The sequence below is a fragment of the Streptomyces sp. NPDC046727 genome (assembly GCF_040645635.1).
Lineage (GTDB): Bacteria > Actinomycetota > Actinomycetes > Streptomycetales > Streptomycetaceae > Streptomyces.
This window is the reverse complement of record NZ_JBEYYR010000039.1, coordinates 1-57,671: the sequence shown is the minus strand read 5'-3', so window position 1 is coordinate 57,671 and position 57,671 is coordinate 1. Positions and strand designations below refer to the sequence as shown.

45 protein-coding genes and 1 riboswitch (1 of these 46 running past the window's edge) are annotated in these 57,671 nt (G+C 74.2%); of the genes, 26 read left to right on the top strand and 19 right to left on the bottom strand.

Annotated elements, in window-relative coordinates; translation table 11 throughout:
• The 7 genes from ABZ937_RS34830 to ABZ937_RS34800 all read right to left on the bottom strand — a co-directional run.
• Positions 1 to 1,231: the 5' portion of an amino acid permease gene (locus ABZ937_RS34830; protein WP_361697880.1), read on the bottom strand. Its footprint begins 200 nt before the window's first position; 1,231 of the gene's 1,431 nt are visible here — the first part of the coding sequence; its start codon is at positions 1,229 to 1,231; its stop codon lies off the left edge, out of view.
• A gap of 173 nt (positions 1,232 to 1,404) precedes the next feature.
• Positions 1,405 to 2,091, bottom strand: a complete 687-nt coding sequence (locus ABZ937_RS34825; RefSeq protein ID WP_361697878.1) for a GntR family transcriptional regulator — start codon at positions 2,089 to 2,091, stop codon at positions 1,405 to 1,407.
• Between the two features lie 33 nt (positions 2,092 to 2,124).
• Complete coding sequence (locus ABZ937_RS34820) at positions 2,125 to 3,126, bottom strand: proline racemase family protein (RefSeq protein ID WP_361697876.1); 1,002 nt, start codon at positions 3,124 to 3,126, stop codon at positions 2,125 to 2,127.
• Between the two features lie 15 nt (positions 3,127 to 3,141).
• Positions 3,142 to 4,041, bottom strand: coding sequence for a dihydrodipicolinate synthase family protein (locus ABZ937_RS34815; RefSeq protein WP_361697874.1), 900 nt, complete (start codon positions 4,039 to 4,041; stop codon positions 3,142 to 3,144).
• A 73-nt stretch (positions 4,042 to 4,114) separates the two neighbouring features.
• Positions 4,115 to 5,512 (bottom strand): FAD-dependent oxidoreductase, encoded by a 1,398-nt coding sequence (locus tag ABZ937_RS34810; protein ID WP_361697872.1) that lies wholly within the window; start codon positions 5,510 to 5,512, stop codon positions 4,115 to 4,117.
• On the bottom strand, positions 5,505 to 5,807 hold the full coding sequence (locus ABZ937_RS34805; protein ID WP_361697870.1) for a (2Fe-2S)-binding protein: 303 nt from the start codon (positions 5,805 to 5,807) through the stop codon (positions 5,505 to 5,507). The genes ABZ937_RS34810 and ABZ937_RS34805 overlap by 8 nt, the downstream gene beginning before the upstream one ends.
• On the bottom strand, positions 5,804 to 6,964 hold the full coding sequence (locus tag ABZ937_RS34800; protein WP_361697868.1) for an FAD-binding oxidoreductase: 1,161 nt from the start codon (positions 6,962 to 6,964) through the stop codon (positions 5,804 to 5,806). The genes ABZ937_RS34805 and ABZ937_RS34800 overlap by 4 nt, the downstream gene beginning before the upstream one ends.
• Positions 6,965 to 7,092: 128 nt before the next feature.
• On the opposite strand from ABZ937_RS34800, the gene ABZ937_RS34795 reads away from it, so the two are divergent.
• The 9 genes from ABZ937_RS34795 to ABZ937_RS34755 all read left to right on the top strand — a co-directional run bounded on the left by ABZ937_RS34795 (position 7,093) and on the right by ABZ937_RS34755 (position 15,550).
• Positions 7,093 to 7,215, top strand: a complete 123-nt coding sequence (locus tag ABZ937_RS34795; RefSeq protein ID WP_361697867.1) for a putative leader peptide — start codon at positions 7,093 to 7,095, stop codon at positions 7,213 to 7,215.
• Positions 7,216 to 7,294: 79 nt separating this feature from the next.
• Positions 7,295 to 8,182, top strand: coding sequence for a glutathione S-transferase C-terminal domain-containing protein (locus ABZ937_RS34790; protein WP_361697865.1), 888 nt, complete (start codon positions 7,295 to 7,297; stop codon positions 8,180 to 8,182).
• A gap of 77 nt (positions 8,183 to 8,259) precedes the next feature.
• A riboswitch (SAM riboswitch) is annotated at positions 8,260 to 8,370 on the top strand.
• A 351-nt stretch (positions 8,371 to 8,721) separates the two neighbouring features.
• A complete protein-coding gene (locus tag ABZ937_RS34785; protein WP_361697863.1) occupies positions 8,722 to 9,672 on the top strand; it encodes an amino acid ABC transporter permease in 951 nt (316 codons plus the stop codon).
• A gap of 98 nt (positions 9,673 to 9,770) precedes the next feature.
• A complete protein-coding gene (locus ABZ937_RS34780) occupies positions 9,771 to 10,790 on the top strand; it encodes an ABC transporter substrate-binding protein (protein ID WP_361697861.1) in 1,020 nt (339 codons plus the stop codon).
• Entirely contained in the window at positions 10,790 to 11,596 is an 807-nt protein-coding gene (locus ABZ937_RS34775; protein ID WP_361697859.1) for a GNAT family N-acetyltransferase, read from the top strand. Before ABZ937_RS34780 ends, ABZ937_RS34775 begins: the two co-directional genes overlap by 1 nt.
• Positions 11,593 to 11,724 (top strand): putative leader peptide, encoded by a 132-nt coding sequence (locus tag ABZ937_RS34770; RefSeq protein ID WP_361697857.1) that lies wholly within the window; start codon positions 11,593 to 11,595, stop codon positions 11,722 to 11,724. The genes ABZ937_RS34775 and ABZ937_RS34770 overlap by 4 nt, the downstream gene beginning before the upstream one ends.
• Positions 11,725 to 11,851: 127 nt before the next feature.
• Positions 11,852 to 13,054: an LLM class flavin-dependent oxidoreductase gene (locus ABZ937_RS34765; RefSeq protein ID WP_361697855.1), complete on the top strand. Its 1,203-nt coding sequence runs from the start codon at positions 11,852 to 11,854 to the stop codon at positions 13,052 to 13,054.
• Between the two features lie 25 nt (positions 13,055 to 13,079).
• Positions 13,080 to 14,462, top strand: a complete 1,383-nt coding sequence (locus ABZ937_RS34760; RefSeq protein WP_361697853.1) for an NtaA/DmoA family FMN-dependent monooxygenase — start codon at positions 13,080 to 13,082, stop codon at positions 14,460 to 14,462.
• The gene (locus ABZ937_RS34755) at positions 14,459 to 15,550 is read left to right on the top strand and encodes an LLM class flavin-dependent oxidoreductase (protein ID WP_361697851.1); all 1,092 of its coding nucleotides are present in this window, start codon (positions 14,459 to 14,461) and stop codon (positions 15,548 to 15,550) included. The genes ABZ937_RS34760 and ABZ937_RS34755 overlap by 4 nt, the downstream gene beginning before the upstream one ends.
• 171 nt (positions 15,551 to 15,721) lie before the next feature.
• Here the strand turns inward: ABZ937_RS34755 and ABZ937_RS34750 are convergent, their stop codons facing one another.
• Positions 15,722 to 16,807: a M12 family metallopeptidase gene (locus ABZ937_RS34750; RefSeq protein ID WP_361697849.1), complete on the bottom strand. Its 1,086-nt coding sequence runs from the start codon at positions 16,805 to 16,807 to the stop codon at positions 15,722 to 15,724.
• Positions 16,808 to 16,901: 94 nt separating this feature from the next.
• On the opposite strand from ABZ937_RS34750, the gene ABZ937_RS34745 reads away from it, so the two are divergent.
• Positions 16,902 to 18,626: a LuxR C-terminal-related transcriptional regulator gene (locus tag ABZ937_RS34745; protein WP_361697847.1), complete on the top strand. Its 1,725-nt coding sequence runs from the start codon at positions 16,902 to 16,904 to the stop codon at positions 18,624 to 18,626.
• A 19-nt stretch (positions 18,627 to 18,645) separates the two neighbouring features.
• On the opposite strand, the gene ABZ937_RS34740 is transcribed toward ABZ937_RS34745, so the two are convergent.
• On the bottom strand, positions 18,646 to 21,258 hold the full coding sequence (locus ABZ937_RS34740; RefSeq protein WP_361697846.1) for a CHAT domain-containing tetratricopeptide repeat protein: 2,613 nt from the start codon (positions 21,256 to 21,258) through the stop codon (positions 18,646 to 18,648).
• Between the two features lie 76 nt (positions 21,259 to 21,334).
• Between ABZ937_RS34740 and ABZ937_RS34735 the strand changes: the two genes are divergently transcribed.
• Genes ABZ937_RS34735 through ABZ937_RS34725 form a run of 3 tightly spaced genes read left to right on the top strand, consistent with a single transcriptional unit; the run spans position 21,335 to position 23,882 of the window.
• Entirely contained in the window at positions 21,335 to 22,762 is a 1,428-nt protein-coding gene (locus ABZ937_RS34735; protein WP_361697844.1) for a S8/S53 family peptidase, read from the top strand.
• Positions 22,759 to 23,397 (top strand): sigma-70 family RNA polymerase sigma factor, encoded by a 639-nt coding sequence (locus ABZ937_RS34730; protein WP_361697842.1) that lies wholly within the window; start codon positions 22,759 to 22,761, stop codon positions 23,395 to 23,397. The genes ABZ937_RS34735 and ABZ937_RS34730 overlap by 4 nt, the downstream gene beginning before the upstream one ends.
• A 20-nt stretch (positions 23,398 to 23,417) precedes the next feature.
• Entirely contained in the window at positions 23,418 to 23,882 is a 465-nt protein-coding gene (locus tag ABZ937_RS34725) for a hypothetical protein (protein WP_361697955.1), read from the top strand.
• Positions 23,883 to 23,895: 13 nt separating this feature from the next.
• On the opposite strand, the gene ABZ937_RS34720 is transcribed toward ABZ937_RS34725, so the two are convergent.
• The 6 genes from ABZ937_RS34720 to ABZ937_RS34695 form a co-directional block, all read right to left on the bottom strand.
• Entirely contained in the window at positions 23,896 to 24,687 is a 792-nt protein-coding gene (locus tag ABZ937_RS34720) for an N-formylglutamate amidohydrolase (protein WP_361697840.1), read from the bottom strand.
• A 184-nt stretch (positions 24,688 to 24,871) separates the two neighbouring features.
• Positions 24,872 to 27,091 carry an NADP-dependent isocitrate dehydrogenase gene (locus tag ABZ937_RS34715; protein WP_361697838.1) on the bottom strand — a complete coding sequence of 740 codons (2,220 nt, stop codon included), beginning with the start codon at positions 27,089 to 27,091 and terminating at the stop codon, positions 24,872 to 24,874.
• Positions 27,092 to 27,128: 37 nt separating this feature from the next.
• Positions 27,129 to 27,560: a DUF4186 domain-containing protein gene (locus ABZ937_RS34710; RefSeq protein ID WP_361697836.1), complete on the bottom strand. Its 432-nt coding sequence runs from the start codon at positions 27,558 to 27,560 to the stop codon at positions 27,129 to 27,131.
• Positions 27,561 to 27,598: 38 nt separating this feature from the next.
• Entirely contained in the window at positions 27,599 to 28,690 is a 1,092-nt protein-coding gene (locus ABZ937_RS34705; RefSeq protein ID WP_361697834.1) for a mechanosensitive ion channel family protein, read from the bottom strand.
• A gap of 188 nt (positions 28,691 to 28,878) precedes the next feature.
• Positions 28,879 to 30,417: an amino acid permease gene (locus tag ABZ937_RS34700; protein ID WP_361697832.1), complete on the bottom strand. Its 1,539-nt coding sequence runs from the start codon at positions 30,415 to 30,417 to the stop codon at positions 28,879 to 28,881.
• A gap of 118 nt (positions 30,418 to 30,535) precedes the next feature.
• Complete coding sequence (locus tag ABZ937_RS34695) at positions 30,536 to 31,522, bottom strand: hypothetical protein (RefSeq protein ID WP_361697830.1); 987 nt, start codon at positions 31,520 to 31,522, stop codon at positions 30,536 to 30,538.
• 275 nt (positions 31,523 to 31,797) lie between these two features.
• Between ABZ937_RS34695 and ABZ937_RS34690 the strand changes: the two genes are divergently transcribed.
• From ABZ937_RS34690 to ABZ937_RS34680, 3 genes are read left to right on the top strand one after another with little or no spacing between them, the layout of a single operon-like run.
• Entirely contained in the window at positions 31,798 to 33,228 is a 1,431-nt protein-coding gene (locus ABZ937_RS34690) for an FGGY family carbohydrate kinase (protein ID WP_361697828.1), read from the top strand.
• Entirely contained in the window at positions 33,225 to 34,631 is a 1,407-nt protein-coding gene (locus ABZ937_RS34685) for an FAD-dependent oxidoreductase (RefSeq protein WP_361697826.1), read from the top strand. Before ABZ937_RS34690 ends, ABZ937_RS34685 begins: the two co-directional genes overlap by 4 nt.
• The gene (locus ABZ937_RS34680; RefSeq protein WP_361697824.1) at positions 34,628 to 35,860 is read left to right on the top strand and encodes an FAD-dependent oxidoreductase; all 1,233 of its coding nucleotides are present in this window, start codon (positions 34,628 to 34,630) and stop codon (positions 35,858 to 35,860) included. The genes ABZ937_RS34685 and ABZ937_RS34680 overlap by 4 nt, the downstream gene beginning before the upstream one ends.
• Positions 35,861 to 36,111: 251 nt before the next feature.
• On the opposite strand, the gene ABZ937_RS34675 is transcribed toward ABZ937_RS34680, so the two are convergent.
• Both ABZ937_RS34675 and ABZ937_RS34670 read right to left on the bottom strand, forming a co-directional pair.
• The gene (locus ABZ937_RS34675) at positions 36,112 to 36,876 is read right to left on the bottom strand and encodes a crotonase/enoyl-CoA hydratase family protein (protein WP_361697822.1); all 765 of its coding nucleotides are present in this window, start codon (positions 36,874 to 36,876) and stop codon (positions 36,112 to 36,114) included.
• A 46-nt stretch (positions 36,877 to 36,922) separates the two neighbouring features.
• Positions 36,923 to 37,897, bottom strand: coding sequence for a lysylphosphatidylglycerol synthase transmembrane domain-containing protein (locus tag ABZ937_RS34670; protein WP_361697821.1), 975 nt, complete (start codon positions 37,895 to 37,897; stop codon positions 36,923 to 36,925).
• A 165-nt stretch (positions 37,898 to 38,062) separates the two neighbouring features.
• Here ABZ937_RS34670 and ABZ937_RS34665 point away from each other — a divergent pair, with 165 nt between their 5' ends.
• The gene (locus tag ABZ937_RS34665; RefSeq protein ID WP_361697953.1) at positions 38,063 to 39,955 is read left to right on the top strand and encodes an ABC transporter ATP-binding protein; all 1,893 of its coding nucleotides are present in this window, start codon (positions 38,063 to 38,065) and stop codon (positions 39,953 to 39,955) included.
• 136 nt (positions 39,956 to 40,091) lie between these two features.
• On the opposite strand, the gene ABZ937_RS34660 is transcribed toward ABZ937_RS34665, so the two are convergent.
• Positions 40,092 to 40,400 carry a hypothetical protein gene (locus ABZ937_RS34660; RefSeq protein WP_361697819.1) on the bottom strand — a complete coding sequence of 103 codons (309 nt, stop codon included), beginning with the start codon at positions 40,398 to 40,400 and terminating at the stop codon, positions 40,092 to 40,094.
• Between the two features lie 161 nt (positions 40,401 to 40,561).
• Between ABZ937_RS34660 and ABZ937_RS34655 the strand changes: the two genes are divergently transcribed.
• From ABZ937_RS34655 to ABZ937_RS34640, 4 genes are read left to right on the top strand one after another with little or no spacing between them, the layout of a single operon-like run.
• Positions 40,562 to 41,101: a 2Fe-2S iron-sulfur cluster-binding protein gene (locus ABZ937_RS34655; RefSeq protein ID WP_361697817.1), complete on the top strand. Its 540-nt coding sequence runs from the start codon at positions 40,562 to 40,564 to the stop codon at positions 41,099 to 41,101.
• Positions 41,098 to 42,093 carry a xanthine dehydrogenase family protein subunit M gene (locus tag ABZ937_RS34650; protein WP_361697815.1) on the top strand — a complete coding sequence of 332 codons (996 nt, stop codon included), beginning with the start codon at positions 41,098 to 41,100 and terminating at the stop codon, positions 42,091 to 42,093. Before ABZ937_RS34655 ends, ABZ937_RS34650 begins: the two co-directional genes overlap by 4 nt.
• An 18-nt stretch (positions 42,094 to 42,111) precedes the next feature.
• The gene (locus ABZ937_RS34645; protein WP_361697813.1) at positions 42,112 to 44,202 is read left to right on the top strand and encodes a xanthine dehydrogenase family protein molybdopterin-binding subunit; all 2,091 of its coding nucleotides are present in this window, start codon (positions 42,112 to 42,114) and stop codon (positions 44,200 to 44,202) included.
• Entirely contained in the window at positions 44,199 to 46,571 is a 2,373-nt protein-coding gene (locus ABZ937_RS34640) for a glycosyl hydrolase family 65 protein (RefSeq protein WP_361697810.1), read from the top strand. Before ABZ937_RS34645 ends, ABZ937_RS34640 begins: the two co-directional genes overlap by 4 nt.
• A gap of 7 nt (positions 46,572 to 46,578) precedes the next feature.
• Here the strand turns inward: ABZ937_RS34640 and ABZ937_RS34635 are convergent, their stop codons facing one another.
• The gene (locus ABZ937_RS34635) at positions 46,579 to 47,640 is read right to left on the bottom strand and encodes an NUDIX domain-containing protein (protein WP_361697808.1); all 1,062 of its coding nucleotides are present in this window, start codon (positions 47,638 to 47,640) and stop codon (positions 46,579 to 46,581) included.
• Positions 47,641 to 47,783: 143 nt separating this feature from the next.
• Between ABZ937_RS34635 and ABZ937_RS34630 the strand changes: the two genes are divergently transcribed.
• The 5 genes from ABZ937_RS34630 to ABZ937_RS34610 form a co-directional block, all read left to right on the top strand.
• A complete protein-coding gene (locus ABZ937_RS34630) occupies positions 47,784 to 48,587 on the top strand; it encodes a LytTR family DNA-binding domain-containing protein (protein ID WP_361697806.1) in 804 nt (267 codons plus the stop codon).
• Between the two features lie 860 nt (positions 48,588 to 49,447).
• Entirely contained in the window at positions 49,448 to 50,662 is a 1,215-nt protein-coding gene (locus tag ABZ937_RS34625; protein WP_361697804.1) for a LuxR C-terminal-related transcriptional regulator, read from the top strand.
• Between the two features lie 226 nt (positions 50,663 to 50,888).
• Positions 50,889 to 51,524 (top strand): NAD(P)H-dependent oxidoreductase, encoded by a 636-nt coding sequence (locus ABZ937_RS34620; protein ID WP_361697802.1) that lies wholly within the window; start codon positions 50,889 to 50,891, stop codon positions 51,522 to 51,524.
• A 61-nt stretch (positions 51,525 to 51,585) separates the two neighbouring features.
• Positions 51,586 to 52,779, top strand: a complete 1,194-nt coding sequence (locus tag ABZ937_RS34615; protein ID WP_361697800.1) for a cytochrome P450 — start codon at positions 51,586 to 51,588, stop codon at positions 52,777 to 52,779.
• 437 nt (positions 52,780 to 53,216) lie between these two features.
• Positions 53,217 to 57,671, top strand: a 4,455-nt coding sequence (locus tag ABZ937_RS34610) for a beta-ketoacyl synthase N-terminal-like domain-containing protein (protein WP_361697798.1), incomplete at its 3' end; no start/stop codon positions are given.

Genomic DNA, 57,671 nt, shown 5'->3' with positions numbered 1-57,671 from the left:
CGGGCCGGCCGGCGACGAGGTGGAAGATCTGCGCGGCGGCGGCCAGCAGGTACGGCACGGTCGCGGTGAACGTGGTGACGAGGACCAGGATCTCGAAGACCTTGCCCGAGCCCGAGAGGTAGTTGTAGACGGTGAGCAGCGAGGCGAGGACGACGGTCACGCCGACGCCGACCGTGGGCACGCCCCGCCGCCGGCGCGTGAAGGCGCTCGGGAACAGGCCGTCGCGCGCCGCCGCGTACGGCGTCTGGGCGCTGAGCAGGGTCCAGCCGTTGAGGCAGCCGGTCATCGACACGAGGGCGGCGAGCGCCACCGCCGTACCGCCCCAGCTGCCCCCGAACATCGTGTTCACGGCGTCCGAGAACGGTGCGCCGGAGGTCATCAGACGGTCGTGCGCGACCGTGCCGAACACGGACAGCGTGCCCAGCAGGTACACCAGCGCGGCGCCCGCGGTGCCGATCACGGTGGCGCGCCCCACGTTGCGGCGGGCGTTCTCGACCTCGCCCGCGCTGACGGCGGCGGACTCCACCCCGAGGTAGGAGAAGAGCAGCAGGGCGGCGGAGGCGGACACCGCGCCGACCGCGCTGTGGCCGCTCGCGTTGAACGGTCCGAGCCGGTCGGGGTCGAAGAAGAACAGCCCGCCGACCGCGACGAGCAGCAGCGGCACGAACTTCAGCACCGTGGACACCAGCTGGACGGCGCCCACGTAGCGGGTGCCGGCGAAGTTGGCGAGGGCGGGCAGCCACTGGAGGGCCAGCGCGGCGAGGCAGGCGGTCCAGCGGTGGCCGTTGACCGGGATCAGCACGTCCAGGTAGCCGACGGCGGCGACGGCGAGCGCGGCGTTCGACACCCAGGTGGTGATCCAGTACGACCAGGCCGCCAGGAAGCCGGCGAAGTCGCCGAACGCCTCGCGGGCGTAGACGTAGGGGCCGCCGGTGCGCGGGTCGCGGGCGGCGAGCCGGCCGAAGACCAGGGCGAGCGCGATGGCGCCGACGGTCAGCACGCCGAAGGCGACCAGGCTGACCGTGCCGTAGGGGGCGATGGAGGCGGGGAGCAGGAAGATGCCGCCGCCGATGATGTTGCCCATGACCAGCGCGGTGGCGACGGGCAGGCCGAACCGGCGGGCATGCCTGCCGGTGTCGCCGTGCGGGTCCTCTGGGGGAGCCGTGGGCGTCTCCGCGGGGATCCCCGCGGGGGCCGGAGCCGACTGCGGGACGGTTCCGGTGCTGTGCATGGGTGGTGCGCCTCTCATGGAACTGACGTTCCCGGGATCACCGGGACGGGCCCATGGTCGGGGATGCGTCGATCTGACGCAAAATCGCCGGTTGTTGTCCCGTACGGGCCGTCCGATCGCGCAAAAAGCCCCGTTGCGCGGCCTTCGCACCGCGAGATGTCCGGCCCCCGTTCTCAGTCCGGCGACGCCCACAGGCTGCGCACGTGCCCCAGGTGCCGGGTCATGATCTCGTGCACGGCCTTCGTGTCCCGCTCCAGCAGGGCGTCGAGCAGCTCCAGGTGCTCCTCGGCGGAGGCGAGCAGCCGGCCCGCCTTCACCAGCGCGGTCAGCCCGTAGAGACGAGAGCGTTTCCGCAGGTCGGCAACCACCTCGACCAGGTGGCCGTTGCCCGCCAGGGCGAGCAGACCGAGGTGGAAGCGGGTGTCGGCCTCGACGTAGGCGATCAGGTCGCCCGCCACCGCGGCGGTGACGATCTCCCGGGCCGCCGGCCGCAGCGCCTCCAGCGAGACACGGTCGGCCGTGCGGGCCAGGTCGACCACGGTGGGTATCTCGACGAGCGCCCGGATGTGCGTGTACTCGTCCAGCTGCTTGTCGGAGACGACGGTGACCCGGAAGCCCTTGTTGGGCACGGTGTCGACCAGCCCCTCCTTGGCCAGGTCGAGCATCGCCTCCCGCACCGGCGTCGCCGAGACGCCGAACCGGGCGGCCAGCGAGGGCGCCGAGTACACCTCGCCCGGCCGCAGCTCGCCCGCGATCAGCGCGGCGCGCAGGGCGTCCGCCACCCGCTCGCGGTAGCTGCTGCGCCGGCCGCCCAGCCGGGGGAGCGCGGGCAGGTCCGCGTCCCGCGTGTTCTGTGCCATGTCACGCATCACCGGGGTGAGTCTAGAGGACTCCTAGAGGATGAACCCTTCCGGGAAGGGGTCGGTCGGGTCCAGCAGATACTGTGCGGTCCCCGTGATCCACGCACGGCCGGTGAAGCTGGGCAGCACGGCCGGTACCCCGGCGACCTCCGTCGTCCCGAGCAGCCGCCCGGTGAAGTGGGTGCCGATGAAGGACTCGTTCACGAACTCGGTGTGCAAGGGGAGTTCGCCGCGCGCGTGCAGCTGCGCCATGCGCGCGCACGTCCCGGTGCCGCACGGGGAACGGTCGAACCAGCCCGGGTGGATGACCATCGCGTGGCGGGAGTGCCGGGCGGTGGCGCCGGGCGCGTACAGGTGGACGTGATGGCACCCGCGGATCGACGGATCCTCCGGATGCACCGGCTCGTCCTGCGCGTTGACCGCCCGCATCAGGGTGAGGCCCGCCGCCATGATGTCGTCCTTGCGGGCCCGGTCGAAGGGCAGCCCGAGCGCGTCGAGCGGCAGGATCGCGTAGAAGTTGCCGCCGTAGGCCAGGTCGTAGGTGACGGTACGGCCGTCGGGGAGGGTGACCTCGCGGTCCAGGCCGACGGCGAACGAGGGGACGTTCCGCAGCGTCACGTTCCGGGCGGCCCCGTTCTCCACCGCGACCTCGGCGACCACGACGCCCGCCGGGGTGTCCAGCCGGATGGTGGTGACCGGCTCCACGACCTCCACCATGCCGGTCTCGACCAGTACGGTGGCCACGCCGATCGTGCCGTGGCCGCACATCGGCAGATAGCCGGAGACCTCGATGTAGAGGACGCCCCAGTCGCAGTCGGGGCGGGTCGGCGGCTGCAGGATCGCGCCGCTCATCGAGGAGTGGCCGCGCGGCTCGTTCATCAGCAGCCGCTTGATGTGATCGCGGTGTTCCCGGAAGTGCAGCCGCCGCTCGTTCATCGTCGCGCCGGGGACGGTGCCGATCCCGCCGGTGATCACGCGGGTCGGCATGCCCTCGGTGTGCGAGTCGACGGCGTGCAGGACGAGCTTGCTGCGCATGGTCCGGCCTCCTGGTCAGCTCAGTCCCGCGGCGACGGCCTTCTCGGTGGCCGCCCGGACCGCTGCCTCCTGCTCGGGCGGCAGCGGGACGCGCGGCGGGCGCACCGGGCCGCCGTACCGCCCGACGACGTCCATGGAGAGCTTGATCGCCTGGACGAACTCCACCTTCGAGTCCCAGCGCAGCAGCGGGTGCAGCTGCCGGTACAGGGGGAGCGCGGTGGTGAGGTCTCCGGCCACCGCGGCGCGGTACAGCTGGGCCGAGGCGCGCGGGAGCGCGTTGGGGTAGCCGGCCACCCAGCCCTTGGCGCCGGCCACCGCCAGCTCCAGCAGCACGTCGTCGGCGCCGATCAACAGGTCAAGTTCCGGGGCGAGTTCGGCGATGCGGTAGGCGCGGCGGACGTCCCCGGAGAACTCCTTGACGGCCTGCACCAGCCCCTCGCCGTGCAGCCGGGCGAGGAGTTCGGGCACCAGGTCGACCTTGGTGTCGATCGGGTTGTTGTACGCCACCACCGGCAGGCCCGCCTTCGCGACCTCCGTGTAGTGGGCGACGACGGACCGCTCGTCGGCGCGGTAGGCGTTGGGCGGCAGCAGCATCACCGAGGCGCAGCCGGCCTCGCCCGCCCGCTCGGCCCAGCGGCGGGCCTCGGCGGAGCCGTACGCGGCGACGCCGGGCATCACCCGCTCGCCGCCGATCGCGGCCACGGCGGTCTCCACCACCCGGGCGCGCTCCTCGGGGGTGAGCACCTGGTACTCGCCGAGCGAGCCGTTGGGTACGACGCCGTCACAGCCGTTCGCGACGAGCCAGGAGCAGTGCTCGGCGTAGCGGTCGTGATCGACGGAGAGGTCGTCGCGGAGCGGGAGGGCGGTGGCGACGAGGATGCCGCGCCAGGGGCGGTGGTTCTCCGGGTGACTCATGGTGATCCCTCATTCAATAGGGTGTGACATATTACTGGTGGACCGGCTGGTCCGGGAGGTCGCGGCAGGCGACTCAGTCCGGTTCGGGCAGGTCGGCGAGGACGCCGAGCGGTACCGGCCGGGCGAACGGCCTTCGCCCGGCGGTGAGCGGGCATCCGGCCAGGCCGGCCACCGCGGGCGCGCACATCCGGCCCTGGCACCAGCCCATCCCGGCCCGGGTGAGCAGCTTCACGGTGCGCAGGTCGCCGGCGCCGAGCGCACCGGCGGCCCCGCGCACCTCACCGGCGGTGACCTCCTCGCAGCGGCACACCACCGTGTCGTCCGGGACCCGGTCCGCCCAGCCCGCCGGCGGGGCGTACACCGCGTCGAGAGCCGCGGCGAACTCCCGCAGCCGCGTCCGGGCCCGGGCCGCGGTGGCCCAGCGGCGCGGGTCGGGGACCGTGTCGTGCAGCCGGGCGGCGGCCGAGCGCCCGGCGATGTGCCCCTCGGCGAGCGCGAGCGCCGCACCGCCGACGCCGGTGGCCTCCCCGGCGGCCCAGACGCCGGGCACGTCGGTGCGCTGCTCGTCGTCGACCCGTACGGCGGTGCCGGACAGGGTGCAGCCGAGGGTCTCGGCGAGGTCGGTGTGCGGCAGCATGCCGTGGCCCACGGCCAGGGTGTCGCAGCCGATGCGGCGGGCGCTGCCGGGCCGGACGTCTCCGTCCGGGTCCAGCGCGGCCACCGTCACCGCCTCCAGCCGGTCGGTGCCGTGCGCCGCCACGACGGTGTGCCGGGCCAGGGTGCGCACCCCGTGGCGCAGCAGCCGGGTCGCGTACCCGGTGCCCTCGGCGAGTTTGCCGGGCTGTGCGGCCAGGGCGGGCGCCCGGCGCAGCAGCGCGGCGGGACCGGCGGACTCGACCAGGGCGGCGACGCGGGCGCCGGCCGCGGCGAGCCCGGTGGCCACCGGCAGCAGCAGCGGGCCGGTGCCGGCCACCACGGCCGTCCGGCCCGGCAGCACCAGACCGCCCTTGAGCATGGCCTGCGCGCCGCCCGCCGTGACGACCCCGGGCAGCGTCCAGCCCGGGAACGGCAGCACTCGCTCGTACCCGCCGGTGGCGAGCAGCACGGCGTCGGCGCGGACGGTGACGCCCTCCTCCTGCGCGGGGCCGAGCAGCGCGTGCACGCCGAACGTCCCCGAGCCGGAATCCCGCTCCACGGTCCACACATGATGATCCGTCAGGTGGGTGATCCGGCCGGCCGTGCGATGCCGGTCGAGTGCCGCCCGCAGCCGTTCCCAGGTGCGCCACTGGTGGTGCAGGGCCTGCGGCCGGCGGGCGCCCAGGGCGGCGGCGGGCTGCCGGTAGAACTGGCCGCCCGCCTGGTCGGCCGCGTCGACGAGGGTCACCTGAACGCCTCGTGCGGCTGCCGCCAGGGCCGCGGCGAGGCCGGCCGGGCCCGCGCCGACGACGGCGAGACGGGGTCGCTCAGTCATCGTCCCGGCCCGTCCCCTCCTGTGTGCGGATCACGTCTCCCGGGCGTACCGGCACCAGGCAAGCCCGTTGGTTCGGGCGGTCGTTGACGGTCACCAGGCAGTCGAAGCACACCCCGATCCCGCAGAACACCCCGCGGGGCCGGCCGGTGCCCCGGGTGCCGCGCCAGGCCGGCACGCCCGCCGCCCACAGCGCCGCCGCGACCGTCTGGCCCGGCAGCGCCGCCAGCGGCCGGCCGTCGAAGGTGACGGTGAACGCCTCGCCCGGCCGGGCCCGGGTCAGCTCCAGTGGATTCACGGCGCGCCGCCTCCCTCGGTGTCGAACCGCTCCGGCCGGAACGGCGTGAGATCCAGCTCCGGCGCCTTGCCGGTGAGCGTCTGCGCGATCAACCGGCCGGTGCCGGGGGCGAGTCCGATGCCGGCACCCTCGTGTCCGCAGGCGTGGAGGAGTCCGGGCGCCCGTGGGTCGGGGCCGATCGCCGGCAGGTGGTCGGGCAGGTACGGCCGGAAGCCCGCGTACGTCCGCAGCGCCCGGACCCGCTCCAGGAACGGGAACAGCCCGATCGCCCCGACGGCGAGCGCCCGTACCGCGGGCAGCGACAGCGTACGGTCGAAGCCCACCCGTTCCCGGGTGGCGCCGATCAGCACCGGTCCCGCGGCCGTGCCCTCCACGACCGGCGAGGTCCGCAGGGCGGCCGAGTCGCTCGCCACGTCGGCCACGTAGTCCGCGGCGTACACCTTGTGCCGGACCATCCGTGGCAGCGGCTCGGTGACCAGCACGAAGCCGCGCCGGGGGAGGACCGGCAGCCGTACGCCGGCGAGCGCCGCGAGGTCGCCGCCCCAGGTGCCGGCCGCGTTCACCACCGCCGGCGCGTGGATGTCGCCCCGGTCGGTGCGGACGCCGTGCACCGTGCCGTCCGCCGTGCGCAGCACCCCGGTCACGGTCCGGCCGGTGTGCACGGCGGCACCGGAGGCGCGGAGCAGGTGGGCGGCGGCGAGCGCGGGCATGACCTGGGCGTCCTGCGGATAGTGCACCCCGCCCGCCATGCCGGGCGCCAAGTGGGGTTCCAGCTCGGGGAGTCGGTCCCCGTCGACCGGTACGGCCGTGACGCCGGCGGTGCGCTGGGCCGCGGCGAAGTCCCGCAGCGCGGCCAGGGTGCCGGGCGTCGAGGCGACCACGAGGCCGCCCTTGGGCTCGTACTCGATCGCGGTGCCCAGGTCCTCGGCCAGTTCGGCCCACAACCGGGCCGACAGCAGGGCGAGTTCGAGCTCCGGGCCCGGTTCCTTGTCGGAGACGAGCAGGTTGCCCTCGCCCGCGCCGGTGGTGCCGCCGGCCACCGGACCCCGGTCCACCACCCGCACGTCGAGGCCGGCGCGTGCCGCGTACAGCGCACACGCCGCGCCCACCATCCCGGCCCCGACGACCACGACATCGCAGGTCAGTCGCTTCGTCACACCAGTACTATGTCACATGTTGCTCTCGCTGAGGAGACCCCGATTCCCAGGCGTGGACGCCCCCTTGACGTCGTACGGAGCCCGGCCGACACTCCAGGGAGAGAATCCTAGTGATCTGGTAGGGAATCATGGCGCGCCTCGAAACGGGCACCGGCCGCACGGACCGGACGTCGCCCGGCGCACCCCTGCTCACCTCGCGGCGCCACATCGACCTGCAGCGCGTCTGCAGCGCGATCAGCCACCACCGCTGAGCCGGGCCCCCTCGCCCCCACCGACCGGCCACCCGCACGCCGGTACGCCCTTCCGCACACCCACGCCCCGGGGAGACGCATGTCCATCACTCCGCTCGCCGCCGTCCCGTCCCGCCGCGCCACCCCCGTCTTCCGGGGCCGGATCGGCCGGGACGCGCGCAGCGGCGGCCACTACGCCGTGCCGCACCGCTACCGGCTCCACCTGTCCACCGCCTGTCCCGAGGGACTGCGCCTCGCCATCGGCCACAGCCTGCTCGGCCTGGACACCAGCTGTCCCGTCACCCTGCTGCCCGCAGTCCCGGACTGCCCCGGCGGCGGCCACGCGGCGCTGCGCCCGCTGTACGAGGCGAGCGCCCACCACTACACCGGCCCGGCGCTCGCGCCCGTCCTCAGCGACGACTGGTCCGGACGCATCGTCAGCACCCACGCGCCCGACATCCTGCGCGACCTGGACCGGTTCCGGCACGACGGCCGGCCCTGCCTGTACCCCACCGGCCAGGAGTCCGTGATCGAGGCCGTCGAGCGGATGTGCGCCGAGGACATCGAGGAGGCCGCGCAGCGCGCCGGGCGGGCCGGCGCCGACCCCGCCGAGCGGGCCGCCGCCCTCGACGCGCTGCTGGACGCCCTGGACCGTCTCGATCGGCGGCTGAGCGGCGAGGAGTACCTCGTCGACGACCGGCTCACCGCCGCCGACATCGAGCTGTGGGTCTCCCTGGTGCAGCTCGACACCGTCCACCGCTGCCATCTCGACGCCTCCGCCGTGCACCGCATCGCCGGCCACCGCGCCCTGTGGGCCTACGCCCGCCGGCTGGCCGCCCACCCCGCCTTCGGCCGCCGGCTCGACCTCGACGGCATCGCCCGCCGGCACCACGGCCGCTGCCAGGGACTCGAGGCCGCCGGAGCCGCCGTCCAGATCCTGGACTGGGCCGCCCACGCGACGGAGACACCGGACGCTTCTCGCAGGTGAGAGCGGGCCATCGACGTCCACTGGGCGGACAGCCGTTGACATTCGAACGGTCAACTGCCTTACTTACGGCTCAGAACGGTCATGAGCGTCAGCGCCAAGCCCTGGCTCGCTGACCGGCAACCCTCGCAGCGCGGTGGGGTGCCCCAGGTGACGACCGGACCGGACGACATATTCGGTAAGCGCGAGGCCCTCCGGGGCCGGAAAACCTGACAGGTGACGCCATGTACGCAGCTCCCAGGACGGCCGCGAGCCGCCCCCAGGGCTGCGTACGGTCGTACGCCGGTCTCCTCGTCGCCGACCGCGCCGTCGATCTGCTCCGCGTGAACAGCGCACTGTGTACCGCACCGGGCTCCGCCCGCTGTCGGGGCTGACCTCTTCCCCCAGCCCCCGCGTTCCCGCCGCACACCGTCCGTCCGGTGTGCCGTTGTCCGCCCAGCCCCCGGTTCCGCGCGTGCCCGTGCGCCACCTCGTGCCCCCGTGCCGTCGTGGCCCGCCCGCCCGTCCGCGGCCCCGAGGTGTCGAATCCGCCGGAGCCCCTCATGAGTGAACCCCCTGGCGCCGCCGTCTCCCTCGCCGAGGCGCCGACCGCCACCGACACCCCGTCAGAACCCGTAGTGGTCCAGCGGGTCCGGCCGCTGCGCCGGCCCGGCCGGTGGATCGTCACCGCCGTCGTCCTCGTGCTCGTCGCGCAGATCCTGCACGGACTGGTCACGAACCCCTTCTACCAGTGGGACCGCTTCCGCTACTGGTTCCTGCGCCCGACCGTCCTCGACGGCCTCCTCGTCACCCTCGAAGTCGCCGCGTTCAGCGCCGTGCTGGGGCTCCTCGGCGGCATCCTGCTGGCGCTCGGCCGGCTCTCCGGGAGCCCGGTGCTGCGCGCGGTCAGCTGGACGTACACCTGGCTGTTCCGCTCCGTACCGCTGATCGTGGTGCTGATCTTCCTGTACAACTTCAGTGCCCTGTACAAGACCCTGAGTCTCGGGGTGCCGTTCGGCCCGGCCTTCGTCACCTTCGACGAGTCGAAGCTGGCCACCGACATGACGATCGCCGTCATCGGCCTCAGCCTCAACGAGGCGGCGTACGCGGCCGAGGTGGTCCGCGGCGGGATCCTCTCCGTCGACCAGGGGCAGCACGAGGCCGCCGCCGCGCTCGGCCTGCCCCGGGGCCGCCAGTTCCGCCGGATCGTGTTCCCGCAGGCCCTCAGGTCCATCACCCCGAACTACGTCAACCAGCTGATCGGCCTGGTCAAGAGCACGTCCCTGGTGTTCTACGTGTCCCTGCTCGACCTGTTCGGCGCGGTGCAGTCGATGGGCAACACCTACCCCGGCGACGTCGTACCGCTGCTCATGGTCGCCACCGTCTGGTACCTGATCCTGACCAGCGCCGTCTCCGTCGTCCAGTTCTACGTCGAGCGGTACTACGCCCGCGGCGCCACGCGCACCCTGCCGCCTACACCGTGGCAGAGGGCCCGGAACGCCAAGTTCCGCTGACTTTCCACCTGTTCACTCACCCGCACCACACCTCCCACACCTCCCACACCTCCCGCACCTCCCGCACCTTCCGCACCTTCCGAACGACAAGGACAGCCATGCCCAGCCAGTTCTCCCGACGCAGCCTGACACGCGGCCTCACCGCGGCGACCGTGACCCTCTCCCTCGCCGGCGGGCTCGCCGCCTGCGGCGGAGACAGCGACGCCGCCACCACCACGGCACCGGCCGGCACGGTGACCGTGGGGCAGCTCTCCAACGGAGCCGCCAAGGAGACCGAGCTGAAGGTCTCCGAAGTGAAGTCGATCAGCGCCGAACTGCCCGCCTCCGTCCGCAGGAGCGGCAAGCTCGTCATCGGCGTCGGGGCGCTGCCCTCGGGATCCGCGCCGCTGAACTTCGTCGGCAGCGACCAGAAGACCCTCACCGGCTCCGAGCCCGACCTCGGCCGGCTCGTCGCCGCGGTGCTCGGCCTCAAGCCCGAGATCAGGAACTCGACCTGGGAGAACCTCTTCGTCGGCATCGACAGCGGCAAGGTCGACGTGGCCTTCTCCAACGTCACCGACACCGAGGAACGCAAGAAGAAGTACGAGTTCGCGTCCTACCGCAAGGACAACCTGGCCTTCGAGGTGCCGAAGAAGAGCACCTGGAACTTCGACGGCGACTACGAGAACCTCGCCGGCAAGACGGTCACCGTGGGCTCCGGCACCAACCAGGAGAAGATCCTCCTGGAGTGGAAGGCCAAGCTGGCCAAGGAGGGCAAGAAGCTCACCGTCAAGTACTTCCCGGACCAGAACGCCATCAACCTGGCGCTGAGCAGCGGCAAGGTCGACGCCTACTTCGGCCCCAACCCCGCCGTCGCCTACCGCGCCCGGCAGACCGCGAACACGCCGAACCCGACCCGCAACGCGGGCACCTTCTCCGGCGCCGGCGAGACGCTCCAGGGCCTCATCGCCGCCACCGCCAAGAAGGACAGCGGGCTCGCCGAGCCGCTCGCCGACGCCCTCAACTACCTGATCGAGCACGGGCAGTACGGCAAGTGGCTGGCGGCCTACAACCTCTCCAACGAGTCCGTGGCGAAGTCGGAGGTCAACCCGCCCGGGCTGCCGCTGGACAACTCCTGATGGACCGTCCTGCGATCTGCCGAGGCGGATCCCTGTCCCTGCCCGACGCCCCCGAACTCGACAACGCCGTCTGGGCCGCGCTGGACGGCCCGCACGCTCACCTGGCCGAGCGGTTCGGCAGGGCGGCCCGCTACCGGCCGGGGACCTACGCCTTCGCGGCGCTCGCCGACCCGGCGGACCCGGCGGCCTGGGCCGACCTGCACACGCTCGTCGGACCGGGAACCGCCGTACGGGTCAAGCCCGTCGAGCAGGTCCCCGACGGGTGGGGGCTCCTGGGGGGCGGCGAGGGCGTCCAGCTGGTCGACACCGCGCTGCGGGCCGAACCGGCTCCGGAAGCCGTACGCCTGGGACCCGGTGACGTCCCCGAGATGCTCGACCTGGTCGCCCGCACCCGGCCCGGCCCGTTCCTTGAGCGGACCGTCGAGATGGGCACCTACCTCGGTATCCGGCACCGGGGCAGGCTCGTCGCGATGGCGGGGGAGAGGCTGCGGCTGCCCGGCTGGACCGAGATCAGCGCCGTGTGCACCGACCCCGCCCATCGCGGCCGGGGGCTCGCGACCCGGCTGGTGCGCGCGGTCGCGGCGGGCATCCGGGACCGCGGGGACACCCCGTTCCTGCACGCCGCCGCGGACAACGCGTCCGCGATCCGGCTGTACGAGGCGATCGGCTTCACCCCGCGCCGCCGCAACCGCGTCATGCAGCTGCGCAGCCCGGGAACAACCGACGCCGGCCGGGCGTTGAGTGTCATGACGAGATCCGCCAGGCGGACGCCGATCCGGCCCGCCGAGCCCGACGGAGGGAGGTGACGGCCGTGACCCGAGTGCCCTCGCCGGTACGCCCGGCGCGCCTGCCGCACCCGTACCGCTCCGTCCGTCTGCACTCCCGGCCGCACATAGACCTCCAGCGCGTGTCCGCCGCGCTCTGTCGCCACTGAACTTCCCCCGGCCCCCGGCCCGGGTCCCCTCCTCCCGCGCTCGCCCGTAGCCGGCGCCGCCTGCCCGGCCGTGCCGCGAGCCGGTGTTCCTCGTACGGACATCCAGGACATCAAGGAAGGCACCGCCGTGTCCTCAGCTCCTCCCGCACACCTGCATCTCGCCGTCGCCCTGGACGGCACCGGCTGGCACCCCGCGTCCTGGCGCGAGCCGGTCGCCCGCCCCCGCGACCTGCTCACCGCCGGCTACTGGACCGACCTGATCACCGAGGCCGAGCGCGGCCTGCTCGACTTCGTGACCATCGAGGACGGCCTCGGCCCGCAGTCCTCCCGGCTCCTGGCCCCCGACGAGCGCACCGACCAGGTCCGCGGCCGGCTCGACGCGGTCCTCATCGCCTCCCGTGTCGCCCCGCTCACCCGGCACATAGGCCTGATCCCGACCGTGGTGACCACGCACACCGAGCCGTTCCACATCTCCAAGGCCATCGCCACCCTGGACTACGTCAGCTCGGGACGCGCGGGCGTGCGCGTGCGGGTCACCGCCCGCCCCGACGAGGCCGCGCACTTCGGCAGGCGCACCGTCCGCCGGATCGACTCCTTCGACGGGCCGGCCGCGCAGGAGGTGATCACCGAACTGTTCGACGAGGCCGCCGACTACGTGGAGGTGGTGCGCCGGCTCTGGGACAGCTGGGAGGACGACGCCGAGATCCGGGACGCGGCGACCGGCCGCTTCGTCGACCGGGACAAGCTGCACTACATCGACTTCGAGGGCCGCTTCTTCAGCGTCAAGGGCCCTTCCATCACCCCGCGCCCGCCGCAGGGCCAGCCGCTCGTCACCGCCCTCGCCCATCGGACCGTCCCCTACCGGCTGGTGGCCCGCCAGGCCGACATCGGCCACGTCACCCCGCACGACGCGGACCAGGCCCGCGCGATCATCGCCGAGATCCGCGCCGAGCAGGAAGCGGCGGGCCGCGCCGAGGAGACGCTGCACGTCTTCGGCGACCTCGTCGTCCTCCTCGACGACAGCCAGGCCGAGGCGGAGGCCCGCCGTGACCGCCTCGACACGCTCGCGGGCACGCCGTACGAGAGCGACGCCCGGATCTTCACCGGCACGGCCGCCCAACTGGCCGACCTGCTGGAGGAGTTGGCGGAGGCCGGCCTGACCGGATTCCGGCTGCGGCCCGCGGTCGCCGGCCACGACCTGCCCCGGATCACCCGGGACCTGGTGCCCGAGCTGCGGCGCCGCCGCCGCTTCCGGGACGCCTACGAGTCCGGCACCCTGCGCGGCCTCCTCGGCCTCACCCGCCCCGCCAACCGCTACGCAGCCGCCTGAAGGCCGGAGAGGACGACCGTACGCCATGAGCAAGCCGCTGAAGCAGATCCACCTGGCCGCCCACTTCCCCGGCGTCAACAACACCACCGTGTGGAGCGACCCGGCCGCCGGCAGCCACATCGAGTTCAGCTCCTTCGTGCACTTCGCGCGGACCGCCGAACGCGCCAAGTTCGACTTCCTGTTCCTCGCCGAGGGCCTCAGGCTGCGCGAACAGGGCGGCCAGATCTACGACCTGGACGTGGTCGGCCGCCCCGACACCTTCACCGTGCTGGCCGCGCTCGCCGCCGTCACCGAGCGGCTCGGCCTGACCGGCACCATCAACTCCACGTTCAACGAGCCGTACGAGGTGGCCCGCCAGTTCGCCAGCCTCGACCACCTCTCCGCCGGCCGCTCCGCGTGGAACGTCGTCACCTCCTGGGACGCCTTCACCGGCGAGAACTTCCGCCGCGGCGGCTTCCTGCCGCAGGAGGAGCGCTACTCCCGCGCCCAGGAGTTCCTCGCCACCGCGCACGAGCTGTTCGACTCCTGGCGCGGTGACGAGATCCTCGCCGACCAGGCCACCGGCACCTTCCTCCGGGACGCCAGGGCCGGCGCCTTCGTGCACCGGGGCAAGCACTTCGACATCCACGGCCGGTTCAACGTCCCGCGCTCCCCGCAGGGCCGCCCCGTCATCTTCCAGGCGGGCGACTCCGACGACGGCCGCGAGTTCGCCGCCTCCGGCGCGGACGCGATCTTCTCCCGCTACTCCACCCTGAAGGAGGGCCAGGCCTTCTACACGGACGTCAAGTCCCGCCTCGCCAAGTACGGCCGCCGCCCCGACCAGCTGCTCATCCTGCCCGCCGCGACCTTCGTCCTCGGCGACACCGACCAGGAGGCCGCCGAACTCGCCCGCGAGGTCCGCCGACAGCAGGTCAGCGGCGCCACCGCCATCAAGCACCTGGAGTTCGTCTGGAACCGCGACCTGTCGGCCTACGACCCGGAGGGCCCGCTGCCCGACGTCGACCCGGTGGTCGCCGAGGAGCACATCTCCCGGGGCCGCGCCCAGGTGCGGATGTACCGCGACCCGGTCGCCATCGCCCGCGAGTGGCGGCAGCTCGCCGAGGCCAACAAGTGGTCCATCCGCGACCTGGTCATCAACACCGGCAACCGGCAGTCCTTCATCGGCTCCCCGGCCACCGTCGCGCGGACCATCAACGACTTCGTCCAGGCCGACGCCTCCGACGGCTTCATCCTCGTCCCGCACATCACCCCCGGCGGGCTCGACCCGTTCGCCGACAAGGTGGTCCCGCTGCTCCAGGAGCAGGGCGTCTTCCGCACCGACTACGAGGGCACGACCCTGCGCGACCACCTCGGCCTGGCCCACCCCGACGCCGGCACCGACGCCTCGCCCGAGCGGGCCGCGTCGTGAAGTTCCTCGCCATCACGCTGATCGTGCACCGGCCGGACCCGGTCACCGGCGCGCACAAGCCGACGCACGAACGGTTCCGCGAGGTCCTGGACAACGCGGTGCTGGCGGAGGAGCTGGGCTTCGACGGCTTCGGCGTGGGGGAGCGGCACGAGCGGCCGTTCCTCTCCTCCGCGCCGACGGTGGTGCTCAGCCATGTCGCCGCGCTCACCCGCCGCATCCGGCTCTTCACCGCCGTCACCACACTGAGCCTGCTCGACCCGGTCCGGGCGTACGAGGACTACGCGACCCTGGACCACCTCTCCGACGGCCGCCTCGACCTGATCATCGGCAAGGGCAACGGCACCGCGCAGCGCGAGCTGTTCCAGGTCACCCCCGAGGACCAGTGGGACCGCAACGCGGAGAGCTACGAGGTGTTCCGGCGGATCTGGCGGCAGGACCGGGTGACCGCCGACACCCGCTTCCGGCCGCCGCTGACGGACGCCGAGGTGTGGCCGCGGCCGTACCAGCGGCCGGTCCGGGTCTGGCACGGCAGCGCCACCAGCAAGGAGTCCGTGGAGCTGGCCGCCCGCTACGGCGACCCGCTGTTCTCCGCGAACGTCACCCACCCCATGGGGCCGTACGCCGAGCTGATCCGCCACTACCGGGAACGCTGGGAGCACTACGGCCACGACCCGGCCGGCATCGCGATCGGCGCCGGCACGGCCGGTATCTGCGTGGCGCCGACCTCCCAGCAGGCGCTCGCCGCGTACCGGCCGGTCTTCGAGGCCAACCTGGCGTTCTTCAAGAAGGCAGGCCTGCCGGTCGTCTTCGAGACCCTGGAGGACTTCGCCGAGCGCAGCTCGGCCCTGATCGGCAGTCCGCAACAGGTCATCGACAAGGTGCACCGCTACCACGAACAGTTCGGGCACACGGTGGTGCACGTCCACGCGGACGCGAGCGGCCTGACCGACAGTCAGCACCGCGACTCACTGGAACTCTTCCAGTCGGCGGTGGCCCCGGTCCTGCGCAAGGACATCCCGGACCCGCCGTTCGCCTGGGAACCGGTGCTTCCGGCCCCGCCGAGCGCGAAGGAGGCAGTCCGTGTCTGACATCCCTGTCGTGTCGGTCCGTCGACACGTCTGACTTCTCCCGGCATCCCCGCCCGGACCCGGTGCGCAGACGGGAACAACGGCGTGGGCGTGGACGTCACCTCCCCCGTAGGTGACGTCCACGCCCGCTCCCCCGGTGCCGGACTGTGGCTCCGTCGTGTCCGTGTGCCGTCACCAGCACATGACCGCTGTCTCCCCCGACCCCCATGTGGAGTACAGCCGGACCCGGACGTCGTAGCGCCGGCCCTTGACGAGCCGGACCCGGACGGCGGCGTTGTCCGGCGTGCCGCCGTCGTCGTGTCCCGCGAGGAAGCGCGGTTCCCCGTCGCGCTCCTCGAAGACGACCAGCACGGTGTCGGCGTCGCCGAAGGTGCCCACGGTGTACTCGCGGGTCTCCGGCGGGTCGACGGTGAAGTCGGCCTGCTCGCCCGGCCCGAGACCGAGCGGCGCGGACCGGAACGGCACCAGCGAGGCCGGCGCTGACGGGCCGGCCGGCGGGTACCAGCGGAGCGCGAACTCCTTGTCGGCCGGGGACGGGGTGCCGGGCGGACGCAGCCCCCCGCGGTACTGCTCCGGCTCCAGCACAAGACCCGGCCCGAACGGCAACGCCATGACCGACTGCGGATCCCACACCGAGCCGCCCGCCTCGCAGGCGTCCAGCTGCCGCAGCACGTTCGTGTACGTCGTCTCCCGGTTCCAGAAGTTCGGCGGGCCCGCCAGCTCGGCGTACACCGCCTCGTCGTCCCAGTGCAGCCCGGCGAACGGGCTCTGGTGCTCGTGCACCCTGCCGAGCGCGTGCCCGATCTGGTGCAGGACCGTCCCGCGTTCCGCGGGAGCGGTCATGTCCCAGCCGAGGTTCATGGTGCGCTCGCCCCGGCCGACCCACAGCGCGTCCCGGCCGATCGCCGACCAGGACCCGGCACCGGACTGGAACCCGATCCGCAGCTCCGCCTCGTGCCGGTCGCCGACCTCGGCGAAGGTGACGCCGATGCCGAGGTCCTGCCACTCACGGAAGCACCCGCGGACCACGTCCCGCTGCTCCTCGCCGCCGGCCCACGGCACCCGGCGCAGCTCCCCGGTGCCGGGCACCGGGATGACCGAGGAGTCGGTGCGGGCGTCCAGGAAGCAGTAGTGCAGGACCGTGCCGTTGACCCACATCCGCCGCCCGGCGAGCAGCGCGCCCAGCCGCTCGGCGGTCAGCCCCGGGCCGAAGGGCGGGGCCGGCTGCCGCGGTAGCGAGCAGAGGCGTCGGGTCATGCGGCCAGCGTGCCCCCCGCCGCCGTCGGGCGCCTGAGTCGGGGGCTACTCAAGTCGCCCTGTATCAAACCTGAGTACGCGCGCTCAGGATGATGTGAGGACTTACGAACCGGACGCGAAGACACTGGAGCTGCCCTGGCCGTTCACCGGGCGGGCGGACGAACTGGAGCTGGTGCGCGGTGCGCTGACCGCGGGCCGGCCCGGCATCGTCGTGACCGGCCCGGCGGGGCACGGCAAGACCCGGCTGATCACGGAGGCGGTCCGGGGCACGGACCACGTCCGGGTGACCGGCACGCCCGAGGCCCGGAACCTGCCGCTCGCGGCGTTCGCGCACCTGCTCCCCGACACCGCCTCGCTGCACCAGGCGGTCCGGATGCTGTCCGGCGTACGGCTGCTCGTCGTGGACGACGCCCAGTGGCTGGACGAGACCTCCGCCGCCCTGGTGCACCAGCTGGCCGTGCACGGGCGCACCCGCCTGGTGGTGGCCGCCGCGGACGGCGCGACCGCGCCCGGCGCGGTGTCCCGGCTGTGGACCGGGGAGCTGCTGCCCCGGCTGGCCCTCGACCCGCTGTCCCGCGAGGACACCGCCCAGCTGCTGGCCGGCGCCGGGCTGGAACCGCTCACCGTGCGCCGCCTGCACGACGCGTGCCGGGGCGATCTGCGGCTGCTGCGCGACCTGGTGACCGCGCTCGCCGGCTCCGGGCGGCTGACCCCCGTCCCCGGCACCGGCGAGCGGGCCTGGCGCGGCCCGCTGCCCCTCACCCCGGCCGTCCGTGAACGGCTCGCCCCCGCCCTGGAGCGGCCCGGCCCCGGCGAACGCGACACCCTCGAACGCCTCGCCTTCGCCGAGCCCCTGCCGCTGCCGATCGACGACCTGGCACTGGACGTCCTCGAACGCCTGGAGGCGGACGGCCTGATCCACGTCGACGACCAGGGTGCCGTCACCCTCGCCCATCCCCTGCACGGCGCCGCGCTGCGCGCCACCACCGGCCGGCTGCGGGCCCGCCGGCTGGCCCGTCCGGCCGACGCGCACGGCCCCGCGCTCGCCGCCGAACAGCGCGCCCTGGTACGGCGGATGGAGCAGCTCGACGTACGGCCGGTGCCGACGCCGGTGGGGGAGTGGCTGGTGGCGGAGGGTGCCCCGCTCCCGGCCGGGTACGCCGAGGTCCGCGCCCGGTTCGCGCGACTGCGGGGCGAGCTGCGGGAGGCGGCGGCGTGGGCCCGGGAGGGCCTGCGGGAGACCCCGTCGGACCCCGGGTGCCGAACGGAACTGGGGCTTGCCGAGGGCACGCTGGGCGAGGCGGCCGAGCCGGACGGCGTCCACGCGCTCTACGGCGCCGTACGCCTCGGCGAGCCCGAGCGGGCGGTGGGGCGGCTGCCGGCCGGGAGTGTGTTCGCGCGGCACGCGGACGCGCTGGCCCGTGGCGACGGGGCCGCGCTGGACGGGGCCGCGGAGGACCTGGCCGAGCGGGGCTTCGTGCTGTACGCGGCGGAGGCGCACGCGCAGGCCGTGCGGGCCCACCGGGATCCGCGTGCCGCGCGGCTGTCCCGTACCCGGGCGGTCGCCCTGGCCCGCCGCTGCCAAGGCGCCCGTACGCCCGCCCTGACCGGGCTCGTCCTCGGTGAACTCACCGCCCGGCAGCGGCAGATCGTCGCGCTCGCGGCGGCCGGGCTGAGCAACAGGGAGATCGCCGAGAAGCTGACACTGTCCGTGCGGACGGTCGGCAACCACCTGTACAGCGCGTACACGCGGCTCGGCACCGGGGACCGGGGGGAGCTGCCCTGGCTGGTGGACGGGCCCGAGCGGGAGACGGCCTAGGGGGCGCCGGGCGCCTGCCTCATGCCGCTCCGAACGCCGCGAAGGCCCAGCCCGTCGCCTGGTGGAGCGCGTCGCCCGGCAGGGAGGCGCGGGCGTCGCGGAGGGCCTCGGCCAGGGAGAGGCCCGCGTCGAGGCCCTTGTGCAGGGCGAGCATCAGCGGGACCACCGCCTCGTCGTTGACCGGCGCGCTGCTCGCCACCACACCGGCCGTGCCCAGCGGCAGCAACGCGGTGACCAGACCGAGGAGTTCGTCGGCGCCGACCGAGGCGAGGCGGGCGGTGTCGCAGCTGGACAGGATGATCCGGTACGGGCTGCGGGCGAGCCGCTCGAAGTCGTGCACGATCAGCGGGCCGTCGGCCATCCGGAGCGCGGAGAACAGGGGGCTGTCGGCGCGGAACGTGCCGTGCGCCGCGAGGTGCGCGAGGCCCGCGCCGTCGAGTTCCGCCAGCACCCGCGGGACCTGGGCGTCGTCGCCCTCCAGGACCGTCGCCGTGCCGTACCGGTCCGCCAGTTCGGGCACCTCCGCGCCGCCCGTGGCCAGGCCGGGGCCGCGCACCAGCACGGGCCGGCCGTCCGGCGGCGGCGCCGTCTCCCGGGCGCGCAGCCAGCTGCCCGCCGACGGCGACACGCTGAGCACCCGCTCCCGCAGCGCGGGCAGCAGCGCCCACGGCACCCGGTGCAGCGCCCCCGGCGGCACGATCACCACCGGGCCCGAGCCGAGCCGCGCCACCGCCCCGCCCAGCAGCAGCTCCTGCAGCCGCCGGCCGGCCGCCTCCACCAGCGGCAGCCGCGCCTCGGCCCCCGGGTGCGCGAGCCGCCGCAGCCCGGCCTGCACATGCTCGGCCTCGGCCACCGCCTCCGCCAACGACCCGCCGGCGAACCGCCGTACCGTCCCCTGCCCGCACAGCAGGACGTGCACGCGGCCGTCCACCACCGCCAGCTCCACCAGCCGCGCGTCACCGAGCCGGTCCAGCAGCCGGGCCACGTCGAAGCGGTCGCCCGCGCCGGCGGCGGCCCCGCCCGTGTGCCGGGTGCGCGAGCGGATCTCCCGCTCCAGGCGCCGCTGTTCACGCTCCAGCGCCGGCACCGGGCGGCCGTCCATCCGGGCGGCCTCCGCACGGGCGGCGATCTCCCGGTAGGCGGTCAGCCCGCTCAGCAGCGCCGGATCGTCGGGCGGCCGGGTCGGCGGCGCGGACAGCATGGTCGCCCGCCACCGCTCGCTCCACACCAGCAGCCGCCGCGGGCTGCCCTGGTCCAGGCTCACCTCTTGGGCCAGCGCGGCCAGTTCGGCTCCCTGCGCGGTCGCGTGGGCACGCAGCTCCGAGGCACCCAGCGTCATCCGGTGGTCGTCCAGCACGGCCAGGCCGCGCCGGCACGCCTCCAGCACGCCCCGCCGGGAGCCGGCCGCCCGCGCCCGCAGCGCCTGCGCCGCCCAGCCGGTCATCCGGGCCGGCGGCGGCCCGCCGTGCCGGCTGCGGGCGGCCACCGCCAGATGCCGTTCCGCGTCCGCCGTCCAGCCCAGCTCCAGCGCGATCCGGCCCGCCAGCAGCGCGGCCTCCGCCGCTGCGGGCGAGCCGAAGGAGGCCAGCCGCTCGGCGACCGCCGCCGCGTCCGCGACCATCCGCCCCGACCGGCGCCCGGCCGCCACCCGCGCCTCGATGAGCACCAGCCGGGCGTGCGTCTCCCACCAGGTCCGGCGCTGCGCCGCGAACAGCCGTACGGCGACGGCGGCGCGGGCTATGGCGGTGTGCGCGTCCCCCGCCGAGCGGGCGGCCCAGGAGGCGGCGAGCAGCAGCTCGGCCTTGCGGGTGGACTGCCCGCCGATCCGGTCCAGCACCCCGATCGCCGCGTCCGCCTCGGCCAGCGCCTCCGGGGCGAGCCCCGCCGCCATCAGCACCTCGCAGCGCCGGATCGACAGGTTGTAGGTGGGAGTGCCCAGCTTGGCGTAGCGCTCCTCGGCCTCGTCCAGCAGCCTGAGCGCCGCCGGGATGTCACCGGACCGGAACGCGGCGAGACCCCGGCTCTCCACCGCGTCCGCCTTGTCGTGCTCCTGGCCCGTGGTGTCCCACAGCCGCTCCGCCGCCGTGAAGTCCGCGACGGCCCGCTCCACCGCGCCGAGCGCCAGATGCACGGTGGCCCGCAGGGTCAGCGCCCGCGCGGTCCAGATGTCGTCGGCGACCTGCCGGAGCACGGGAAGGGCCCGTCGTACGTCCTCCAGGGCCTCCCGGTGACGCCCCAGCACCCACCACACATAGGCCCGCCGGTACAGCACCCGGGCCCGGGTGTGACCGCTGCCCCGGGACACCCCGCGCTCGAACGCCGCGAGCCCCTGCCGCGTGCGCCCCGCGTGCACCAGTGCGACCCCCAGCGTCGCGAGCACATCGGCCTCCCGGTCGGCCGACTCGGCGCGCGCGGCCAGGTCGCGGGCCCGCCGCAGATGCCGGAGCGCGATCCGCAGATCGCCGAAGTCCCGCTGCCAGATGCCGAGCACCTGGTGGGCGACGCTGGCGGGCAGCGGCGCCGGACCGGTGCGCAGGAGGTGTTCCGCGCGTGCCCGGGCCTCGCCCGGGTCGGCGAACACCAAGGGCAGCAGTTCGAGAATCGACTCGCTTCCCGCCGTCACGTCTCGCATGGTAGTGGCCTGCTGTATCAGACGGCGGCCCCAGGACTCTCACTGTCGTACGCCGCCTTGAGGGGGAGAACACCACATGGCACCACAGCGATTCCACGAGCAGTTCCACCACATCCAGCGCTCCCTGCCGGACGTCCCCCTGACCATGGGGCCGGACGACTCCGCCGGGCTCCTCTACGAGAAGGGTGTCGTCCTGGTCCGGGACGGCGAGGAGGCCGGTTTCGTCGAGGACGCCGTCCGCACCCACTTCACCGCGACCGCGGGCCTCGTCCCCGACCATGTGCGCCGCGTGGGCCCGCAGGCCGGCCGTACCGGCGTCACCCGCATCCGGGTCGGGGATCCGACGGAGGGCGAGGACACCGTGCCGCACGCCCTGCGCGCCGTGCGGGAGGCCGAGGACCGACAGGGCCGCCGGCTGGCCGGCCGCAACCATGTGGTGCACATCTCGGTCAACGCCTGCCCCGGTGACGAGCCGGTGCCCGTGCCGCGCACCGAGCCCGCCAACCCCGCCGCGGCCGAGGCGAGTTACGACCCGGGCACCGCGGTCGGCGTGCTCGTGGTCGACACCGGCCTGGTGCACGACCACCGCTCCTACCCGCTGCTCGCCCACACCACGGGCGACGCCCAGCAGGCCGAGACCGACGGCGACGGCGTGCTCCGCCAGTACGTCGGGCACGGCACGTTCATCGCCGGGCTCCTCGCGGCCGTCGCGCCCAACACCGACATCACCGTCCGGGGCGCGCTGGGCGACGCCGGAGCCGTCCTGGAGTCCGAGTTCGGCGGCCTGCTCTTCGAAGCGGTCGACCGGGACGGCTGGCCGGACATCATCAGCCTCTCGGCCGGTACCCCGAGCGCGGACACCGACGGCCTGATCGGACTGGACGCGTTCATGCGGGAACTGCGCGAGCAGCGCACCCTGCTGGTGGCCGCCGCCGGCAACAACGGCAGCGACACCCCGTTCTGGCCCGCCGCCTACGCCGCGCTGCCGGAGTACGCCGACAGCGTGCTGTCGGTCGGCGCGCTCCGCTCGGACGGCGAGTCCGGTGCCTGCTTCACCAACCACGGCCCCTGGGTGCGCGTCCACGCCCCCGGCGAGCGCCTCACCAGCTCCCTCACCGGCTTCACCACCCCCGTGCCGTACGTCTACCAGCACTCCACCTACGACACCTGCCGGTTCGGTGCCGCCGACTACGCCTGCACCTGCCAGTACCCGCGCCACACCGGTGTGCTGAGCGAGGGCCGGGAGAGCACCGGCGCCAAGCCGGACCAGGTGATGTTCGACGGCCTCGCGCAGTGGAGCGGCACCTCGTTCGCCACGCCGGTGGTCGCGGCACTCGTCGCCGCCCGGATGACGCAGTACCGGGAGCGCGATCCGCGCGCGGCCGGCAAGGCGCTGCTCGCGGCCACCACGGACCGGGCCGAGGTGCGCGGGGCGCACGTCCCGGCACTCCGCCCGGCCACCTGGCGCCCTGTCCCGGCCGTGATCCCGGCGCTGCCCGCATGAGGTCCGGAACGCTCCGCTCCACGGCGTACGATGACGAGCCGTACACGAGGGGTGGAGCCGTGGACCGAACAGAGGTCGGCGCGTTGGTCCAGTCCGCCGTCGACGGGGACGCGGCGGCCTGGAAGGCGCTGGTGGAAGGGATGAGTCCGCTGGTGTGGTCGGTCGTGCGCGCACACCGGCTGTCGGACGCCGACGGACACGAGGTCTTCCAGACCGTGTGGTTCCGCTTCGCCCAGCATCTGGGCCGCATCCGGGAACCCGACAAGACGGGTGCCTGGCTCGCCAGTACGGCCCGGCACGAGTGTCTGAAGGTGCTCAGGGGCCTGGCGCGGCTGACCCTGACCGACGATCCGCGCGTGCTGGACCGGGCCAGCGCGGAGCGGACGCCGGAGGAGTCGCTGATCGATTCGGAAGAGGAGGCGGACCGGGCCGAGCGGGTCCGCCGCCTCTGGCAGGAGCTGGACGGACTGGGCGAGCGCTGCCGGCAGTTGCTGCGCGTGCTGATGGCCTCGCCGCCGCCCAGCTACGGGGAGATCTCGGCCGCGCTCGGTATCGCGGTCGGCAGCATCGGCCCGCTGCGCCAGCGCTGTCTGCGCCGGCTGCGGGCCCGGATGGACGCACGGGGTGCGATGTGAACGGCGACGACGAGAACCGGATCGGGCGGGAGGGCGGCCCGGACGAGGACGAGTTCGCGGACGCGCTGCTGGAGGAGGAGCTGCGGCAGGCCGCGGCCGTCCTGGACCCGGTGCCGGCCGAGCTGCTGCAGACGGCCCTGGACGCCTTCGCGTTGCACGACCTGGACGCCCGGCTCGCCGAGCTGACCTTCGACTCGCTCATGGACGCGCTGCCGGTGCGGGGGATCATGGATCCGCCGCGCATGCTGACGTTCCGCGCGGGTGAGGTGACCGTCGACGTGGAGGTCACCGCGGACGGGCTGATCGGGCAGGTGCTGCCGCCGCAGTCGGCACGGATCGAGGTGCTCGGCGGCCCGGGCGCCGCCCGCCCGGTCACCGCCGACACCCTCGGCCGCTTCACCAGCGACACACCCCCCACGGGCCCGTTCGCCCTGCGCCTGCGAACCGACGCGGACCTGATCGTCACCGAGTGGCTACGGGCCTGAACCGGGGCGGGGGCTACGCGGTGTCGACGAGCGCGGCCAGGGCGGTGGCGAGCCGTTCCAGGCCCGGGCCGGCGGGGCCGCCCGGTTCGGTCATGTAGGTGTCCCGCCGGATCTCCACCATCAGGGCGCGGACCCGGGCGTCCGTGCCGTAGAACTCCAGCGGCACGTACGTCCCGGCGAACGGGCTGTCCAGACCCGTCTCCCCGCACCCGGCGAACGCCTTGCGGGCGGCCTCGGTCAGCTCCGGCGGGGTGTGGAACGGGTCCGTGCCCAGGCAGACCGGCGGGCGCGGCCCGGTTCCGTGCAGCTCGTAGGGGAGCGGTGCGGTCGGGTAGGAGTGCACGTCGATGATGACCGCGCGCCCGGTCGCGGCCAGCCGCCCGGCCACCGCCTCCGTGATGGCCGCGGCGTACGGCCGGAAGTAGCGGGCGAGCAGCGGCTCCGGGTCGGTGTCCGCGGGCCGCAGCTCGCCGCGGTGCGTGGTCCGCGTGTACACGGCGCCCATGCCGACGGCCGTCATCTCCTCCCGCTCGTCCGGGAACCGCTCCGGGTCCACGACCAGCCGCGACAGCCGGTTCACGAACCGCCAGGGCCGCAGCCCCGCGAGCGCGGCGGCCCGCTCGGCGATCTCGGCGGTGTGCGCGTCCGTGATGTGGTCCAGCTCCCGCTCCAGCTCGGCGTCGTCCAGCACGATGCCGTCGCGCACGTCGTCCGGGACGGCCCGCGCCGAGTGCGGTACGTGCAGCAGCACGGGCGACTCGGCGGCGCCGGGGAGGAGTTCGAACGACGGGACGGTCCGGGTCACGGGCTGCTCCAGGGGGCGTTGTCAGTGGCACGGTGCACGATCAAGGTGTCACATCGACGGCCGGGCCATCCTGCGCGGCCTGTGCGAGCGCACCAAGGCGCGGCGGCCCGCCGGCCGACGACTCCGCCCCGGCCGGGCAGTGCCGACCGGGGCGGAGACTTCAGGGGCCGTCAGGCCAGCGGCGTCAGCTGAGGGACGCCAGGGCCTCGTTCCAGGTGGCCGACGGGCGCATGACGGCGTCCGCCTTGGCCTTGTCGACCTGGTAGTAGCCGCCGATGTCGGCCGGCTTGCCCTGGACGGCGATCAGCTCGTCCACGATCGTCTGCTCGTTCGCGGCGAGCGTCTCGGCGAGCGGCGCGAACGCCTTCGCCAGGTCGGCGTCGTCGGTCTGCTGGGCCAGCTCCTGCGCCCAGTACAGGGACAGGTAGAAGTGGCTGCCGCGGTTGTCGATGCCGCCGACGCGACGGGTCGGGGACTTGTCCTCGTTGAGGAAGGTCGCCGTGGCGCGGTCCAGGGTGTCGGCGAGGACCTTGGCGCGGGTGTTGCCGGTGGTCTGCGCGTACTGCTCGAAGGACGGCACCAGGGCGAAGAACTCACCGAGGGAGTCCCAGCGCAGGTAGTTCTCCTTGACCAGCTGCTGGACGTGCTTCGGCGCGGAGCCGCCGGCGCCCGTCTCGAACAGGCCGCCGCCCGCCATCAGCGGGACGACCGACAGCATCTTGGCGCTGGTGCCCAGCTCCAGGATGGGGAAGAGGTCGGTCAGGTAGTCACGCAGCACGTTGCCGGTCACCGAGATGGTGTTCTCGCCGCGGCGGATGCGCTCCACCGACAGCTTGGTGGCCTCGACCGGGGACAGGACGCGGATGTCCAGGCCTTCGGTGTCGTGCTCCGGCAGGTACTGCTCGACCTTGGCGATCAGCTGCGCGTCGTGGGCGCGGTTCTCGTCCAGCCAGAACACCGCCGGGTCGCCGGTGGCGCGGGCGCGGGTGACGGCCAGCTTGACCCAGTCGCGGATCGGGGCGTCCTTGGTCTGGCAGGCGCGGAAGATGTCGCCGGCGGAGACCGCCTGCTCCAGGACGACGTCGCCGGCCTGGTCGACCAGGCGGACGGTGCCCGTGGTGGGGATCTCGAAGGTCTTGTCGTGGCTGCCGTATTCCTCGGCCTTCTGCGCCATGAGGCCGACGTTCGGGACGGAGCCCATGGTCGACGGGTCGTAGGCGCCGTTCGCGCGGCAGTCCTCGATCACGGCCTGGTAGACGCCGGCGTAGGAGGAGTCCGGCAGGACCGCGAGGGTGTCGGCCTCCTGGCCGTCCGGGCCCCACATGTGGCCCGAGGTGCGGATCATGGCCGGCATCGAGGCGTCCACGATCACGTCGGAGGGGACGTGCAGGTTGGTGATGCCCTTGTCGGAGTCGACCATGGCGAGGGCCGGGCCCTCGGTCAGCTCGGCGTCGAAGGAAGCCTTGATCTCGGCGCCCTCGGGCAGGGACTCGATGCCCTTGAGGATGCCGCCCAGACCGTCGTTCGGGGTCAGACCGGCCGCGGCGAACGTCTCGCCGTACTTCGCGAAGGTCTTCGGGAAGAAGACGCGCACCACGTGACCGAAGATGATCGGGTCGGAGACCTTCATCATCGTGGCCTTCAGGTGCACGGAGAACAGGACACCCTCTTCCTTGGCGCGGGCGACCTGAGCGGTCAGGAACTCGCGCAGCGCGGCGACGCGCATCACGGAGGCGTCGACGACCTCGCCCTCCAGGACCGGTACGGCCTCGCGCAGGACGGTGGTCGAGCCGTCGTCGCCCTTCAGCTCGATGCGCAGCGAACCGGCCTCGGAGATCACCACGGACTTCTCGGTGGAGCGGAAGTCGTCCACGCCCATGGTCGCCACGTTGGTCTTGGACTCGGAGGTCCAGGCGCCCATGCGGTGCGGGTGGGTCTTGGCGTAGTTCTTCACCGAGGCCGGGGCACGGCGGTCGGAGTTGCCCTCGCGCAGCACCGGGTTGACGGCGGAGCCCTTGACCTTGTCGTAACGGGCGCGGATCTCCCGCTCCTCGTCGGTCTTCGGGTCGTCCGGGTAGTCCGGCAGCGCGTAGCCCTTGCCCTGCAGCTCGGCGACGGCGGCCTTCAGCTGCGGGATGGACGCCGAGATGTTCGGCAGCTTGATGATGTTGGCCGCGGGGGTCTTGGCCAGCTCGCCCAGCTCGGTCAGCGCGTCGGGGATGCGCTGGTCCTCGTTCAGGTACTCCGGGAAGACGGCGATGATGCGCCCGGCCAGCGAGATGTCCCGGGTCGTCACGGGCACACCGGCCTGCGAGGCGTATGCCTGGATCACCGGCAGGAACGAATGCGTCGCCAGGGCCGGGGCCTCGTCTGTGTAGGTGTAGATGATGGTCGAGTCAGTCACCGGGTGCTCCGCTCCACGTCTGCAACATTGCTCGACATCAAGATATCTCGTGATCGGGGTCGGCTCGACAGGGGTCCTGGCCGGAAAATGTGCCGTCCGCCATCTCGCGCGCGATCCAGCGGCAGATCACATCCACCACGTACACGTGTTCGACACGGGTCAGCTCCCGCCCCTTGGGGATACCGTGCCAGCGCTCCAGGCAGCCCCGGCAGCAGGTGGCGGTCGCGTGCTGGGCGACGAACACCGGGTGACCGCGGTACGGCGTCTGCTTGCCGTCCTTGTACGGCTCGGCCGGTGCCAGCCGCTTCGCGATCAGGTCGTAGGCGTGCCACCGGAGGGTCGCCGGCCCCTTCAGCTCGGCGGTGGCCCGGTCCCGCCCGCGCAGACGGAACTTCGCCCGGAACGGCTGACGCGCGAGCGCGTCGAGCCGCCGGTCGAGTGAACGGGGGTCGCGGGCCGGGGTCGTCATGCTGATTCGAGCATACGAGCCACCCGGTGCCCGCCGGGTCAGTCGGCGGCCTGCGACCCGGAGACGGCGTCCTCCCCGCTGCGCTGCTGCGGGATCAGCGCCGAGCCCTGCTGGAGGGCGACGGTACGGGTGGGGGACGGGATGCGGATGCCCTCCGCGCGGTAGCGGCGGTGCAGGCGCTTGATGAACTCGTGCTTGATCCGGTACTGGTCGCTGAACTCGCCCACGCCGAGGATCACCGTGAAGCCGATCCGGGAGTCGCCGAAGGTGTGGAAGCGGATGGCGGGCTCGTGGTCCGGTACGGCGCCCGTGACGTCCGTCATGACCTCCGTGACCACCTCCGCGGTCACCCGCTCGACGTGCTCCAGGTCGGAGTCGTAGCTCACGCCCACCTGCACCAGCACGGTCAGCTCCTGCTCGGGGCGCGTGTAGTTGGTCATGTTGGCCTTGGCGAGCTGGCCGTTGGGGATGACCACCAGGTTGTTGGAGAGCTGGCGCACGGTCGTCTGGCGCCAGTTGATGTCCACGACATAGCCCTCCTCGCCGCTGCTCAGCCGGATGTAGTCGCCCGGCTGGACGGTCTTGGAGGCGAGGATGTGGACGCCCGCGAAGAGGTTGGCGAGCGTGTCCTGAAGGGCCAGGGCGACGGCCAGACCGCCCACGCCCAGGGCGGTGAGCAGGGGCGCTATCGAGATGCCGAGCGTCTGCAGGACGACCAGGAAGCCGATCGCCAGGACCAGGACGCGGGTGATGTTGACGAAGATGGTCGCCGAGCCCGCCACCCCCGAGCGGGACTGGGTGACCGTACGGACCAGACCGGCGATCACCCGCGCCGCGGAGAACGTCACCACGACGATCAGCCAGACCTGGAGCACCTGGTTGACATGGTGCTGGACGGTTCTGGTGAGCGGCAGCACGGCCGCTGCCGCCGCCGCGCCGCCCGCGATCGCCGCCCAGGGGACGACCGAGCGCAGCGCGTCCACGATGACGTCGTCGCCGCTCCAGCGGGTCCGCTTGGCGTGCTTGGCGAGCCAGCGCAGCAGCGTGCGCGACATGAAGGCGAGCACCAGGCCCGCCGCCAGGGCGATACCGGCGAGGACGAGGTCGTCCAGGGTCAGCGTGCGGTTCACCGGTCACCTCCGGGGCGCGCGACCACTGCGGAGGACGGGTTGTGAAGTCTCGTCACGTTGTCACCTGCTCGATGTCCGGGATGTGCGACCGCGCCGGCCCCGGAACTCCGGTGACCGGCGCGCTCGTTCATCCTGCCGTATCCGGTGCACCAGTTCGTACCGGGAGCGGCGCTCTTCGGGCAGTCGGCTCAGATGATGCCCTCCGCGAGTTCGGCCTGGTCACGGTCGTTGCCGTACGCGGCGGTGGTGGGCGTGCCGTACGACCGGCGGGCGACGTACCACCAGACGCTGGCGAGGACGAGGACCACGGCGAGGGCGACGGAGGCGTAGTTCATCGTGTCGACCGTGACCGGCGACGCCTGCGGCAGACAGAACAGGACGGTCACGCACGCCACCCACACGACCGCGATCCAGCCGATCGGCTTGCTCCAGCGGCCCAGCTGCCACGGCCCCGGCCGGAACCGGTCGCCCGCGCGCAGCCGCAGGAACACCGGGATGGCGTAGGCCGGGGTGATGCCGATGACGTTGATGGCGGTCACCGCGTTGTACGCGGTCGCCGAGTACAGCGACGGCAGGGCGAGGACGCACGCCACGACGACGGACAGCCAGACGGCGGCGACCGGGGTCTGGGTGCGGCTGCTCACCTTGCGCCACAGGTGCGAGCCGGGCAGCGCCCCGTCCCGGCTGAACGCGAACACCATCCGGCTGGCCGCCGCCACCTCGGCGTTCCCGCAGAACAGCTGGGCGATGATGACGACGAGGAGCAGCGCGCTGGCGCCGTCGGTGCCGAGGCCGTCGAGCAGGATCTGGGCGGGCGGGACGTTGGTGCCGGTGGTGCGCGTCGCGTCGTAGTCCTGGATGGCGAAGGTGAGTCCGGCCAGCAGCACGAAGCCGGCGAGCCAGGACACCCAGATGGCGCGGACGATGCCGCGGGAGGCGGCCACCGAGGCGTGCGAGGTCTCCTCGGACAGATGGGCGGAGGCGTCGTAGCCGGAGAAGGTGTACTGCGCGAGCAGCAGGCCGATCGCCGCCACGTACAGCGGGTTGTCCCAGCCGGTCTCGTTGACGAACTTCGTGAACACGAAGGACGGCGACTGGTGGTGGTCGGGGAAGATCGCCAGCGCGCCGACGATCAGCGCGACGCCCGCCAGGTGCCACCAGACGCTGATCGAGTTGAGCACGCTGACCAGGCGCACGCCGAACAGGTTCAGCACCGCGTGCAGCAGCAGGATGACGCAGAAGATCAGCATGGTCTTGCCGGGCGTGGGCTCGAAGCCCCACTGGATGTTGGCGAACGCGCCCGCGAACAGGGCGGCGCCGTAGTCGATGCCGGCGATCGCGCCGAGCAGACCGAGCAGGTTCAGCCAGCCGGTGTACCAGCCCCAGCGCCGGCCGCCGAGCCGGTCGGCCATGTAGTACAGGGCGCCGGAGGTCGGATACGCGCTGGTGACCTCGGCGAGCGCGAGACCGACGCACAGCACGAACAGGCCGACGCCGGCCCAGCCCCACAGCATCACGGCGGGGCCGCCGGTGCCCAGACCGAAGCCGTACAGGGTCATGCAGCCGGACAGGATCGAGATCACCGAGAAGCTGATCGCGAAGTTGCCGAAGCCGCCCATGCGGCGGGCCAGCACCGGCCGGTAGCCGAGTTCACGCAGACGCTGCTCCTCGTCCTGCTGCGGCAGCCCGGGGGAGGGGGCGGGCGAGGGATCGGGGGTGGGGGACACGCGGAGACCTCCGGAGATCAACAGATGCGAACGGGCACGTTCAGGGGTGGTGCGGAGGAGTGTTCAGGGTGGTGCTGAGGAGCGTTCGACGGTTTCCCGGTGCGGTGCGTCCGGGACGTCAGGGGCGGCGACCGTCCGCCGCGGCCCGACAGCGGTCCCGGGCCTGGACGAAGACCTCCACGGCGCGGTCCCGGTCCGGGGTGCGGTACATCCAGGGCGGGGGCGTGAAGTAGGGGCCGATCGCCTCGAACACCCGGGCCGCGTCCGGGAACTGGAGGGAGCCCCACAGGGCGTGGGCCAGGTGGTTGAGGTCCGGCAGCGAGCGCTCGGCGGGCCGTGTCAGCTCGAACCAGGAGTGCAGTGCGCGCCGCGCCTCGCGGGCCGCCTCCTCCACCACCCAGTGCAGGTCGAGTGCCGCGTCGTGCCCGCTGTCCCGGCGGTAGCGCTCGACCCGGACGTACAGCGGCAGCAGATGCAGCGCGGAGCCGGGCGGGGCCTGGCCCGCGGCCCACTGCGCATACCCGGAGGCCTCCGCGAGCCGGCCCGAACCCCCGCGCGCGTACAGGAACTGCAGCATCCGGTGGTGGGCCTCGCGGTTGAACGGGTCGCGCCTGCCGGCCTCGGCCAGCAGCCCCCAGGGGCCCGGCGGCAGCATCGGCTCCGGCGCGGGAGCGCGGTGCTCCTCCCAGCGCTGCTCCGGATCGAGCTGGGCCAGCGCCAGCAGACACACCCAGGGCACCGGGTCCCGCGGCGCGGCCGCGGTGGCCGACTGGGCGGCGTCCCACGCCTCGATCCACAACTCATGCGTACGTCGATGCTGTTCCCGCCGGGCCCGCAGCGCCCGCTCCACGCCGACCCGGGCGTGCATCACCGTCGCGTGGACGCTGTCCGGCTCCTCGGTGAGCCAGGCGCGCACCACGTCGGTGCCGGCCGCGGCCGCCGCCAGGACCTGGGTGCGCTGGGTCCACTGCCACCCCTGCGCGGTCTCCGCGAGCAGGGTGCGCATGGCCATCCAGCGGCCGGTGCGCAGGTCCTGGAGCGCGGCGCGCAGCGCGTGGTCGGGGCCGGCGGGGTCGTAGGAGGGGCGGGCTCCGTCTCTGGCCATCAGCCGCCTGCCCCCGGCCACTGGCGCACGGGCGTGGTGGCGGGGTGACGTAGCAACAGCCCTCCCCTGGGCGGTGATGGTGATGTCTCGTGTGGTCGGCGGTCACTATAGAGGCGTGAGTTGCGCCGTACCATTGTTGCCAAGTCAACTACTACCTAAGGCCAGTTGGCCGAGCGCCGGAAGACCTTGACTCCGGACCCCGCGCGGCGGCAGGCTGGCGCGGTGATCTTCAGGGCCGGAGCGGTGACCTTCTGGGTCGGAGCGGAGGGCGCACGATGACGGGGCCGGTGCTCGCCGTCGACCAGGGCACGTCCGGCACCAAGGCGCTCGTCGTCTGCCCGGAACGCGGCGTCCTCGGCGCCGGATTCGCCGAGGTGCGCCCCCGTCACCTGCCCGGCGGCCTGGTCGAGGTGGACCCGGCGCAGCTGTACGACTCGGTGGTCGACGCCGGCCGGCAGGCGCTCGCCGAGGCCGGCGAGGACGTCGTCGCGCTCGGCCTCGCCAACCAGGGCGAGACCGTCCTCGCCTGGGACCCGGCCACCGGCCGCCCGCTCACCGACGCCCTGGTGTGGCAGGACCGCCGGGCCGAGACCGTCTGCGCCGAACTCGCCGACCACGCCGAGGAGCTGCGGCAGCTCACCGGACTGCCCCTCGATCCCTACTTCGCCGCGCCCAAGATGGCCTGGATCCGCCGCCACCTCACCCGCGAGGGCGTCGTCACCACCTCCGACGCCTGGCTGGTCCACCGCCTCACCGGCGCCTACGCCACCGACGCCGCCACCGCCGGCCGCACCCAGCTCCTCGACCTGGACCGCGCCGAGTGGTCCCCGCGCGCCCTGGACCTCTACGGCCTGTCCGGCGAGCGCCTGCCCGAGGTCACCGACGCGGCCGGGCCGGTGGGCACGACCACGGTGTTCGGCCCCGAGATCCCGCTCACCGGACTGAGCGTCGACCAGCAGGCCGCCCTGCTCGCCCAGCGTGTCACCGGGCCCGGCGCCGCCAAGTGCACCTACGGCACCGGCGCGTTCCTGCTCGCGCACACCGGCGACCGCCCCCGGCGCGGCGACTCCGGTCTGGTCAGCTGTGTCGCCTGGCGGCTGGCCGGACACACCAGCTACTGCCTGGACGGCCAGGTCTACACGGCCGCCTCCGCCGTCCGCTGGCTCACCGGCCTCGGCGTCATCTCCTCCGCCGCCGACCTCGACCCGGTCGGCGGCACCGTCCCCGACAGCGGCGGTGTCACCTTCGTCCCGGCCCTCGCCGGACTCGCCGCCCCCTGGTGGCGCGGCGACCTGCGCGGCTCCCTCACCGGACTCGGCCTGGACACCACCGCCGGTCATCTGGTGCGCGCCCTGTGCGAGGGCATCGCCGCCCAGGTCGCCGAACTCGCCGAGGCCGCCGCCACCGACCTGGGCGCACCCCTGCACACGCTCCGCGTCGACGGCGGCCTCACCCGCTCCGCACTCCTCATGCAGACGCAGGCCGACCTGCTGCAGCGCCCCGTCGAAGTGTCCGCGCTGCCCGACGCCACCGCGCTCGGCGCCGCCGCCCTCGCCCGCCTCGGCGCCGACCCCGCGCTCGATGTCGCGGGCGCCCTGCCCGACTGGAAACCCGCCGCCGTGTACGAGCCCCGTATCCCGGCCGACCGGGCCGCCGAACGCCGCGCCGGGTTCCGTACCGCCGTCGCCGCCCTCCTCGGCTCGTGACCGTCACCGCGGACGGTCCGCTGCCGTCGGCGCCGTACGACGTGGCGATCGTCGGCGCCGGCGTGGTCGGCTGCGCCATCGCCCGCGCACTCGCCCGCCACCCCCGGCTGCGGATCGCCCTGGTGGAGGCCCAGGACGACGTCGGCCAGGGCACCTCCAAGGCCAACACCGCGATCCTGCACACCGGTTTCGACGCCACCCCCGGCACCCTGGAGGCCCGGCTGGTCCGCGAGGGGTACCAGCGGCTCGGCGCCTACGCCGCCGAGACCGGCATCCCCGTCGAACGGATCGGCGCCCTGCTGGTCGCCTGGGACGAGGAGCAGCTCGCCGCCCTGCCCCGGCTGGCCGAGAAGGCCGAACGCAACGCCTGCCACGACACCGCCCTGCTGAACCCCGACGAGCTGTACGCCCGCGAGCCGCACCTCGGCCCCGGCGCGCTCGGCGCCCTGCACGTCCCCGGCGAGAGCATCATCTGCCCCTGGACGACGACCCTGGCGTACGCCACCCAGGCCGTCCGCGCCGGAACCGACCTGCACCTGAACACCGCCGTGCGGGACGTGACCCGGGCGGCGGACGGACACCGGCTGACCACCACCCGGGGCACCCTGCACGCCCGCCACCTGGTCAACGCGGCCGGACTGCACGCCGACACCCTGGACCGCGCCCTCGGCCACGAGGACTTCACCGTCACCCCGCGCCGCGGCCAGCTCCTGGTCTACGACAAGCTCGCCCGCCCCCTCGTCCGGCACATCCTGCTGCCCGTGCCGACCGCCCTCGGCAAGGGCGTCCTGGTCGCCCCCACCGTCCACGGCAACGTCCTGCTCGGCCCCACCGCCGAGGACCTGCACGACAAGCGGGCCACCGGATCCACCGCCGAGGGGCAGGCCGCGCTGCGCGACAAGGGCCGGCGCATCCTGCCCGCCCTGCTCGACGAGGAGGTCACCGCCGTCTACGCCGGGCTGCGCGCGGCCACCGGGCACGAGGACTACCGCATCACCGCGCATCCCGAGCAGGCGTACGTCACCGTCGGCGGCATCCGCTCCACCGGCCTGACCGCCTCCCTGGCCATCGCCGCTCATGTCACCGGCCTGCTGGCCGACGCCGGACTCGACCTGGGGCCGGCATCGGAACCGGAGCCGGTGACCATGCCCCACCTCGGCGAGGCCTTCCCGCGCCCCTGCCAGCGGGCCGATCTCATCGCCGCCGACCCCGAGTACGGCACCCTCGTCTGCCACTGCGAGCGCGTCTCCCGCGGGGAGATCCGCGACGCCCTCGCCAGTACCGTCCCGCCCCGCAGCCTGGAGGGCCTGCGCCGCCGTACCCGCGCCCGGGCCGGCCGCTGCCAGGGCTTCTACTGCGGCGCCGCGGTACGGGAGCTGTTCGAGCGGGGGGCGAGGCCATGACGAACCCGCGTCACGTGGACGTCCTCGTCGTCGGCGCCGGTCCCGCCGGACTCGCCGCCGCCGCGCGGCTGGCCGCCGCCGGTGCCGGGCGCGTGGAGGTGCTGGAGCGGGAGACACAGCCCGGCGGCGTGCCCCGGCACTGCGCGCACGGCGGCTTCGGCACCTGGACGCACCCGCTCACCGGCCCCGGCTACGCCCGCCTCCTCACCGAGGCCGCCGAGCGGGCCGGTGCCACCCTCCGGACCGGGGTGACCGCGCTGGACTGGGCGTCGGCGGGACCCGTGCTCACCGCGGTCGGCCCCGGCGGGCCGGAGACGATCGCGGCGCGGGCGGTCGTCCTCGCCACCGGCGCCCGGGAACGCCCGCGCGCCGCGCGGCTGGTGCCGGGCACCCGCCCCGCCGGCGTCTACACCACCGGCGAACTCCAGCAGGCGGTCCACCTGTTCGGACAGCACATCGGCAGCCGCGCGGTCGTGGCCGGCGCGCTGGACGTCTCCTACGCGGCGGCCGACACCCTGCGCGCGGCCGGCGCCCAGGTCGTCGCCCAGGTCACGGAACACCCGCGCGCCCAGACCGGCCGCGCCCGCGCCCAGGCGGCCCGCCTGCGCGACCGCGTCCCGCTGCTCACCGACACCACCGTCACCGAGCTCCTCGGCCACGGGCGGCTGTCCGGTGTCCGCGTCCGCCACCGGGACGGCCGTACGGCCGTACTGCCCTGCGACACCGTCGTGTTCACCGGCGACTTCGTCCCCGACCACGAACTGGCCCGGCGCGGCGGCCTCACCCTGGACCCCGGCACCCGCGGACCCGCCGTCGGCGGCGCCGGGCACACCTCGCGCCCCGGAGTCTTCGCCGCCGGCAACCTCCTGCACGCCGTGGAGCCCGCCGGCACCGTGGCCCGCGAGGGAGCCCGGACGGCCGGCGCGGTCCTGGACTTCCTGGCGGGCACGCCCTGGCCGGACGCGGGGGTGCCGGTCGCCGTGGCGGCACCGCTGCGCTGGATCGCCCCGAACCGTGTCGTCCCGGCGTTCCCGCCCGTCCGCTGCTTCCTGCGCACCGGCACCCCGCTGCCCCGCCCCGTCCTGTACGTCCGCCAGGACGGCCGCCTCCTGCACCGCGAACGGCTGGGCCCGGGCACCGCCCTGCCGGACCGCACCCTCACCCTCCGGGCCCACTGGCACGACCGCGTCGACCCCGGCGGCGGGGAGGTACGGGTCAGCACCGAGTGAGCGGACCGTGCCCGCGCCGGGCCGCCGGGCGGGGAGGGGCAGGGTGCGGCGGCTCGGGGCCGACCGTGAGGGCGCCGCGCGGCCAGGGGCCGTGGGCGCGGTGCGGCCTCGCCCCGGCGTCGCGCCGCCGCGCAGGGGGCGGCTGGACCGAGCGGTGAACGAGCTGCGCGGTCTGCCCCGGAGGCGCGGCGCACGGCGTGCTGCACCGGGCGGGCTCAGAGCGTTCGGCGCGGGCCTCGCGGAGGCGCTGCTCAGAGGTCCGTGAACGAGCCGTGCCGCCCGGAGCCGGAGGCGAAGCGGGCCGCGCCCTCCGCGCTCTGCGCCAGCACTCCCATGCCGTACCGGAGCTCGTCGCGCAGGGCCGTCTCCTCGTCCTGTCCCTCCTGGTCCAGGACCGACGCGCGGTCGCTGCGCAGGCAGGACTGCGGGAAGCGGGCGATGGCCGCCGCGAGGGCCTCCGCCTCGGCGCGGGCGGTGCCGGCCGGCACCACGCGGTCGGCCAGCCCCATCGCGTGCGCCTCGCGGGCCGGGACCGGGCGGCCCGTGAGAATCATGTCCATGGCCCGGCCGGTGCCGATCAGCCGGGGCAGCCGGACCGTGCCGCCGTCGATCAGCGGCACGCCCCAGCGGCGGCAGAACACCCCGAACACCGCGTCCTCCTCGGCGACCCGCAGATCGCACCACAGGGCGAGTTCCAGGCCGCCCGCGACCGCGTGCCCGGCCACCGCCGCGATCACCGGCTTGGACAGCCGCATCCGGGTCGGCCCCATCGGCCCGTCGCCGTCCTCGGCCACCCGGTTGCCGCGTTCCGTGCCGATCGCCTTCAGATCCGCGCCCGCGCAGAACGTGCCGCCCTCGCCCCACAGCACCGCCACCCGGGCATCGTCGTCCGCCTCGAACTCCCGGAAGGCCGCGGCGAGTTCGGCGGCCGTCGGGCCGTCCACCGCGTTACGGGCCTCGGGCCGGGACAGGACGACCGTGGTGACGTACTCCTGGCGTTCCACGCGGACCGGCACGATGCGTGCTCCTTCTCAAGGGGCGGCTCGAAGGTCCCACTGTGCCTCAGATGACCTTCAGCCGCACCAGTGCCCCCAGCGTCAGCGCCCCCGGCACCAGCGGCACCCACACGGTGATGATCCGGTACGCCAGCACCACCGCCGTGGCCACCGCGGCCGGGCCGCCCACCGCGACCAGGGCCACGATCAGCGCGGCCTCGACCGAACCCAGGCCGCCCGGGGTGGGCACGAGAGCCACCGCGACGGTCGCCGCGAGGTAGGCGAGCGCCATGTGCGCGACCGGCACCGGAAGGTGGAGTGCCTGGCCGACCGAGGCGAGACCGGCCGCCTGCAGCGCGGGGAAGGCCAGCGAGCCGCCCCACAGGGCGAGGGCGCGGGCCGGCCGGGCGTGCACCGACCGCGCCTCGCCCAGGGCGTCCCGCGCAAACGCGGACACGCGCGTGCGCAGCGGTCGGACCAGGGCCACGACGGCCGCCGCCGCCACCAGCAGGCCGGCCGCGCCCAGCAGCAGCGGGAGGGCCGAACCGTCCGGCAGCAGGGGGCCGAGCCGCAACGCGCCGGGGAAGGCGAGCAGCAGCGCGGTCAGCAGACCGAGCCGGCCCACGGACTCGGCCAGCAGATACAGCGCGAGCGCGGCCGAGGAGCGGGCGAGCGGCACCCCGCACACGGTCATGAAGCGCAGGTTCACCGCGCCCGCGCCCAGGCCGGTGGGCAGCAGATGGTTGGCCGAGGCCGCCGCGAACTGGGTGGCCAGCAGCCGCGCCTTCGGCAGCGGCTGCGTCACCGCACCCTGCCGGGTCACCGCGGCGGCCACCCAGGTCAGACAGGTGGCGCCGGCCGCCGCCAGCAGCCAGGGCCAGGACGCGGTGCGCAGCTGGCCGAAGCCCTCGGCGAGCAGGGCACGGTTCTGTACGGCGACCACGGCGACGAGGACCAGCGGCACCAGGCACAGCACCTGGCGGACGGGGACGCGACGGGGGATTCGTCCCCGGGGCGGCGGGGGAAGCGGGACGGCAGTCACATCGGGAGAGGTTTTCCGGACCACCCCAACGGCGGGTGGCGGAATCGCGGACGGCGGCTTACAGGGTGGGGTCATCGGGGCCTTCGGGCTGGGGGCCGGTGCGGGTGAAATCGCGCGGACATTGACCTCAACGAACCTTGAGGTTCTACGTTCTCTCCCATGAGCATGGAGACCACCGCATGGACGCAGCTGCACAGCGTGATGACCGCGCAGCAGGAGCGCCGCCCCTTCGCCCGCGCCACGCTGCGCCGCATCGCCGCCTTCGCCCGCCCACACCGCGCCGGCATCGTCCGGTTCGTGCTGCTCGGGGTGGTGACCGCGCTGCTCGCGGTCGCGACCCCCGTGCTCGCCGGCCGCGTCGTCGACGCGATCGTGGCGGGGCACGACACGGGCAGGGTGGTCCGACTTTCCCTGCTCATCGCGCTCGTCGCGGTCACGGAGGCGGGGCTTGGCATCCTCGGCCGGCGCCTGTCGGCGACGCTCGGGGAGGGACTCATCCTCGACCTCAGAACGGCTGTGTTCGATCATGTGCAGCGCATGCCTGTCGCGTTCTTCACACGTACGCGTACGGGCGCGCTGGTCAGCCGTCTCAACAACGACGTGATCGGCGCCCAGCGTGCCTTCGCCAACACCCTCTCCGGCGTCGTCAGCAACCTGGTCACCCTGCTGCTCACACTCGCGGTGATGCTGACCCTGTCCTGGCAGATCACCCTGCTCGCGCTGGTGCTGCTGCCGGTGTTCGTGCTGCCCGCCCGCCGCATGGGCAGCCGGATGGCCCGGATGCAGCGGGAGGCGGCGGCGCTGAACGCGGCCATGGGCACCCGGATGACCGAGCGGTTCTCCGCCCCCGGCGCCACCCTGGTCAAGCTGTTCGGCCGCCCGGAGGAGGAGTCGGCGGAGTTCGCGTCCCGGGCCGCCCGGGTCCGGGACATCGGCGTCCGCACGGCCACCGCCCAGTCCGTCTTCATCACCTCCCTCACCCTGGTCTCCGCCCTCGCCCTGGCCCTCGTCTACGGCCTCGGCGGCTGGTTCGCGCTGCGCGGCACCCTGGAGCCCGGCGCGGTCGTCTCCCTCGCCCTGCTGCTGACCCGGCTGTACGCCCCGCTGACCTCGCTCGCCGGGGCCCGGGTCGAGGTGATGAGCGCGATCGTCAGCTTCGAGCGGGTCTTCGAGGTGCTCGACCTCAAGCCGCTCATCGAGCAGAAGCCGGACGCCCGGGAGGTCCCCGACGGCCCGGTCGCCGTCGAGTTCGACGACGTCCGCTTCGCCTACCCCGCCGCCGACCAGGTCTCCCTCGCCTCCCTGGAGGAGGTCGCCGCGCTCGACACCCGGGGCGGCTCCGAGGTCCTGCACGGCATCTCGTTCCGCGCCGAACCCGGCCAGACGGTCGCCCTGGTCGGCTCCTCCGGCGCCGGCAAGTCGACCATCGCCCAGCTGCTGCCGCGCCTGTACGACGTCGACGCGGGCGCGGTCCGCCTCGGCGGGGTGGACGTACGCGACCTCACCTTCGCCTCCGTGCGGGCCACCCTGGGCATGGTCACCCAGGACGGCCACCTGTTCCACGACACCGTCCGCGCCAACCTGCTGCTGGCCCGCCCCGACGCCACCGACGACGACCTGTGGGACGTCCTCGGCCGCGCCCGCCTCGCCGACGTCGTACGGTCCCTGCCCGACGGCCTGGACACGGTCGTCGGCGAGCGCGGCTACCGGCTCTCCGGCGGCGAACGCCAGCGCGTGACCATCGCCCGGCTGCTGCTGGCCCGCCAGCGGGTGGTCATCCTGGACGAGGCCACCGCCCACCTGGACAACACCTCCGAGGCGGCCGTCCAGGAGGCGCTCACCGAGGCCCTGGAGGGCCGCACGGCAGTCGTCATCGCCCACCGCCTGTCCACGGTCCGCGCCGCCGACCAGATCCTGGTCGTGGAGTCCGGCCGCATCGTGGAGCGCGGCACCCACGAGGAACTCCTGACGGCGTCCGGCCGCTACGCCGAACTGCACCGGACCCAGTTCGCCCAGCGGGGCGAGGAGAGGGAGGGGCCGGTGCCGGCGGTGGGGTGAGGGCGGCTGCGGGGGCCCTGGGTGATGGGTGTCCTCGGGGCAGTTCCGGCCGATGGGACCGTGGGCGCTCCCGGTATGTCGGAAGCCTCGCCCGGGGCCGGGTGGCGCAGCCCCGGACGGGGCGGCGGTGTCCGTGTCAGGCCGGTCGGTCGCAGGTCGTCAGGAGTGCGGCGACAGCCGCGCGGATGTGCTCGTCCCGGACGAAGCCGCGCCGGCCGCCGGCGATGCGGAGGCGCTCGTCGCGGGCCGGTACCGCGCGCAGCAGGTCGGCGGCCGGCCGGGCGGCGGGGCCGATGCGCGCCAGGTGCCGTACCGCCGGGAGCATGACCGGCAGGGGGCGGCCCTCGGCCAGGCCCCGGACGGCCGAGGCCAGTGCCGGGACCGTGTGCTCCGTGTCGCCGGTCGCCGCCCACAGGACGTGGGCGGCCTCGGCACCATCGGTCACGTGGTCGACAACACCGGAGGACCGTCGAACTCCGGCAGCAACGTCGCCGACCTGGCCCGCCACCCATGACCGAAGGGATGGCCCCCCGGACGTGTGGCCCGGCGTGACCTGGATACGCGGTCTGCAGGGCAGCACCGTCCGTCCGGAAGGCCATCCCCGACATGACCAGCGCATCCCGGCCCGACCAGCACTCCGAGGTCACCCTCCGGGTCAATGGCAAACCCCACACCCTGCGCGTCGACCACCGGCGCGTCCTGCTGGACCTGCTGCGTGAGGACCTGGACCTCACCGGGTCCAAGAAGGGCTGCGACCACGGCCAGTGCGGTGCCTGCACCGTGCTGGTCGACGGGCGCCGCGTCAACAGCTGTCTGCTGCTCGCCGTGACCCTCGACGGCAGCGAGGTCACCACCGTCGAGGGCCTCGGCGGCGACGGCGAGGAGCCGCACCCGCTCCAGCGGGCCTTCCTGGACCGCGACGCCTTCCAGTGCGGCTACTGCACCCCCGGCCAGCTCTGCTCCGCCGTGGGCATGCTCGCCGAGGCCGCCGCCGGGCACCCCTCCCACGTCACCGACCCGGCGGCCCCCGCCGGCCGGCCCGTCCGGCTGGACCGGCCCGAGATCCGCGAGCGGATGAGCGGCAACCTGTGCCGCTGCGGCGCCTACCCGCGCATCGTCGAGGCGGTCGAGGACGTGATCGAGTGAACGGCTTCGGATACCTCAGGCCCGCCGGCCTCCAGGAGGCCGTCGAGGCGTACGCCGCCCACCCCGGCGCCCGCTACCTGGCCGGCGGCACCAACCTGGTCGACCTGCTGAAACTCGGCGTGGAGCGGCCCACCCTCCTCATCGACATCGGCCGGCTGCCGCTGGACACCGTCGAGGACCTGCCCGACGGCTCCCTGCGGGTCGGCGCCACCGTCCGCAACAGCGACCTCGCCGCCGACCCGCGCGTGCGCACCCGCTGGCCGGCCCTGTCCCAGGCGCTTCTCGCGGGCGCCTCGGCCCAGCTGCGCAACGCCGCCACCACCGGCGGCAACCTGCTCCAGCGCACCCGCTGCCCCTACTTCCAGGACCTGGACAAACCCTGCAACAAACGGGAGCCGGGCAGCGGCTGCGGCGCCCTGGACGGCGTCCACCGCGACCACGCCGTCCTCGGCCACTCCCCGCACTGCATCGCCACCCACCCGTCCGACATGGCCGTGGCCCTGGCCGCCCTGGACGCCCAGGTCGAGCTGTACGGCACCGACGGCACCCGGCGCCTGCCGGTCGCCGACTTCTACCGGCTGCCCGGCGAGCACCCGGAGCGGGACACCTGGATCCGCCCCGGCGAACTGGTCACCGCGGTGCTGCTCCCGGCCGCCACGGCCGGTGTCCCGTCCGCCTACCGCAAGGCCCGGGACCGGGCGTCGTACGCCTTCGCCCTCGCCTCCGTGGCCGTCGTCCTGCGGATCGCGGACGGGGTCGTCGACCAGGTGGGCATCGCCTTCGGCGGGCTCGCCCACCGCCCCTGGCGGGCCCGGCACACCGAGCTGGCCCTGCTGGGCGCCCCCGCCACCCCCGCCGCCTTCGAAGGAGCCGTGGCACTCGAACTCGCGCACGCCGAGCCGCTGCGGGACAACGCCTACAAGGTGCCCCTGGCCCGCAACCTCGCCCTGGACGTACTGCACCGTCTCGCCCCGGCACCCGCAGCGGCCTGAGCCGCCACAGGAGGACCCATGACCGGCACCGCCCTGGGCACCCCCGCCGAGCGCCGGGAAGGGCGCCAGAAGGTCACCGGCACCGCCCGGTACGCCGCCGAGTACGCCCTGCCCGGCCGCGCCCACGCCTGGCCCGTGCCCGCCGCGGTCGCCCGAGGCCGGGTCACCGCCGTCGACACCTCGGCCGCCCTCGCCCTGCCCGGGGTCCTCGCCGTCCTCACCCCCGGCGACGCGCCCCGGCTCGCCGAACCCGAGGACGGCACGCTCGCCGTGCTCCAGAACCCGGAGGTGCCGCACCGCGGCTGGTGCGTGGCCCTGGCCGTCGCCGACACGCCGGAGACCGCCCGCGCCGCCGCCCGCGCGGTCCGGATCACGTACGGCACCGCGGCGTACGACACCGGCCTCACCGAGGACCACCCGGACGCCTACGAACCCCAGGAGACCAACGCCGGCTACCCGGGCCGCGTCGAGCAGGGCGACCCGGCGGCGGCCTTCGCGTCCGCCGAGGTCCGCGTCGACGCCACCTACCGGGTACCGCCGCTGCACAACCACCCCATGGAGCCGCACGCCAGCACCGCCCACTGGGACGGCGACCGGCTCACCGTGTACACCTCCAGCCAGGGCGGTGGAACCGTCCGCTCCGTGCTCGCGCAGCTGTTCGAGATCGCGGAGGACCAGGTCACCGTCGTCTCCGAGCACGTCGGCGGCGGCTTCGGCTGCAAGGGCACCCCGCGCCCCGACGTCGTCCTCGCCGCCATGGCCGCCCGGCGCACCGGCCGGCCCGTCACCCTGGCCTACCCGCGCCGGTACCTGCCGGCCGTCGTCGGCCACCGCGCCCCCACCCTGCACCGGCTGCGCCTCGGCGCGAGCGCGGACGGCCGGCTCACCGCGCTCCTGCACGAGGTGACCACCCACACCTCCCGGGTGCGGGAGTTCGTGGAGCAGGCCGCCGTCCCCTCGCGGGTCATGTACGCGACGCCCGCGCTGCTCAGCACCCACCGCGTGGTCCGGCTGGACGTGCCCAGCCCCTCCTGGATGCGCGCCCCCGGCGAGGCGCCCGGCATGTACGCCCTGGAGTCGGCCCTGGACGAACTCGCCGACGCGCTCGGCATGGACCCCGTCGAGGTGCGCCTGCGCAACGAACCCGACCGGGAACCGGGCAGCGGCAAGCCGTTCAGCAGCCGGCACCTCGTTGAGTGCCTGCGCGAGGGCGCCCGCCGCTTCGGCTGGGACGGCCGCGACCCGCGCCCCGGCATCCGCCGCGAGGGCCCGCTGCTCCTCGGCACCGGGGTCGCCGCGGCCACCTACCCCACCGCGGCCATCCCCTCCGCCGCGACCGCCCGGGCCCTGCCCGACGGCACCTTCGTCGTCCGGACCAACGCGACCGACATCGGCACCGGCGCCCGTACCGTCCTCGCCCAGATCGCGGCCGACGCCCTCGGCGTGCCGCTGGACCGGGTCCGCGCCGAGATCGGGCACACCGACCTGCCCCCGGCATGGCTGGCCGGCGGCTCCATGGGCACCGCCTCCTGGGGCTGGGCCGTGCACGAGGCGTGCACCGAGCTGGCCGCACGGCTCGGCGACCCGCTGCCTCCCGAGGGGATCGAGACCCGCGCCGACACCGCCGGCCGGGCCGACGCCGACAGCCCCTACGCCCGGCACGCGTTCGGCGCCCACTTCGCCGAGGTCGCCGTCGACACCGTCACCGGCGAGATCCGGGTCCGCCGGCTGCTCGGCGTGTTCGCCGCCGGCCGGATCCTCAACCCCCGCACCGCACGCTCCCAGTTCACCGGCGGCATGGTCATGGGCCTCGGCATGGCCCTCACCGAGGGCAGCACCCTGGACCCGGCGTTCGGCGACTTCCCCGAGGCCGACCTGGCCTCCTACCACGTGCCCGCGCACGCCGACGTCCCCGACATCGAGGCCGACTGGATCGACGAGGACGACCCCCACCTCAACCCCATGGGCAGCAAGGGCATCGGCGAGATCGGCATCGTCGGCACCGCCGCCGCCCTCGGCAACGCCGTCCACCACGCCACCGGCATCCGCTTCCGCGAACTCCCCCTCACCCCCGACCGGATCCTCGCCGGCCTGCTGTCCGAGGGGTGACGGTGACCGGACCCACCTGGGAGTACGACGGCTACCGGCCCGCCGAGGAGCGACTGCGGGAGACCCTGTGCACCCTCGGCAACGGCTACTTCGCCACCCGCGGCGCGCTGCCCGAGTGCATCGCGGACGACGTCCACTACCCGGGCACCTACGCGGCCGGCTGCTACAACCGGCTCACCTCCGAGGTCGCCGGGCGCCGGGTCGAGAACGAGGACATGGTCAACCTGCCCAACTGGCTGCCGCTGCGCTTCCGGTCCGCGGGCGGGAACTGGCTCACCCCCGACATCGCGCCCGTCACCGAGCACCACCAGATGCTCCACCTCGATCCCGGCCTGCTGGAGCGCCGCACCCGGTACGGAACCGGCGACGGCACCCTCCTCGTCCGGCAGCTGCGCCTCGTCCACCTGGCCGACCCCCATCTCGCCGCCCTGCGCACCGAGTTCACCGCCGAGGGCCGTACCCTCGACCTGGACGTCGAGGCCGCGCTCGACGGGAGCGTCACCAACTCCGGTGTCGCCCGCTACCGGGACCTGGACGGCCGCCACCTCACCCACATCTACGTCGGCACCTCCGCACCCGGCACGGTCTGGCTGCGCTGCCGCACCCGCACCTCCGACATCAGCTTCGGACTGGCCGGCCGGCTCACCGCCGAGGCGCCGGTCACGCACGCGAACGAGGCCCACCGCGCCGTACAGCACCTGCGCCTGAGCCTGCCGCCCGGGCGGACCGTCACCGTCGACAAGACCGTGGCCCTGCACACCTCCCACGACCCGGCCATCAGCGACCCGCTGCGCGCGGCCGTGGACCGGGTCCATGACGCGCCCGGCTTCGACGAACTCCAGGAGTCGCACCACGCGGCCTGGGAGCAGCTGTGGCGGCGCACCGCGCTCGACGTGCCCGGCGAGGCGGGCAGCATCCTGCGCCTGCACCTGTTCCACGTCCTGCAGACCCTCTCACCGCACACCGCCGACCTGGACGTCGGCGTCCCCGCCCGCGGCCTGCACGGCGAGTCCTACCGGGGCCATGTCTTCTGGGACGAACTCTTCGTCCTGCCCTACCTCAACCTCCACCTCCCCGAGGTGTCCCGCGCCCTGCTCCACTACCGCCACCGCCGGCTCGACGCGGCCTGCCACGCGGCCGGCGAGCTCGGCCGGCACGGCGCGCTCTACCCGTGGCAGAGCGGCAGCGACGGCCGCGAGGAGACCCAGCAGCTGCACCTCAACCCGCGCTCCGGCCGCTGGCTGCCGGACCATTCCCGGCTCCAGCACCACGTCGGCTCGGCCGTCGCGTACAACGTCTGGCAGTACTGCGAGGCGACCGGCGACACCGACTTCCGGCACGGCGAGGGCGCCGAGATGCTCCTGCAGATCGCCCGCTTCTGGGCGGACTCGGCGACCTGGGACGACCACCTCGGCCGCTACCGCGTCCGGGGCGTGATGGGCCCCGACGAGTACCACGACGCCTACCCCGGAGCGGACCATCCCGGTCTCGACGACAACGCGTACACCAACGTCACCGCCGCCTGGGTGCTCACCCGCACCCTGGAGCTGCTGAGCGACCTGCCCGCGCCGCGCCGCAGCGAACTCACCGAGCACCTCGGCCTCGCCGAGGACGAGCCCGCCCGCTGGGAGGAGGTCTCCCGCCGGCTGCGCATCCCCTTCCACGACGGGGTGATCAGCCAGTTCGACGGCTACGGCGACCTCGCCGAGCTGGACTGGGCCGACTACCGCAAGCGGTACGACGACATCCGGCGCCTGGACCGGATCCTGGAGGCGGAGGGCGACACCGTCAACCGCTACAGGGCGTCCAAACAGGCCGACGTCCTCATGCTGGGCTACCTCTTCTCCCTGCCCGAACTGCACTCCCTGTTCCAGCAGTTGGGCTACCGGCTGGACGAGCACATCTGGTCCGCGACCGTGGACCACTATCTGCACCGCACCAGCCACGGCTCCACACTCAGCGGCCTGGTCCACGGCTGGATCCTGACCCGCGCCCGCCGCGCGGACGCCTGGAGCTTCGTCCAGGAGGCGCTGCGCGGCGACATCGCCGACCTGCAGGGCGGCACCACCGGCGAGGGCATCCACCTCGGCGCGATGGCCGGCACGCTCGACCTCGTCCAGCGCGGGCTGACAGGCCTGGAGACCCGGGGCGGCGCCCTGTACCTCGACCCGGTCCCGCTGCCCGAGCTGTCCTCCTACGGCTTCACCGCCCGCTACCACGGCCACTGGGGCGTCCAGCTGCGTCTGCGCAGCGGCCTGCTGGAGATCGCCGTACCGCCCTCCCACAGCTCACCCATCGACCTGCGCCTGCGCGACCGCGAGGTGCCGGTGGGGCCGGGGGAGACGGCCCGGCTGGTGCTGCCCGACTGAGGCAGCCTCAGCCCCCGGCGACCGGGTACCGGTGCACCGGTGGCAGACCCGGCAGCAGCCCGGGCCACACCGTGTCCAGGACATGCGCGCTCGGCGTGAACAGCGGCTGGGCGAGGCCGGGCAGACCGGCGACCTCGTGCCACTCCCAGCGGCGGATCAACTGCGGCTCGGTGACCACGGGTTCGCCGGTGACCGCGGTGACCTGGACGGCGGCCGTCACCCGCGGGACGCCGTGCACCGAGTCCATCAGGACGGCCCGCACCCGCGCGCCCGCCGGGTCGGCCTTCAGGGACGTCTCCTCCTCCAGCTCGCGCACGGCCGCGGCGGCGAAGTCCTCGCCCGGGTCGTTCTTGCCGCCGGGCAGCTCCCACACGCCCCGCACCGACCAGCCCAGCAGTACCCGCCCCGCCGGGTCCGTGACGACGACCCCGGCACCGGTCAGGGCGTGCGGGGCGGGCCGCCCCTTGCCGGCGCAGACGAGCGGGACGGCGACGGGGCCGCGCAGCACGAGCAGGGCCAGCCCGTCGGCGTCGTACCGCTCGGCGGACTCCCAGCCCGCGCACAGCAGCCCGATCTCCTCCTCGTCCAGGGCCACACCCCGCTTGTGCTCCGGTACGGCGTCCGCGACCGGGGTGATCACGCAGAGCGCGCCGCCGGGACGCAGCCGCTCCCGCAGCCGGCCGAGCACCCGGGTGCGGTCGTGGACGAACGCCCAGCCGAGCCGGGAGACGATCAGGTCGTACGCGGCGTGCGGCAGCCGGTCGAGGCTGTCGTGCTCGATGTCCAGCCGCCGGTACGTCACCCCCGTACCCCCGGTACCGCCCGCCGCGTCGGCGCGCCGGGCCTCGGCGAGCGCCACGGCGGAGAAGTCGACGGCGTCCACCTGGTACCCGGACCCGGCCAGGTGGCGGGCGAGTTCGCCGAGTCCGCAGCCGACGTCCAGACAGCGCCCGCCGGCCGGCGCCGGGACGTGTTCGGCGAGCAGCCGGCGTTCGGCGGGGCCGAGGGACCGGAACCGGCCCCCGCTCGCGTAGTGCGCGTCCCACTCCTCGGGCCTTCGACGTGCCACCGGGCCTCCTTTGTGCCGGTCGATGCGGACAAGGAGATCATCGCCGGGTCACGGCCGGGACACACCGGCGTCCGCGATCTCGACGGCGGTGGCCGGGAGTACCACCATGGGAGGGCGGCCGAGGACGAGAGGAGCTGCCGGACATGAGGGTGACCGACGTGCCCTTGCGCGTCCTGGCCGTGGACGACGAGGAACCCGCGCTCGACGAGCTGCGGTACCTGCTGGGGCAGGACCCGCGGGTCGGTACGGTCGTGTCCGCGCCGGAGGCCACCGAGGCGCTGCGCCGGCTGAGCCGGGCCATGGCGGAGGGCCCGGACGGGCCGGAGGGCTTCGACGTCGTCTTCCTCGACGTCGGCATGCCCGGCCTCAGCGGTCTCGAACTGGCCCGGCTGCTGGGCGGGTTCGCCGCCCCGCCGCTGGTCGTCTTCGTCACCGCGCACGAGGACTTCGCCGTGCGCGCCTTCGACCTCAAGGCCGTGGACTATCTGCTCAAGCCGCTGCGCGAGGAGCGCTTCGCCGAGGCCGTACGGCGGGTCGCGGAGCTGGTCCGGGCCGGGCAGGGCCCCCGGCCGGCCGCCCCGCCGGCGCCCGCGGCCCCGGACGCCGGTGACCAGGTGCCCGTCGAGCTGGGCGGGGTGACCCGGTTCGTGCCCCTCGCCGACATCACCCATGTCGAGGCGCAGGGCGACTACGCGCGCCTGCACACCGGCCGGGGCAGCCATCTCGTGCGGATCCCGCTGTCCACCCTGGAGGAGCAGTGGCGTTCGCGCGGCTTCGTGCGGATCCACCGCAGCCGTCTCGTCGCCCTCGGCCGGATCGAGGAACTCCGCCTGGACGGCGGGAATGTGACCGTCCGGATCGGCGACCGGGTGCTCGCGGTGAGCCGGCGCAACGCCCGGGAGCTACGCGATCTGCTGGCCGGACGTGCGGCGGGCCGGACGCGCTGAGCCGCGCAGGGCACCGAGGCCGGTTCCCGGCCGCCGCATGCCATGGCTGTTCGGCCACGGTGGCCGAACGTCGACGTGCATCCGACTGAGGAACAGCGCCCGGCCGCCGTGGCATTGCTCACGTTCACGAAGGCGCCGGGAAGGGCAGGGCTAGTCCCCGGGACATGCGCGGCGGCGAGCCGCCTTGCCGCGCGGACCGGGGTGGGACTTGTGTGGGGGAATGGTGAGCGGTGGCCGCGGCCCGGCGTTCTCCGGCTAAGCGTCGAGGAGCGTTAACGGGAGCGTCACAGCGATTCGTGGTACTTCACCGAATGAATACGTATGGTTGTACGAAGGGATCGATGAAGTAGGTGGCGAGAAGTGAATTCTCGCCAGCCTTGTGACGTTCGTGCGCGACTGCGTTTCACCCTACGTGTAGACAACACGGACAACTGGGTCACAGGCCAGGGGGGTTACCTGATGTCCTTCATCAAGCCGGTTTGTGCCAGGCGGCGACTGCCTCGGCAAGGCGGGATTCCCAGACCGTTCCCCCACGGAACGAGGCGGACCGGGCGCTGACGCGCAAGCTGTGAGCCACGAAAACGTGCTGCGCAGGGCGCCCCCACCGGCCGGAAACGGCCGGATCGCGTGCGCCACGGGGGAGGCGAGGCGCTGCGTACACATGGTCCGGAACAAACGGTCAACGGGTCCGAGCGACACCCCACGAGTTCAGAACGCCACCCGATTACAAGTCAGAGGTTGTAGTGCCCCCGCGATATTCAGTCATATCCGAGCAAACTCTTCTGGAATCGTCCGCCGAGCCAGGCCGTTCTATTGCACAGTCCGCGCTGTTCTGGCTCGACGGGCGGCTCGGCAAAAGCATGGAGTTAGCCGCCGCCGCGACCGAACCGGCCCAGGGGGAACGGGCCGGCCGTGCCACGCCGGAGGCGCGCATCTGGTACGCGACGCTGCTGACGCGCGTCCGTGGCCTACGGCCGGCCGCACGGCTCCTCGCCGGCGAGCCGACCGCCCCGAACGGACCCCACCGCACCGAGGTGCAGGCGGCGCTGCTGCTGTGCGAAGCGGAGATCCACCTCGCCGAGGGCAAGCTCACCGAGGCGACGGCGGCGGCCGAAGCCGGACTCCGGCTGGCCGGCCAGGCCGGGAACCGGGGACTCCCCCCGCGGGGGCACGTGGTCCTGGCCGTGTGCTCGGTGCGCTCCCTGGACCTGACGACCGGCCTGCTGTACGCGAACCGGCTGCGCGACGCGGCACTGCTCGGTCAGGAGAACCTCATGCCGGGGCAGTGCGTCTGGGCCGCCGCCCAGGCCCTGGAGGCGCGCGACGGCATGGAGAGCGTGGCGCACCTGCTCAAGGGCATCCTCCACGACGACGTGCTCACCCGCGACCTGCTGGTCTCCCAGCCGGCGGCGGCCTCCTGGCTGGTCCGGGCCGGGCAGCGCCTCGGCGACGAGTCCCTCGCCGAGAGCACCGTCCGCGCGATGAGCCAGCTCGCCCTGGAGAACCGCGGTTTCCGCAGCGTCCAGGCGGCGGCCGAGCATGCCATGGGCCTGTACGAGCGCAACGCGGACGTCCTGGAGGCCGCGGCCGAGCGGCACCTGGACCCCTGGGCCCGCGCGTCCGCCCTGGAGGACGCGAGCCGGCTGCGCGCCGCGCGGGCACCGGAGCGCGACCGGGCCGTCGACCTGCTCCGCCGCGCCGCCGACGCCTACCTGGCGGCGGGCTCGTCCCGGGACCTGTCCCGGGTCCAGAGCCGGCTCCGCGAACTCGACGACCACGGGGGCCGTCCGGCGCGCAGCCGAACCCGGGTCAGCCGGCTCACCGACACCGAGTTCGCGGTGGCCGAGCTGGTCAGCCAGGGCCTCACCAACGGGCGGGTCGGCAGCCAGCTCTACATCTCCCCGCACACGGTGGCGTTCCACCTGAAGAAGATCTTCCGCAAGCTCGACGTGACCTCCCGCGTCGAACTGGCCCGTTCCTGGAACCGGATCCTGGTGGAGGAACGCGGCGGCCACCCGCGCGAGTCCGGGCCCGACTTCCTGGACCGCCCCGTCGTGGCCCGGCAGGCCGTGTAGCCGCCGGCGCGCGCGGGAGCCGTCGTCGCAGGTGACGGCCCCCGCGCCCGCACCACCACCCGCGCCCTACCAACCTGAGGGATGCCGCCGCGACGGTCCCCCGCCGTAGCCTCCATCGAGGGAAACACCGCTCCTCACCGCGATGTGCCGCCCCGTCGGCGAGCGCCGGCCGGAAGGGACCGGGCGGGTGGCCGGAACAGCTTCACCGATTGCCAGGAGTCATGTCATGACCCATCTTCTGCACATCGACGCGAGCATCCGCTCCGGCGAGTCCGTGACGCGGCAGCTCACCGCCGAGTTCGCCACGCAGTGGCGGCAGCACCACCCCGACGCCGGCTACACCTACCGCGACCTCGGCGCCGAGCCCGTCCCGCACATCACGCACGAGGTGCGGGAGTGGCTCTTCGACCCGACCGGCGACCTGCACGGGGTCGGCCCCGAGGAGCAGGCCCGCACCGAGGCGCTCGTCTCCGAGGTCCGCGAGGCGACCACGATCGTGCTCGGCGTCCCGATGTACAACTACACGATCCCGTCGTCCATCAAGGCCTGGATCGACCGGCTGGTCAGCCCGGCGCACATGCTGCCCCCGGGCGCCGAGTCCGGCGCGCTGAGCGGCAAGAGCGTCATCGTCGTCACCGCGCGCGGCGGCTCCTACGCCCCCGGTACCCCGCGCGAGGGCTGGGACTACCAGGAGCCGTACCTGCGGGCCGTGCTGAGCGCCATCGGCCTCGCCGACAACCTGAGGTTCGTCCACGCCGAACTGACCTTCGCGGCCATCGTGCCCGCCATGGAGCAGCTGAAGCCGCTCGGTGAGAAGTCCCTCGCGGACGCCCGGGAGACCCTGCGGAAGCTGGCCCTCTGACCTTCGGCACCACCATTTTCGCGGGCCGGTACGTTCGCACACACTGTGGGGAAGGTGCTTCATGAGCGAGATGCTCTCCTTTGAAGATGTCTGGTCACGTACCCATCACTTCGACCCTCCCGCGATCTTCGACAAGCTCCGGGAGGAACGCCCGCTCGCGCGGATGGCTTACCCCGACGGTCACATCGGCTGGATCGCCACGAGCCACCAGCTCGTCCGGGAGGTCCTCAGCGACCCCCGGTTCAGCCACAGCCTGGAGATCGGGCACTTCCCCGTCACCAAGTACGGCGCGCCCGTACCGCAGTTCCCGGCCATGCCCGGCATGTTCATCCACATGGACCCGCCGGACCACACCCGGTTCCGCCGCATGCTGGCGCGGGAGTTCACCGTCCGGCGCATCGCCGAACTCGCCCCGCACGTCGAAGCGGTGACCGCCGAGCAGATCGAGGCGATGCGCGAGCACGGCGCGCCCGCCGACCTGCTCACCACCTTCGCCAAGCCGCTCGTCCTGCGCGTCCTGTCCGACCTGGTCGGCCTGCCGTACGAGGAGAAGGAGCGGTACGCCGACGCGCCCGCCATCACCCACGACCCCGACGGTGACGCCGAGGAGTCGATGGCGGTCTTCCAGCAGGTCGGCGCGCTCATCGGGGAGACCATCGAGCGCAAGCGCAAGCAGCCCGGTGACGACATCATCAGCCGGCTCCTGGCCGCCGGCGAGCTGACCGACGAGGAACTCGGCAACATCGTGGCCCTGTTGCTGTTCGCGGGTTACGAGACCACCGAGAGCGCTCTCACCGTCGGCGTCATGGCGCTGCTGCACCACCCCGAGCAACTCGCCGCCCTGCGCGCCGACCTGTCCAAGGTCGACGCGGCGGTGGAGGAGATCCTCCGCTATGTCACGGTCAACCAGTACGAGATCTTCCGGACCGCGCTGGAGGACGTCGAGCTGGACGGCCGGCTGGTGAAGAAGGGGGAGACCGTCACGGTGTCCCTGCCGGCCGCCAACCGCGACCCGGCGAAGTACGGCTGCCCCGCGCACCTCGATCTCGACCGTGACACCGCCGGGCACCTGGCGTTCGGCCACGGCATCCACCAGTGCGTCGGCCAGAACCTGGCCCGCCTGGAACTCCGCACCGGCCTGCGCGCGTTGCTGCAGGCCTTCCCCGACCTGACGGCGGCCACCCCGGCCGAGGAGGTCCCGCTGCGCACCCGCGGCTCCGTCTTCGGCCTGAAGAGCCTCCCCGTCTCCTGGTGAGCCCTCCGGCCTCCGGGTGAGCCTCCGGGCCGCCCGGCGGGCCGCCCGGCCTCCGGGTGAGCCCGGCAGCTCGCCCGGTCCCCTGCAGTACGCCCGCCCTCCGACCCCGTCCGGCGGTACGGCGGCCACCCGCGCGACGGCGCACGGGTGGCCGTGACCGCCCCCTCCGGCCGCCCCGGACCGGCCCCTCCCGGCCGTCCGTGGCGGTGGGAACGGCACGGGACCCCGCCCGCCCCGGCGGCGGGGGACCGGCCGCCCCGCCCCTTCCGGGCGCCTGACCGCCGCGCGCACCACCGCGGCGGAGGGATGTCTGCTCCCGTCGTTCCGGACGACGGCCGGCTGTCCACTGTCGTACAGCCGCCCGCGCCGCGTCCGGTCTCCGCCCCCGACCCGCTGCTCCCGGTACCCGCTGCCGCCCTGTGGAAGGAGTCCGAGGCGTGCGTCCCGACCTGGTCACACCGCTTGCGGTCACGCTGCACGAGCACGCCCGCCGCATCCCGGAGAAGGTCGCCTTCGCCGACGACCGGCGCGCGGTCACCTATGCGGAGCTGGAGGCCCGCACCCGCCGGCTCGCCGGGCATCTCGTCCGGCTCGGGCTGCGCCGCGGCGACCGGGTGGCGCTCTGCCTCGGCAACTCCGTCGCCATGGTGGAGGGGTACCTCGCGGTCGTGCGCGCCGGAGGCATCGGCGTGCCGGTGAACCCGCGGTCCGCGCCCGCCGAGCTGGAGTACCTCCTCGCCGACAGCGGCGCGCGGTTCGTGCTCGCCGGGGCAAGCGGTGCAGTGACGTTTCTGCCGATGGTCTCGTCCACCGCCCCGGACGCCACCGTCCTGGTGGCCGGCACCACCGCCGTCCCGCCCGGCGCCCACGCCTACGACGACCTCGCGGTCACCGAGCCCGGCACGCCCGCCCCCGACGACCTCGGCCTGGACGAGGTGGCCTGGATGTTCTACACGTCCGGCACCACCGGGCGCCCCAAGGGCGTGCTCTCCACGCAGCGCAACTGCCTGTGGTCGGTCGCCGCCAGCTACGTCCCCATCCCGGACCTGCGCCAGGACGACCGGGTGGTGTGGCCGCTGCCGCTCTTCCACAGCCTGTCCCACATCGCCTGCGTGCTGTCCGTGACCTCCGTCGGGGCCACCGCCCGCATCACGGACGGCGCTTCCGCCGACGACGTCCTGGACCTGCTCCGCTCGGAGCGGGCCACCTTCCTCGCCGGCGTCCCCACCACCTACCACCACCTCGTCGCCACCGCCCGCCGCACCGGCCTCGCCCTGCCCGACCTGCGCATGGGGCTCGTCGGCGGCGCCGTCACCGGCTCCGAGCTGCGCCGCTCCTTCGAGGACACCTTCGGCGTCCCGCTGGTCGACGCGTACGGCTCCACCGAGACCTGCGGCGCGATCACCATGAACCCGCCGGACGGGGCCCGTGTCGAGGGCTCCTGCGGGCTGCCCGTGCCGGGCGTCGACGTCCGCGTCGTCGACCCCGACACCGGAGAGGACGTGCCCACGGGACAGGAGGGCGAGGTCTGGGTCAGCGGACCCAACGTCATGGTCGGCTACCACAACAGCCCCGAGGCGACCCGGGCCGCCCTGCGCGACGGCTGGTTCCGCACCGGCGACCTGGCCCGCCGGGACGCGGCCGGCTACTTCACCGTCTGCGGCCGGCTCAAGGACCTGATCATCCGGGGCGGCGAGAACATCCACCCCGACGAGGTCGAGGCCGTCCTGCGCACCGCCCCCTCGGTCGCCGACGCGGGGGTCGCCGGAGCCGCCCACGACACCCTCGGCGAGGTGCCCGTCGCCTGGGTGGTCCCCGGACCCGACGGCCTCGACCTGCCCGCCCTGCTCGACCACTGCCGCGCCCGGCTCTCCGCCTACAAGATCCCCGAGCGGATCCACGAGGTGTCCGGCATCCCGCGCACCGCCTCCGGGAAGATCGTCCGCCGGCTGCTCGCCGCCCAGCCGTACTGGCCGCGCCACACGGCCGACGGCCACCACGACGCGCTGCTGAGCCCCGCGTGGGTGCCGGCACCGGCCGGCACCGGCGACGGCGCACGTCCGGTCGCGTGCGCCGTGGTCGGCGAGGACACCTCCGGACTCGTGGCGGCACTGCGCGCGGCGGGGGTGCACGCGGAACTCCACCCGGACCTGGCGTCCGCGGCGGACACGGCTCCCGGCCTGACGTTCCTGCTGCCGCCGGCCGCCTCCGCCGGCCCCCTGGCCCAAGCCCGCCTCCTCATCGAGCACATGACCGGCGAGGGCGCCCCCGAACCCCTGGTGGTCCTCACCCGGGAGGCCACGCCCGTCGGTGACACCGCGCCGGACCCCGCCGGCGGCGCCCTGTGGGCCGCCGTACGGTCGCTCCAGGCGGACGGGCACCGGACGGTGACCGTCATCGACATCGACACCGAGGCTCCGGACGCAGAGACACTGCTGGCCGCAACCGCCTCGGGTGAGCCCCAAATCGTCGTGCGCGACGGTGAGTTGCTGGTGCCCCGGCTGCTGCGCACCCCCGTGGACGGCCGGCCGCGTCCCGCCGCCGGCCTCGACCGGCCCGGAACCGTCGTCGTCACCGGCACGGACACGCCCGCCGGTGCCGCGCTCGCCCACCATCTCGCCGGCGTGCACCGGGCCCCGCGCCTGCTGCTCGTCCACGCCCCCGGTACGGCCGACCGCACCGACCCGGACGCCTGGCCCGCCGGCACCGACACGCGCAGCGTCGCCGCCGACGCGACCGGCCTGCGCGAGGCCCTGGCGGACGCCCACCCGGTGAGCCTGGCGGTGCACACCGCCGACGACCCCGACCTGGCCCGGACCCTGGCCGAACTCATCGGCGACGCCGGCGAGTTCGTTGCCGTCACCGACGGCTCCGCGACCCTGGGCGCCCCCGGCGACCCGGACCGGGCGGTGCGCGGCGCCCTCACCGAGGCGGTCGCGCACGCCCGCCGGCTGCGGGGCCCGGCAGCCAGCCTCGTCTGGGCCGCTGAGGACGGTGCGGCCCAACTCGCCGACCTGCTCGCCGCGTTCGACGTGCTCCTGGCCGGACGGGCCCCCGCCCTCCTCGCGCCCGGCCCGTCCCGGGCGGTCCCCGCACTCCTCCGCGCCCTGGCCGAGCCGCCGGCCCGGCAGGTCCGCGCCGACGAGACCGTCACCGTCGCCCTGCGCGCCCGCCTGACCGGCCTGGACCCGCGAGCCCAGCGTGCCCTCCTCGAACGGCTGGTCGGGGAGCAGGCCGCCGCCGTCCTCCACGGCCCCGACACGGGCCCCCTCCCGGCCGACCGCGCCTTCCGAGACCTGGGCCTGACCTCGGTGGCCGTCGTCGCCCTGCGCGACCGGCTGACCGAGCACACCGGGCTACGACTGCCCACCACCGTGACCTTCGACCACCCGACCCCCCGGGAACTGGCGGCCCACCTGCGCACCGCGATCCTCGGACTGGACGACACCTCGGTGACGCCGGAGCGGACGGTCGCGGGCGCGGATCCGCAGGAGCCGATCGCCATCGTCGGCATGGCCTGCCGGCTGCCCGGCGGCATCAACACCCCCGACGAGCTATGGCAGTTGCTGGCCGCGGGCCGCGACGCCGTCTCCGCCTTCCCGGCCGACCGGGGCTGGGACCTCGACCGGCTCTTCGACGCCGATCCGGACAAGGCCGGCACGTCCTACGTCGACCAGGGCGGCTTCCTGACCGACGCCGGCGGGTTCGACGCGGGCTTCTTCGGCATCTCGCCGCGCGAGGCGCTGGCGATGGACCCGCAGCAGCGCCTGCTCCTCGAAACGTCCTGGGAGGCGCTGGAGCGGGCCGATATCGACCCGCTGTCGCTGAAGGGCACGGACGTCGGCGTGTTCGCCGGAGTCATGGGCCAGCAGTACGGCTCCGGCGGCGAACTCCCCGCCGAACTCGAAGGCTTCGTGACCACCGGAACCGCGTCCAGCGTGGCTTCCGGCCGGATCGCCTACGTGTACGGCCTCGAAGGTCCCGCGGTGAGCGTGGACACCGCCTGCTCCTCCTCCCTGGTCGCCATGCACCTGGCCGCGCAGGCCCTGCGGCGCGGGGAGTGCGCCATGGCCCTGGCCGGCGGCGCGACCGTCATGGCCACCCCGGGCACCTTCGTGGAGTTCTCCCGGCAGCGGGCGCTGGCCGCCGACGGCCGCTGCAAGTCGTACGCGGACGCCGCCGACGGCACCGGCTGGGCCGAGGGCGCCGGCGTCCTCGTCCTGGAGCGCCTGTCGGAGGCCCGGCGCAACGGCCACCGGGTGCTGGCGGTGCTGCGCGGCAGCGCGATCAACCAGGACGGCGCCTCCAACGGCCTCACGGCCCCGAGCGGTCCCTCCCAGCAGCGGGTGATCCGCCGAGCACTGGCCGACGCCGGGCTGACCACCGCGGACGTGGACGCGGTGGAGGGCCACGGCACCGGAACCACCCTCGGCGACCCGATCGAGGCCCAGGCGCTCCTCGCCACCTACGGCCAGGACCGTGAACGGCCGCTGTGGCTGGGCTCGTTGAAGTCCAACATCGGGCACACGCAGGCCGCGGCCGGTGTCGCCGGCGTGATCAAGATGGTCCAGGCGATGCGGCACGGCGTGCTGCCCGCCACGCTGCACGTCGACGCCCCCTCGTCCCAGGTCGACTGGTCGGCCGGCGCGGTCGAACTGCTCACGGAGTCCCGCGTGTGGCCGGAGACGGCCGGACGTCCGCGCCGGGCCGGCGTCTCCTCCTTCGGCGTGAGCGGCACCAACGCGCACGTGATCCTGGAGCAGGTGCCGGAGGAGCCGGCCGCCGCCCGTGCGTCGTATGACGGTGTGGTGCCGGTGGTGGTGTCGGCCGTGTCGGAGGGTTCGCTGGCCGGTCAGGCGGAGCGGCTGGCGGCGTTCGCCGGGGACACGGAT

Coding starts and splice junctions, on each gene's coding strand:
- ABZ937_RS34825 (WP_361697878.1), bottom strand. CDS start 2,091: ATGGCACAGAACACGCGGGACGCGGACCTGCCCGCGCTCCCCCGGCTG.
- ABZ937_RS34820 (WP_361697876.1), bottom strand. CDS start 3,126: ATGCGCAGCAAGCTCGTCCTGCACGCCGTCGACTCGCACACCGAGGGC.
- ABZ937_RS34815 (WP_361697874.1), bottom strand. CDS start 4,041: ATGAGTCACCCGGAGAACCACCGCCCCTGGCGCGGCATCCTCGTCGCC.
- ABZ937_RS34810 (WP_361697872.1), bottom strand. CDS start 5,512: ATGACTGAGCGACCCCGTCTCGCCGTCGTCGGCGCGGGCCCGGCCGGC.
- ABZ937_RS34795 (WP_361697867.1), top strand. CDS start 7,093: ATGGCGCGCCTCGAAACGGGCACCGGCCGCACGGACCGGACGTCGCCC.
- ABZ937_RS34790 (WP_361697865.1), top strand. CDS start 7,295: ATGTCCATCACTCCGCTCGCCGCCGTCCCGTCCCGCCGCGCCACCCCC.
- ABZ937_RS34785 (WP_361697863.1), top strand. CDS start 8,722: ATGAGTGAACCCCCTGGCGCCGCCGTCTCCCTCGCCGAGGCGCCGACC.
- ABZ937_RS34780 (WP_361697861.1), top strand. CDS start 9,771: ATGCCCAGCCAGTTCTCCCGACGCAGCCTGACACGCGGCCTCACCGCG.
- ABZ937_RS34775 (WP_361697859.1), top strand. CDS start 10,790: ATGGACCGTCCTGCGATCTGCCGAGGCGGATCCCTGTCCCTGCCCGAC.
- ABZ937_RS34760 (WP_361697853.1), top strand. CDS start 13,080: ATGAGCAAGCCGCTGAAGCAGATCCACCTGGCCGCCCACTTCCCCGGC.
- ABZ937_RS34750 (WP_361697849.1), bottom strand. CDS start 16,807: ATGACCCGACGCCTCTGCTCGCTACCGCGGCAGCCGGCCCCGCCCTTC.
- ABZ937_RS34740 (WP_361697846.1), bottom strand. CDS start 21,258: ATGCGAGACGTGACGGCGGGAAGCGAGTCGATTCTCGAACTGCTGCCC.
- ABZ937_RS34735 (WP_361697844.1), top strand. CDS start 21,335: ATGGCACCACAGCGATTCCACGAGCAGTTCCACCACATCCAGCGCTCC.
- ABZ937_RS34730 (WP_361697842.1), top strand. CDS start 22,759: ATGAGGTCCGGAACGCTCCGCTCCACGGCGTACGATGACGAGCCGTAC.
- ABZ937_RS34710 (WP_361697836.1), bottom strand. CDS start 27,560: ATGACGACCCCGGCCCGCGACCCCCGTTCACTCGACCGGCGGCTCGAC.
- ABZ937_RS34695 (WP_361697830.1), bottom strand. CDS start 31,522: ATGGCCAGAGACGGAGCCCGCCCCTCCTACGACCCCGCCGGCCCCGAC.
- ABZ937_RS34690 (WP_361697828.1), top strand. CDS start 31,798: ATGACGGGGCCGGTGCTCGCCGTCGACCAGGGCACGTCCGGCACCAAG.
- ABZ937_RS34680 (WP_361697824.1), top strand. CDS start 34,628: ATGACGAACCCGCGTCACGTGGACGTCCTCGTCGTCGGCGCCGGTCCC.
- ABZ937_RS34665 (WP_361697953.1), top strand. CDS start 38,063: ATGGAGACCACCGCATGGACGCAGCTGCACAGCGTGATGACCGCGCAG.
- ABZ937_RS34655 (WP_361697817.1), top strand. CDS start 40,562: ATGACCAGCGCATCCCGGCCCGACCAGCACTCCGAGGTCACCCTCCGG.
- ABZ937_RS34645 (WP_361697813.1), top strand. CDS start 42,112: ATGACCGGCACCGCCCTGGGCACCCCCGCCGAGCGCCGGGAAGGGCGC.
- ABZ937_RS34630 (WP_361697806.1), top strand. CDS start 47,784: ATGAGGGTGACCGACGTGCCCTTGCGCGTCCTGGCCGTGGACGACGAG.
- ABZ937_RS34625 (WP_361697804.1), top strand. CDS start 49,448: ATGGAGTTAGCCGCCGCCGCGACCGAACCGGCCCAGGGGGAACGGGCC.
- ABZ937_RS34620 (WP_361697802.1), top strand. CDS start 50,889: ATGACCCATCTTCTGCACATCGACGCGAGCATCCGCTCCGGCGAGTCC.
- ABZ937_RS34615 (WP_361697800.1), top strand. CDS start 51,586: ATGAGCGAGATGCTCTCCTTTGAAGATGTCTGGTCACGTACCCATCAC.